General features: G+C 64.3%; 51 protein-coding genes (2 of these 51 running past the window's edge). 20 read left to right on the forward strand and 31 right to left on the reverse strand.

The annotated features are described in order from the left end of the window. Positions 1–620 carry the 5' portion of an acetyl-CoA carboxylase carboxyltransferase subunit alpha gene (locus MHM88_RS04900; protein WP_239360681.1) on the reverse strand. The gene continues 343 nt to the left of window position 1, outside the view, so 620 of the gene's 963 nt are visible here — the first part of the coding sequence; its start codon is at positions 618–620; the stop codon falls past the left edge of the window. 262 nt (positions 621–882) lie between these two features. Here MHM88_RS04900 and MHM88_RS04905 point away from each other — a divergent pair, with 262 nt between their 5' ends. Next, positions 883–1716, forward strand: coding sequence for a GyrI-like domain-containing protein (locus tag MHM88_RS04905; RefSeq protein ID WP_239360684.1), 834 nt, complete (start codon positions 883–885; stop codon positions 1714–1716). Between the two features lie 105 nt (positions 1717–1821). Here MHM88_RS04905 and MHM88_RS04910 read toward each other — a convergent pair whose 3' ends face one another. Then, positions 1822–2424 carry a LysE family translocator gene (locus tag MHM88_RS04910; protein ID WP_239361163.1) on the reverse strand — a complete coding sequence of 201 codons (603 nt, stop codon included), beginning with the start codon at positions 2422–2424 and terminating at the stop codon, positions 1822–1824. A gap of 76 nt (positions 2425–2500) precedes the next feature. On the opposite strand from MHM88_RS04910, the gene MHM88_RS04915 reads away from it, so the two are divergent. Continuing rightward, positions 2501–2953 (forward strand): Lrp/AsnC family transcriptional regulator, encoded by a 453-nt coding sequence (locus MHM88_RS04915; protein WP_239318595.1) that lies wholly within the window; start codon positions 2501–2503, stop codon positions 2951–2953. Between the two features lie 600 nt (positions 2954–3553). Here the strand turns inward: MHM88_RS04915 and MHM88_RS04920 are convergent. Continuing rightward, on the reverse strand, positions 3554–4516 hold the full coding sequence (locus MHM88_RS04920) for an L-malyl-CoA/beta-methylmalyl-CoA lyase (protein ID WP_239360687.1): 963 nt from the start codon (positions 4514–4516) through the stop codon (positions 3554–3556). Between the two features lie 206 nt (positions 4517–4722). Here MHM88_RS04920 and MHM88_RS04925 point away from each other — a divergent pair, with 206 nt between their 5' ends. The 4 genes from MHM88_RS04925 to MHM88_RS04940 all read left to right on the forward strand — a co-directional run bounded on the left by MHM88_RS04925 (position 4723) and on the right by MHM88_RS04940 (position 9062). After that, positions 4723–6015 (forward strand): MFS transporter, encoded by a 1293-nt coding sequence (locus MHM88_RS04925; RefSeq protein ID WP_239360690.1) that lies wholly within the window; start codon positions 4723–4725, stop codon positions 6013–6015. Between the two features lie 103 nt (positions 6016–6118). Next, on the forward strand, positions 6119–7120 hold the full coding sequence (gene dgcN, locus MHM88_RS04930; RefSeq protein WP_005657305.1) for an N-acetyltransferase DgcN: 1002 nt from the start codon (positions 6119–6121) through the stop codon (positions 7118–7120). Positions 7121–7225: 105 nt separating this feature from the next. Then, on the forward strand, positions 7226–8191 hold the full coding sequence (gene dgcA / locus MHM88_RS04935) for an N-acetyl-D-Glu racemase DgcA (protein WP_239360692.1): 966 nt from the start codon (positions 7226–7228) through the stop codon (positions 8189–8191). Positions 8192–8201: 10 nt separating this feature from the next. Beyond that, the gene (locus MHM88_RS04940) at positions 8202–9062 is read left to right on the forward strand and encodes a D-amino-acid transaminase (protein ID WP_239318584.1); all 861 of its coding nucleotides are present in this window, start codon (positions 8202–8204) and stop codon (positions 9060–9062) included. A gap of 65 nt (positions 9063–9127) precedes the next feature. Here the strand turns inward: MHM88_RS04940 and MHM88_RS04945 are convergent, their stop codons facing one another. Together MHM88_RS04945 and MHM88_RS04950 are read right to left on the reverse strand one after the other, a co-directional pair. Further along, entirely contained in the window at positions 9128–9922 is a 795-nt protein-coding gene (locus MHM88_RS04945; RefSeq protein ID WP_239360694.1) for a class III extradiol ring-cleavage dioxygenase, read from the reverse strand. 187 nt (positions 9923–10109) lie between these two features. After that, on the reverse strand, positions 10110–10442 hold the full coding sequence (locus MHM88_RS04950) for a DUF1244 domain-containing protein (RefSeq protein WP_005643952.1): 333 nt from the start codon (positions 10440–10442) through the stop codon (positions 10110–10112). A 363-nt stretch (positions 10443–10805) separates the two neighbouring features. Between MHM88_RS04950 and pyk the strand changes: the two genes are divergently transcribed. The 4 genes from pyk (at position 10806) to rplT (ending at position 13210) form a co-directional block, all read left to right on the forward strand. Next, positions 10806–12251, forward strand: coding sequence for a pyruvate kinase (gene pyk, locus MHM88_RS04955; protein WP_239360696.1), 1446 nt, complete (start codon positions 10806–10808; stop codon positions 12249–12251). A 39-nt stretch (positions 12252–12290) separates the two neighbouring features. Then, a complete protein-coding gene (locus MHM88_RS04960; protein WP_239360698.1) occupies positions 12291–12512 on the forward strand; it encodes a hypothetical protein in 222 nt (73 codons plus the stop codon). Positions 12513–12628: 116 nt separating this feature from the next. Next, a complete protein-coding gene (rpmI, locus tag MHM88_RS04965; RefSeq protein WP_009178285.1) occupies positions 12629–12829 on the forward strand; it encodes a 50S ribosomal protein L35 in 201 nt (66 codons plus the stop codon). A 15-nt stretch (positions 12830–12844) separates the two neighbouring features. Then, complete coding sequence (gene rplT / locus MHM88_RS04970; RefSeq protein ID WP_239318580.1) at positions 12845–13210, forward strand: 50S ribosomal protein L20; 366 nt, start codon at positions 12845–12847, stop codon at positions 13208–13210. Between the two features lie 148 nt (positions 13211–13358). Here the strand turns inward: rplT and MHM88_RS04975 are convergent, their stop codons facing one another. Continuing rightward, a complete protein-coding gene (locus MHM88_RS04975; protein ID WP_239360700.1) occupies positions 13359–14372 on the reverse strand; it encodes an adenylate/guanylate cyclase domain-containing protein in 1014 nt (337 codons plus the stop codon). Positions 14373–14617: 245 nt separating this feature from the next. On the opposite strand from MHM88_RS04975, the gene pheS reads away from it, so the two are divergent. Together pheS and MHM88_RS04985 are read left to right on the forward strand one after the other, a co-directional pair. Then, positions 14618–15691, forward strand: coding sequence for a phenylalanine--tRNA ligase subunit alpha (gene pheS, locus MHM88_RS04980; RefSeq protein WP_239318578.1), 1074 nt, complete (start codon positions 14618–14620; stop codon positions 15689–15691). A 438-nt stretch (positions 15692–16129) separates the two neighbouring features. Next, a complete protein-coding gene (locus MHM88_RS04985; RefSeq protein WP_239318577.1) occupies positions 16130–16408 on the forward strand; it encodes a YrhK family protein in 279 nt (92 codons plus the stop codon). Between the two features lie 27 nt (positions 16409–16435). Here MHM88_RS04985 and MHM88_RS04990 read toward each other — a convergent pair whose 3' ends face one another. From MHM88_RS04990 to ugpB, 8 genes are all read right to left on the reverse strand, one after another. Continuing rightward, entirely contained in the window at positions 16436–18415 is a 1980-nt protein-coding gene (locus tag MHM88_RS04990; protein WP_239360702.1) for a TonB-dependent receptor domain-containing protein, read from the reverse strand. A 240-nt stretch (positions 18416–18655) separates the two neighbouring features. Then, entirely contained in the window at positions 18656–20320 is a 1665-nt protein-coding gene (locus tag MHM88_RS04995) for a Na/Pi cotransporter family protein (protein ID WP_239360704.1), read from the reverse strand. A gap of 59 nt (positions 20321–20379) precedes the next feature. Beyond that, complete coding sequence (locus MHM88_RS05000; RefSeq protein WP_239360706.1) at positions 20380–21282, reverse strand: HAD-IIA family hydrolase; 903 nt, start codon at positions 21280–21282, stop codon at positions 20380–20382. A gap of 14 nt (positions 21283–21296) precedes the next feature. After that, a complete protein-coding gene (locus MHM88_RS05005; RefSeq protein WP_239360708.1) occupies positions 21297–22241 on the reverse strand; it encodes a glycerophosphodiester phosphodiesterase family protein in 945 nt (314 codons plus the stop codon). Continuing rightward, a complete protein-coding gene (locus tag MHM88_RS05010; protein WP_239360710.1) occupies positions 22238–23293 on the reverse strand; it encodes a sn-glycerol-3-phosphate import ATP-binding protein UgpC in 1056 nt (351 codons plus the stop codon). Before MHM88_RS05010 ends, MHM88_RS05005 begins: the two co-directional genes overlap by 4 nt. Positions 23294–23302: 9 nt before the next feature. Next, positions 23303–24154, reverse strand: coding sequence for a sn-glycerol-3-phosphate ABC transporter permease UgpE (gene ugpE, locus MHM88_RS05015; RefSeq protein WP_239360713.1), 852 nt, complete (start codon positions 24152–24154; stop codon positions 23303–23305). Beyond that, complete coding sequence (gene ugpA, locus MHM88_RS05020) at positions 24154–25035, reverse strand: sn-glycerol-3-phosphate ABC transporter permease UgpA (protein ID WP_126137268.1); 882 nt, start codon at positions 25033–25035, stop codon at positions 24154–24156. Before ugpA ends, ugpE begins: the two co-directional genes overlap by 1 nt. A gap of 88 nt (positions 25036–25123) precedes the next feature. Next, positions 25124–26428 (reverse strand): sn-glycerol-3-phosphate ABC transporter substrate-binding protein UgpB, encoded by a 1305-nt coding sequence (gene ugpB / locus MHM88_RS05025; protein WP_239360726.1) that lies wholly within the window; start codon positions 26426–26428, stop codon positions 25124–25126. A 142-nt stretch (positions 26429–26570) separates the two neighbouring features. Here ugpB and MHM88_RS05030 point away from each other — a divergent pair, with 142 nt between their 5' ends. Then, positions 26571–27479 (forward strand): LysR substrate-binding domain-containing protein, encoded by a 909-nt coding sequence (locus MHM88_RS05030; RefSeq protein ID WP_239318565.1) that lies wholly within the window; start codon positions 26571–26573, stop codon positions 27477–27479. A 67-nt stretch (positions 27480–27546) separates the two neighbouring features. Here MHM88_RS05030 and phnE (MHM88_RS05035) read toward each other — a convergent pair whose 3' ends face one another. The 4 genes from phnE (MHM88_RS05035) to phnD all read right to left on the reverse strand — a co-directional run bounded on the left by phnE (MHM88_RS05035) (position 27547) and on the right by phnD (position 31035). Then, the gene (gene phnE / locus MHM88_RS05035) at positions 27547–28356 is read right to left on the reverse strand and encodes a phosphonate ABC transporter, permease protein PhnE (protein ID WP_239319188.1); all 810 of its coding nucleotides are present in this window, start codon (positions 28354–28356) and stop codon (positions 27547–27549) included. Beyond that, positions 28356–29150, reverse strand: a complete 795-nt coding sequence (gene phnE, locus MHM88_RS05040; RefSeq protein ID WP_239360728.1) for a phosphonate ABC transporter, permease protein PhnE — start codon at positions 29148–29150, stop codon at positions 28356–28358. The genes phnE (MHM88_RS05035) and phnE (MHM88_RS05040) overlap by 1 nt, the downstream gene beginning before the upstream one ends. Then, entirely contained in the window at positions 29147–29920 is a 774-nt protein-coding gene (phnC, locus tag MHM88_RS05045) for a phosphonate ABC transporter ATP-binding protein (protein ID WP_239318561.1), read from the reverse strand. Before phnC ends, phnE (MHM88_RS05040) begins: the two co-directional genes overlap by 4 nt. 134 nt (positions 29921–30054) lie before the next feature. After that, positions 30055–31035, reverse strand: a complete 981-nt coding sequence (gene phnD, locus MHM88_RS05050) for a phosphate/phosphite/phosphonate ABC transporter substrate-binding protein (protein WP_239318559.1) — start codon at positions 31033–31035, stop codon at positions 30055–30057. A gap of 254 nt (positions 31036–31289) precedes the next feature. Between phnD and MHM88_RS05055 the strand changes: the two genes are divergently transcribed. Then, the gene (locus tag MHM88_RS05055) at positions 31290–32012 is read left to right on the forward strand and encodes a winged helix-turn-helix domain-containing protein (RefSeq protein ID WP_239360730.1); all 723 of its coding nucleotides are present in this window, start codon (positions 31290–31292) and stop codon (positions 32010–32012) included. Positions 32013–32015: 3 nt separating this feature from the next. Further along, complete coding sequence (locus tag MHM88_RS05060) at positions 32016–34529, forward strand: ATP-binding protein (protein WP_239360732.1); 2514 nt, start codon at positions 32016–32018, stop codon at positions 34527–34529. Between the two features lie 116 nt (positions 34530–34645). Here MHM88_RS05060 and MHM88_RS05065 read toward each other — a convergent pair whose 3' ends face one another. Next, complete coding sequence (locus tag MHM88_RS05065; protein WP_239318553.1) at positions 34646–37435, reverse strand: bifunctional aconitate hydratase 2/2-methylisocitrate dehydratase; 2790 nt, start codon at positions 37433–37435, stop codon at positions 34646–34648. Positions 37436–37824: 389 nt separating this feature from the next. Between MHM88_RS05065 and MHM88_RS05070 the strand changes: the two genes are divergently transcribed. Then, positions 37825–38325, forward strand: a complete 501-nt coding sequence (locus tag MHM88_RS05070; RefSeq protein ID WP_239360734.1) for a CHAP domain-containing protein — start codon at positions 37825–37827, stop codon at positions 38323–38325. Positions 38326–38384: 59 nt separating this feature from the next. Here MHM88_RS05070 and MHM88_RS05075 read toward each other — a convergent pair whose 3' ends face one another. The 4 genes from MHM88_RS05075 to MHM88_RS05090 all read right to left on the reverse strand — a co-directional run bounded on the left by MHM88_RS05075 (position 38385) and on the right by MHM88_RS05090 (position 43717). Further along, a complete protein-coding gene (locus MHM88_RS05075) occupies positions 38385–39299 on the reverse strand; it encodes a LysR substrate-binding domain-containing protein (protein WP_239360736.1) in 915 nt (304 codons plus the stop codon). Positions 39300–39453: 154 nt separating this feature from the next. Next, positions 39454–40938 (reverse strand): aldehyde dehydrogenase family protein, encoded by a 1485-nt coding sequence (locus MHM88_RS05080; RefSeq protein ID WP_239360738.1) that lies wholly within the window; start codon positions 40936–40938, stop codon positions 39454–39456. Further along, positions 40935–42110, reverse strand: coding sequence for a mandelate racemase/muconate lactonizing enzyme family protein (locus tag MHM88_RS05085; RefSeq protein ID WP_239360740.1), 1176 nt, complete (start codon positions 42108–42110; stop codon positions 40935–40937). Before MHM88_RS05085 ends, MHM88_RS05080 begins: the two co-directional genes overlap by 4 nt. After that, positions 42107–43717, reverse strand: coding sequence for a GMC family oxidoreductase N-terminal domain-containing protein (locus tag MHM88_RS05090; RefSeq protein WP_239360743.1), 1611 nt, complete (start codon positions 43715–43717; stop codon positions 42107–42109). Before MHM88_RS05090 ends, MHM88_RS05085 begins: the two co-directional genes overlap by 4 nt. A gap of 119 nt (positions 43718–43836) precedes the next feature. On the opposite strand from MHM88_RS05090, the gene MHM88_RS05095 reads away from it, so the two are divergent. Both MHM88_RS05095 and MHM88_RS05100 read left to right on the forward strand, forming a co-directional pair. Continuing rightward, a complete protein-coding gene (locus MHM88_RS05095) occupies positions 43837–44733 on the forward strand; it encodes a LysR substrate-binding domain-containing protein (protein WP_239360747.1) in 897 nt (298 codons plus the stop codon). A gap of 170 nt (positions 44734–44903) precedes the next feature. Further along, entirely contained in the window at positions 44904–46433 is a 1530-nt protein-coding gene (locus MHM88_RS05100) for an AMP-binding protein (RefSeq protein WP_239360750.1), read from the forward strand. Between the two features lie 52 nt (positions 46434–46485). On the opposite strand, the gene iolB is transcribed toward MHM88_RS05100, so the two are convergent. The 8 genes from iolB to MHM88_RS05140 all read right to left on the reverse strand — a co-directional run bounded on the left by iolB (position 46486) and on the right by MHM88_RS05140 (position 56019). Further along, positions 46486–47292 carry a 5-deoxy-glucuronate isomerase gene (iolB, locus tag MHM88_RS05105; protein WP_239360752.1) on the reverse strand — a complete coding sequence of 269 codons (807 nt, stop codon included), beginning with the start codon at positions 47290–47292 and terminating at the stop codon, positions 46486–46488. 32 nt (positions 47293–47324) lie between these two features. Beyond that, positions 47325–48230, reverse strand: coding sequence for a myo-inosose-2 dehydratase (gene iolE / locus MHM88_RS05110; protein WP_239360755.1), 906 nt, complete (start codon positions 48228–48230; stop codon positions 47325–47327). A gap of 101 nt (positions 48231–48331) precedes the next feature. Continuing rightward, positions 48332–50161 (reverse strand): 3D-(3,5/4)-trihydroxycyclohexane-1,2-dione acylhydrolase (decyclizing), encoded by a 1830-nt coding sequence (gene iolD, locus MHM88_RS05115; protein ID WP_239360758.1) that lies wholly within the window; start codon positions 50159–50161, stop codon positions 48332–48334. Then, positions 50158–52071, reverse strand: a complete 1914-nt coding sequence (gene iolC / locus MHM88_RS05120; protein WP_239360761.1) for a 5-dehydro-2-deoxygluconokinase — start codon at positions 52069–52071, stop codon at positions 50158–50160. The genes iolD and iolC overlap by 4 nt, the downstream gene beginning before the upstream one ends. Beyond that, a complete protein-coding gene (locus MHM88_RS05125; RefSeq protein ID WP_239361175.1) occupies positions 52071–52892 on the reverse strand; it encodes an ATP-binding cassette domain-containing protein in 822 nt (273 codons plus the stop codon). Before MHM88_RS05125 ends, iolC begins: the two co-directional genes overlap by 1 nt. Positions 52893–52905: 13 nt before the next feature. Beyond that, positions 52906–54012 (reverse strand): ABC transporter permease, encoded by a 1107-nt coding sequence (locus tag MHM88_RS05130; RefSeq protein ID WP_005650137.1) that lies wholly within the window; start codon positions 54010–54012, stop codon positions 52906–52908. Between the two features lie 90 nt (positions 54013–54102). Beyond that, positions 54103–55029, reverse strand: a complete 927-nt coding sequence (locus MHM88_RS05135; protein WP_239360773.1) for a sugar ABC transporter substrate-binding protein — start codon at positions 55027–55029, stop codon at positions 54103–54105. Between the two features lie 159 nt (positions 55030–55188). Continuing rightward, positions 55189–56019: a MurR/RpiR family transcriptional regulator gene (locus tag MHM88_RS05140; RefSeq protein ID WP_239360775.1), complete on the reverse strand. Its 831-nt coding sequence runs from the start codon at positions 56017–56019 to the stop codon at positions 55189–55191. An 80-nt stretch (positions 56020–56099) separates the two neighbouring features. On the opposite strand from MHM88_RS05140, the gene MHM88_RS05145 reads away from it, so the two are divergent. Next, the gene (locus MHM88_RS05145) at positions 56100–57215 is read left to right on the forward strand and encodes a Gfo/Idh/MocA family protein (RefSeq protein ID WP_239360778.1); all 1116 of its coding nucleotides are present in this window, start codon (positions 56100–56102) and stop codon (positions 57213–57215) included. A gap of 24 nt (positions 57216–57239) precedes the next feature. Then, positions 57240–57671, forward strand: the 5' end (the start) of a protein-coding gene (gene iolG / locus MHM88_RS05150) for an inositol 2-dehydrogenase (protein ID WP_239360781.1). Its footprint extends 570 nt past the window's final position; 432 of the gene's 1002 nt are visible here — the first part of the coding sequence; its start codon is at positions 57240–57242; its stop codon lies off the right edge, out of view.

The following is a 57671-nucleotide window of genomic DNA, read 5'->3' on the forward strand; positions in this document are numbered from 1 at the left end:
GCCACGGCACCACCCGAGCCGCCCTCGCCGATAATGACAGAGATCAGCGGCACGCCGATCTTCAGGCACATCTCGGTGGAGCGGGCGATCGCCTCGGACTGGCCGCGCTCTTCGGCGCCCTTGCCGGGATAGGCGCCGGTGGTGTCCACCAGCGTGATCACCGGCAGGCCGAACCGACCGGCCATCTGCATCAGGCGCACCGCCTTGCGATAGCCTTCGGGACGCGCCATGCCAAAGTTGTGGGTGATGCGCGATTTGGTGTCAGAGCCCTTCTCGTGGCCGATCACCATCACCGGCTGATCGTTGAAGCGCGCCAGCCCGCCCATCACCGCCAGGTCATCGGCAAAGTTCCGGTCGCCGGCCAGCGGCGTATATTCGGTAAAGAGCTTTTCGACGTAATCCTTGCAGTGCGGACGCTCCGGATGACGCGCCACCTGGCATTTGCGCCACGGGGTCAGATCCGCATAGAGATCCTGCAAGAGCTGCGCGGCTTTCTTGTCCAGCGCGGCGGCCTCGTCCACCACATCCATTTCTTCGTTGGTGCGCGCCATCGCCCGCAGCTCTTCCGCCTTGCCTTCGATTTCGGCGAGGGGTTTTTCGAATTCCAGATACTGGGTCATGCTGTCTCTACTGTCACGGTTTGCCCGTTATATGGACTTACGCAGCGTCTGATGCAACTCTCCGTGTGGTATCGGGGTGGCATCGGGGACCGGCCGCCGCCGCACCGGCAGGGCTCCGCCCCTCTCCGCGGGGGCCGGCAGCCGCACTTGGCCCCCGCGCCGCCTCCAACGGGCCGCTTTGCGCCCGGACGCAAACTCAGCAAGATTTGTCACGCGCGCCTCTGGCATCACGTAGGTGGCACGACGACACAAGGACAGGCGGATGGCCCAGAGTTACGAAGATCGCATCCTGCGGGTGCTCACCTATATCCACGACAATCCGGCAGGCGATCTCAGCCTGGATCGGCTGGCGGATGTGGCGGCGATGTCGCGGTTTCACTGGCACCGGGTGTTTCGCGCCCTCACCGGCGAGACCTGCGGCCAGTCGGTGCGCCGCATCCGGTTGCATCACGCGGCGGTGGCGCTGACAAATTCGCAGGCCCCGATCGAGGACATCGCCGCCACCGTGGGCTATCCCAACCGCTATTCCTTCTCGCGCGCCTTCACCACGGCCTACGGCATCGCGCCGGGGGCCTTTCGCGCCCAGGGGCAGCACCTGCCGCCCCTGGCGCTTCGCGATCCAAAGGAGCTTTTTATGCATGATGTCACCCTGCGCACCGAACCGGCGCGCCGCCTTGTAACCGTCCCCCATATCGGCCCCTACGCCGAGATCGGCCGGGCGTTCGAACATTTCTCGGCGCTGGTCAACAGCCGCAGCCTCTGGCCGGATCTGGGGCCGGTGATCGGCGTCTATATGGATGCCCCGGGCGAGGTGCCGGAGGACCAGCTGCGCAGCTTCGCCGGCGCCGAGTATCATGGCACCGAGACCCCCGAGGGGATGCAGCCGTTTGACATTCCCGGCGGCAAATCGGCTGTACTGACCTTCAAGGGTCCCTACGCCGGGCTCTCTTCGGCCTACGACAGCCTGTTTGGCGGCTGGCTGCCGCAATCGGGCGAAACCCCGGCGGATCAGCCCTGCTACGAGATCTATCTGAACGACCCCCGCAGCACCGCGCCCGAGGACCTGCTTACCGAAATCATACTGCCGTTGAAATAGGGCACCCACCTTTTTCGACCCGGTCGAAAAAGGGCGTGCAAAGCCCCCTCGATGGGGGTTTTGCACGCGCCCCCACCCGATGAGCGTTTCCGGCTCCGCAGGGGATCAATGCGGCCAGATCACCGGATAAAGCGAGGCCACCAGCAGCACCGCCATGGTCCAGTTGAACAGGGTCAATCGCTTGGGGCTGGTCAAAAACCGCGCCATCTGCTGGCCAAGTACGGTCCAGGACCCCACCGACGGCAGGTTGATCGCCCCAAAGACCACGCCCACCACAAGGATCGCCCAGAGTGTATGATCCGGCGTGTAGGCGCTGATCGCCGTCAGCGCCATTGCCCAAGCCTTTGGATTGACCCACTGAAACGCCGCCGCCTGCAAAAACGTCATAGGCGTGCCCGCATCATCGCCCGCCCCGGTCTTGGCCGCGCCCGCGTTGGCGATCTTCCACGCCAGATAGAGCAGATAGACAACGGAGCCGACCTTCAGCACCGTGTAGCTTACCGGATAGGCGTCAAAGACCTGCACCAACCCCGCGCCCACCAAGAGCACCATGAACACAAACCCCAGCGCCACTCCGAGCATATGCGGGATGGTGCGGCGAAAGCCGAAATTCGCACCCGATGCCATCAGCATCAGGTTGTTCGGCCCCGGTGTGATCGAGGAGACAAAGGCAAAGAGCGCAAGCGCGGCAAGAAGGTCATAGGTCATCATGCGCAATAATGTGCGTCTATCTGAGGGAAATGAAATTGCGATCTCGTGCGTGTACCCGCTATAATCGCAACAAATGGCGAAAACAGATCGAATAAACCAACATATATTGCAAGAACTGAGCCGCGACGGGCGGATCTCAAACCTTGAACTTGCAGAGCGCGTCGGCCTGTCCCCCTCAGCCTGCCTGCGCCGGGTGCAGGAGTTGGAACGCGAAGGTGTCATCACCGGCTACCGCGCCGTTCTGGATCCGGCCGCCATGGGCGTGGGGTTCGTAACCTATATCGGCGTCGGTCTTGGCGAACACACCAAGGAAGCGCAGGCCGCCTTTGAGCGCGCCATGTCCAGCGCGCCGGAGGTCGTGGAGTGCCACAATATCACCGGCACCATCGAGTATCTCTTGCGCGTCGAATGCGCCGATCTCAAGAGCTACAAACAGTTCCACACCGAAATCCTCGGCACCTCGCCCTTTGTGACGGCGATCACAACATATGTGGTGATGGGATCCCCCAAGGACCAGCGCGCCTGATCCTTGGGCAAGGCCTGCGCGAGGTGTTGCGCAGGGCGCGGACGCTCTGGCAGGGGAATATTTCGGATCTATCGCTAGGATCTCAGGTGATCGCGATCATCGACCGGACCTGACACCCCGGTCACACCAGGAACCGGCTTTCCCGCGAGGGAAGCGTGCAGAGACAACGTTTAGCGCGCGGGTGGATACACCCGTCCATCTCCGATCTGGCGGCGCCGCCTCCTTATCGTCAACTTAATTATCGTCCTCATCATCCAGATCCCCACCCAATCCGAGGATCACCTGGACCGCAAGACCGATACGGCGCCCCTCCCGGGACACGCCGGCCATTGTGCTGCTGATTACCCCCAGGGCTGAGGGTTTGCGCCGCGCTGCGCGCGACGCCGCAGGGCCGGGGGCCGCGCCTTCGGCGCGGCCCCCGGCTCGGCCCAACGCTTTTGGATCAGGCTTGCCCTGATCCGCAAAGGGGCGGGAGCGCCCCCTCCTGCCCGTTACATGCATCTTAGCTCCACACCTCACGCAGCTTGGTTTTCGTGTTTACTCTGCACGCAAGACGCCTCGCGCTTCAGGGTATTCCAGGAGGGGCGTGAGGGCCGTGTTTTAGCTGTTCTGGGCGATGAGTTCGGACTGCGCCACGATGACTTCGGCCTGTTTGATCGAGGCGATGTCGACCAGACGGCCTTTGTAGACGGTTGCGCCTGCGCCGCTGGCTTTGGCCTCTTCCATGGCGGCGAGAATGTCGCGCGCCTCAGAAACGGCCTCCTCCGAGGGGGTGAAAACCTGATTGGCCAGGGCGATCTGTTTGGGGTGGATCGCCCATTTGCCGACCATGCCCAGCGTCGCGGAGCGTTTGGCCTGCGCGATATAGCCCTCGTCATCGGAGAAATCGCCGAAAGGACCATCCACCGGCAACACGCCATGGGTGCGACAGGCGGCAACGATGGCGGCTTGCGCCCAGTGCCACGGATCGGACCAGTGTTTGGTGCCCTCGCGGAGCATATAGTAGTCTTCCTGCGTGCCACCGATGCCAGTGGTCTGCATCCCCATGGAAGCGGCGAAATCCGCAGCGCCAAGGCTCATGGCGTGCAGGCGCGGGCTGCTGGCGGCAATGGCCTCGACATGGGCGATGCCCGCGGCAGATTCGATAATGACTTCAAAGCTGATCGGCTTTTGGCGGCCTTTGGCACGTTCGATCGCGGTGACCAGCGCATCCACCGCATAGACATCCTCGGCGCAGCCCACCTTGGGGATCATGATCTGATCAAGCCGTTCGCCCGCCTGCTCCATCAGATCCACCACATCGCGGTACCAATAGGGCGTATCCAGCCCGTTGATGCGCACGCTCAGGGTCTTGCGACCCCAATCAACCGCATTGATCGCCTCGATCACATTGGCGCGGGCCTGATCCTTGTCTGAGGGGGCTACGGAATCTTCGAGATCGAGGTTGATCACATCCGCCGCAGAGGCGGCCATTTTGGCAAAGAGTTTCGTGTTGGAACCGGGGCCGAACAGCTGGCAGCGGTTGGGGCGGGCCGGGGGCGTGGGCTGGAGGCGGAAGCTCATGGGTCAGGTCTCCGGGTAATGAAATTACATTATAGGTCCAGTTCTGGTTATTAAATTGCCGCTCGCCTCGCAAGGGGATTTTGCAGATGCGGCAAATTACGCGGCATTGCGGCATGTCCTGAATGCGACCTTTGTGGCGCAAAGCGAAGCGATCCCGGCGCGGGGGAGCGCCTAAGGCTGGGAGACAGGCGACGGCAGGAGGATACATGCGACGCGCGTTGATGGAGAACTGGGCCCTGTTTCTGGGCATGATGCTGCTGATGGTGGGCAACGGGCTTTTGATCACGTTGCTGACGATCCGGGGCGCCGGCCTGGGGTTTTCCGATCTTGAGATCTCCGTGATGCAGTCCTGTTATCCGCTGGGGGCCCTGGCGGGCACCATGCTGACGCCGCGCCTGATTGAAAAAGTAGGCCATATCCGGGTGTTCTCGGCGCTGGCCTCGATGGTGTCGGTGGCGGCGATTGTGCATCTTCTGACCTCTGATCCGGTCAGCTGGGCGGCGATGCGGCTGTTGGGGGGCTTTTGTTTTCCGGGCCTTTACGTGATCTGCGAAAGCTGGCTCAACGCGAAGTCGGAAAACCGCATCCGGGCGCAGGTGCTGTCGGTCTATTTCATCATCCAGACGGCGGGGCCGGCGCTCGGCACGGCGATGGTGGGGCTGCCGGATCCCAAGGGGAGCCTGCTGTTTGGTCTGACTTCGATCCTGTTGTCGGTGGCGATTGTGCCGCTGTTGTTGTCCAACAACCGCGCGCCGGACTACAGCGCGCCGGAGCGGATGCCGGTGACCCGGCTTTACACCGTGTCGCCGATGACGGTTCTGGGGATCGTCATCATGGGGGCGGGCGTGGTGGCCTGGTACATCAGCCTGCCGCTTTATGCGCTGCAGAACGGGTTTAGCGAGGCACAGGCCTCGGGCGCGCTGGTGATTGCGCTCATTGCCTCGGCGCTGGTGCAATATCCGCTGGGGTGGCTGTCGGACCATATGGACCGGCGCTATGTGGTGATCGGGCTTGCGGGGGCTTCGGCGCTGGTGGCTTTCTGGATGGCGGTGGATACCGCGCCAGCGCGCATCGTGATCGGGTTTTCGCTGATCGCGGCCACGACGCTGCCGATCTATTCGATCCTGGCCGCCCATGCCAACGACCAGCTGAGCCCGGCGCAGGTGGTGCCCGCCAGTGGCACCATGGCGTTTCTTTTGCAATTGGGGCAATTCTTCGGCATCCTGATCGGGCCCAACACGCTGCGGCTGGCGGATGGACGGGGTTTGCAGATCCTACTGATCGCCGTGGGCGTCACCGTGGTGCTGATCGCGATTGCGCGCCGCGCCCGGTCGGAGGCGCCGGAGGACACCGGCAGTTTTCAGGCGATGGGCGTGATCGGGGTGGCGCAACCCGGTATGATGCAGGCCGAATCCCTGGGCGAGTCCGGCGATGCGGCGGAGGAGTCGCCTGAAATCCAGCCCTTGGCGCAAAATTCTTCGACAAACCCGGCGCCTTAACGAAGGATCCCGCGTGAGCCTCGGGGATCGTGGCATGTTTGACATGAACTTGCACGACGTTCGGGAGATACTGCCGCACATCAAGATGCGAAGGATATGCGTGATGATCGAGACCCCTTATCTCCTGTTCCTCGGCGATGCGCCCGACATGCTGGCCGCCAAGGTTGCCATTGGCATCCGCGACTGGCGCCCTGACCACGCGGTGGGCCAGATCAGCCTGCCCGGCTGCGGTGCAAACCTCGGCCTCACCGAGATGACCCTTGAAGAGGCCAAAGCCGCTGGTGCCAAAACGCTGGTGATCGGTGTCGCCAACCGCGGCGGCAAGATCAGTCAGGAATGGAAAAAAGTGCTGGTGCAGGCGCTGGAAGAGGGCTTTGACCTTGCCTCCGGGCTGCACAACCTTCTGCGCGACGAGCCGGATCTGGCCGCCGTTGCCGAAGCAACCGGGCGCAAATTGCATGATGTGCGGGTGCCGTCTGTGCAGTATCCGATTGCCGATGGCGTGAAGCGTCGCGGCAAGCGCTGCCTTGCGGTGGGCACCGACTGTTCCGTCGGCAAAATGTACACCGCACTGGCGATGGACGCCGAGATGCAGGCGCGCGGTATGAAATCGACCTTCCGTGCGACGGGTCAGACCGGCATTCTGATCACCGGTGACGGTGTGCCGCTGGATGCGGTGATCGCCGACTTCATGGCGGGTTCCATCGAGTATCTGACCCCCGACAATGATGACGATCACTGGGACCTGATCGAGGGACAGGGATCGCTGTTCCACGTGTCCTATTCCGGTGTGACCATGGCGCTGGTACATGGCGGCCAGCCCGACGCGTTGATCCTGTGTCACGAGCCGACCCGCACCCATATGCGCGGTCTGCCCGATTATGATGTGCCTTCGCTGGAGGAGTTACGTGATGTGGCCCTGCCGCTGGCGCAACGGGCCAACAAGGACTGCAAGATCGTCGGGATTTCCGTCAACACCCAGCATTTGGGTGAGGAGGAAGCCGTGGCCTACCTGAAAGAAGTTGAGGGTCGCATGGGCCTGCCTGCGGTGGACCCCTATCGCCATGGCGCCGGTCGTCTGGTGGACGCGCTGGCTGCGGTCTGATTGAACATCTTTGCCGGGGGCGTCTGTGGATCGCGCAGGAGCCTCCGGCGGAGGTATTTTTGAAAAGATGAAGAAGGGGTGGCGGCGCTGCCCGAAGGGAGAGCCATGAAAATCACTGTCACCCCCGATGTGTTCAAACTGGCGCAAGTGTTCACCATCTCGCGCGGGTCGCGCACCGAGGCCAAGGTGCTGACGGTTCGGGTTGAGGATGGAGATCATGTGGGCTGGGGCGAATGTGTGCCCTATGCGCGCTATGATGAGACGCTGGAGTCGGTGACGGCTCAGATCGAAGCGCTGCCTGACGTGTTTACGCGCGCGGAATTGCAGAGGCTGCTGCCTGCCGGGGCCGCGCGCAATGCGGTGGATTGTGCCCTGTGGGATCTGGAAGCCAAGAAGGCCGGAAAGCCGGTCTGGGAATTGGCCGGGCTGGATCAGCCAGGGCCAGAGATCACCGCCTATACGCTGTCGCTGGCCTCTCCAGAAGAGATGCAGAAACAAGCGGCTGAGAATGCTCATCGTCCGCTGTTGAAGATCAAGCTCGGCACGCCCGAGGATATGCCCCGCCTTGAGGCGGTGCGCGCGGGCGCGCCCGAGGCGCGGATCATCATTGACGCCAATGAGGGCTGGTCGGCCGAGGTTTACGCCGAACTTGCACCGCATCTTGTGCGCCTTGGGGTGGAGTTGGTGGAGCAACCCCTGCCCGCCGGCGAAGATGAGGCGCTGATCGGGATGGAACGTCCGGTGCCGGTCTGCGCCGATGAGAGCGCGCATGACTGCGCCAGCCTGCCGAAACTCAAGGGCAAATATGATGTTGTGAACATCAAACTGGACAAGACCGGCGGTCTGACAGAAGCCTTGAAATTGCGCGATGCGGCGCTGGCAGAGGGCTATCAGGTGATGGTCGGCTGCATGGTGGGATCGTCGCTGGCCATGGCCCCCGCGACATTGGTAGCGCAAGGCGCATTGGTGACGGATCTTGACGGGCCGCTGCTTCTGGCCGAAGACCGTCCCGAACCGCTGACTTTTGACGCCGAGGGGGTGCACCCCCCACGGCCCGCGCTCTGGGGCTAAGGAGACGAGAATGACCCGTACCGTATATGTAAACGGCGACTACCTGCCGGAAACCGAGGCCAAGGTCTCTATCTTTGATCGCGGCTTTCTGATGGCGGATGCGGTCTATGAGGTGACTTCTGTGCTGGGCGGCAAGCTCATTGATTTTGAGGGCCACGCGGTGCGCCTGAAGCGGTCCTTGGATGAGCTCGATATGGCCGAGCCCTGCACCAAGGACGAGCTCTTGGAGATCCACCGCAAGCTGGTGGAACTGAATGACATCGACGAGGGGCTGGTCTATTTGCAGGTCACGCGCGGCTCGGACGGGGACCGCGATTTTGTGTTCCCATCGGAGGATACAAAGCCGACCATCGTGTTGTTTACGCAGAACAAACCTGGCCTCGCCGATAGCCCTGCCGCCAAGAAAGGCGCCAAGATCATCTCGATCGAGGACATCCGCTGGGGGCGTCGCGACATCAAGACCGTGCAGCTGTTGTACCCCTCCATGGGCAAGATGATGGCAAAGAAAGCCGGTGCCGATGATGCCTGGATGATCGAGGATGGCCATGTGACCGAGGGCACCTCCAACAACGCCTATTTCGTCAAGGATGGCGTGATTGTCACGCGCCCGCTGTCCAATGACATCCTGCACGGGATCACCCGCAAGGCGGTGCTGCGCATGGCCGAAGAGGCGCAGCTCAAGGTCGAAGAGCGCCTGTTCACCATCGACGAGGCAAAAGCGGCGGATGAGGCGTTTACCACCTCGGCCTCGGCCTTTGTGATGCCGGTTGTGGAAATCGACGGCGTGGCCCTGGGCGACGGCACACCGGGTCCGATCGCCAAGCGTCTGCGCGAGATCTACCTTGAGGAAAGCATCAAGGCGGCTGTGTGATCCCGCGCAAGACCTGACGGAATTCTTCAAAAGGCCACCCCCAAGACGGGTGGCCTTTTTTCATGTCAGCCGAACCGAAAGCCCGAGGCGGTCACACCGCCGAATATCTCGGTCTGGTGATAGATCCGGGTCATGTCGTCCTGCTCTGCGGCACCGAGGGCGGCAAATATCGGGGCGAGGTGGTCTTCTTGGGCGTGGCAGTCGCGCGCATAGGGGGCCTGTTCCCAGTTCATCAGCGCCTCAGTCCGCGCCTCTGGCGAGAGCATCAGCGCCTCATTCAACCAGGCATCAAACGCCTCGGACGGCACGCGCGCAGCGGGGCCAAAGGCGCGCAGGTTGTGATAGCTGAGACCGGAGCCGATGATGACCACACCCTCGTCGCGCAACGGAGCCAGCGCACGGCCCATGGCGAAATGCGCCGCCGGATCATAGCCCTGTTGCAACGACACCTGATAGAGCGGCACATCGGCCTCCGGGTAGATCACCGCCATCGGGGCGAAGGTGCCGTGATCATAGCCCATCTGCGCATCAAGCCGCGTCGGCAGGCCCGCCGCCGCAAGCAGCGCATGGGTGCGCGCAGCCAGATCCGGCGCGCCGGGGGCGGGATAGGTGATCTGATAGGTTTCGGGCGGAAAACCGGTGTAGTCATAGACCATCGGCGGCTGCGGGTTCGACATCACCGCAAAGCCCTCGGTCTCCCAATGGCCGGAGATCATCAGCACCGCTTTGGGGCGCTCCGGCAGCTGATCCGGCATCGCCTTGAGAGAGGCCTCCAACGGGGCAAACTGCGCCCGCCACTCCGGCAGCCAGGGCCATGGGCCACCACCATGAGAGATAAAGAATGTGGGCATGCGGGTCATGAGGGTTCTCCCGGAGTGCAGGATTGTGGAACTCTCATCAAGCTAGGCATGCGCATCCGGGCTGCCTAGGCGCAGGTCCGCACAGAGCCTGTGCAAACGGTGTGCGGGATCTGCCCTGCGATAGATGAAACAACGCCCGGCTGATAGGCGGGCGCTGTCCGTTTCTTTTGAAAACAGAGGGCGGCCGTCAGCCCTTGTCGGTGCCGACATTCTCGGCAAAGGACTTTTTGAAGGCCTCCTGTTTGTCGGCGCCTGCGTCGGTCTGATAGTTGGCTTTCCACTCGTCCATGGTCATGCCGTAGAAGATTTCGCGCGCCTGCGCCTTGTCCATCTCGATGCCCTTGTCGTTGGCAGCCTCCTGATACCAGCGGCTCAGGCAATTGCGGCAAAAGCCGGCGAGGTTCATCATGTCGATGTTCTGCACATCGGTGCGGTCCTGCATCAGATGCTGGCGCAGGCGGCGAAAGGCGGCCGCTTCCAGTTCGATCTGGGTCTGGGCGTCGATCTCGGGCGTGGTCATGGCGGGCTCCTTGCTTCGGTGACATCTGTGGTAGCAATCACATGGGGCCGCGACAAGGCTCAGGCCAAGGCGGGTCGGGCCAGCGCGGATCGGGCCAGCGCGGATCGGGCCCGGGTTGCGCCGCCTGTGCGGTTGCCGCAAGGGGCGGTGGTGCAATATGATGGACCTGTCATGAGGCCGTCACCGGCCCGTCATGATTTGATGGCGTAGCTTATGAAGAGTTGCGGCAGCAGGTGATTTGCGCCATAAGACCGAAAACGATGTTTGCGATAACATAGACGCGGGGTGCCAGGCCGCCCCGGTATCGCAGCAGCACACCAGGACCCGCCATCTCGGGATGGACAGCCGGAGGATAGAGATTCCATGAAACGCACGCGCAACGTCAAGATCGTGGCCACCCTCGGCCCGGCATCCGAGACCTACGAGACCATCCGCGCGCTGCATGAGGCCGGCGCCGATGTGTTCCGTCTCAACATGTCCCATGGCAGCCACGATGAGATTGCCGCCAAACACAAGATCATCCGCCAGGTCGAGGCCGACCTCGACTCCACCATCGCCATCCTCGCCGATCTGCAAGGCCCGAAGCTGCGCGTCGGCGTCTTTGCCAATGGCGAGGAAGAGCTGGTCGAGGGGGCGAAATTCCGTCTCGATCTCGACCCGGCCGAGGGCGACCTGAACCGCGTCTGCCTGCCGCATCCCGAGATCTTTCAGGCGCTGGAGCCGGGCGCGTCGCTTTTGGTCAACGACGGCAAGATCCGCCTCAAGGTCGATGACTGCGGCGCGGATTTCGCCAATTGCGAGGTTGTCACCGGCGGCACCATCTCCAACCGCAAGGGCGTCAACGTGCCGGATGTGATCCTGCCGCTGGCCGCGCTGTCGGAGAAGGACCGCGCCGACCTGGAGTTTGTCTGCGAACTGGGCGTGGACTGGCTGGCGCTGTCCTTTGTGCAGCGGGCCAAGGACGTGTTCGAGGCCCGCACCCTCGCCGATGGCCGGGCGGCGGTGCTGTCCAAGATCGAAAAACCCGCCGCGGTCGACAATTTCGGCGAAATCCTCGATGCCTCTGACGGGATCATGGTGGCGCGGGGCGATCTGGGCGTCGAGCTGCCGGTCTCCCACGTGCCGCCGATCCAGAAACGTCTGGTGCGCAAATGCCGCGCGGCCGCCAAGCCGGTCATCGTGGCGACCCAGATGCTGGAGAGCATGATCGAAAGCCCGATGCCGACCCGGGCCGAAGTCTCGGACGTGGCAACCGCGATCTACGAGGGCAGCGATGCCATCATGCTGAGCGCCGAATCCGCCGCCGGCCAGTATCCGATCGAGGCGGTCCAGACCATGGACAAGGTGGCCACCGAGGTGGAGCTGGACCCGACCTATCGCGAGATCATCGGTGCATCGCGCCAGGCCAAGGGCGACACGCTGGCCGACGGCATCGTCGCCGCCGCCCGCGAGATCGCGGAAAAGACCGAGATCAAGGCGATCTGCTGCTTTACCCAATCCGGCACCACCGCCCTGCTGACCTCGCGCGAGCGTCCCTTTGTGCCGATCCTGGCCCTGACTCCGCTGGAAAAGACCGCGCGGCGCCTGTGCCTCAGCTGGGGGTGCAACTGTTTCGTGACCTCCAAGGTCGACCGCTTCAAGGGGGCCGTGGTCTCCGCCGCCCGCGCCGCCCGCTCCGGCGGGTTTGCCAGCGAAACCGATCAGGTCGTGGTCACCGCCGGTGTGCCCTTCAACGTGCCCGGCACCACCAACATCCTGCGCATCGCGCCCTGTGACGAACGGCTGATTTACAACACCGATCCGGAGTAATAGGCTGACCCCATTGTGTGTTTTGGGGTACGTCGTGTCATGGACAGCGATACGGTTCTGGTAATCGGACTGGCTTTGGCCTGGCTGGGCGTGCCTGCCTTCGTGGCCGCCTACGCCCACCGCCGCAGCCCGTTCCGTGCCATGACCATGCTGGTGATGGCGGGCGGATGCATCGCCTGGGCCACCCTGTCACAGCCGGGTGGCTATCAGTTTTCCGAGCTGCCGGATGTGGTCATTCGGGTGCTCGGCCAACTTCTGTAACCGAATCTTCTTGCCATTTGGAAACAGCTGCCGTATAGCGCACCCCTGTTCGCGCGACCGGCCAAAGCGGCATGCCGAGTCGCGTGTGTAGCGAACCTACGAATAAGGAGACGGAAATGCCCAAGATGAAGACAAAATCGAGCGCCAAGAAGCGCTTCAAAGTGACCGCGACCGGCAAGGTCATGGCAGGTCAGGCCGGCAAGCGCCACGGCATGATCAAACGTCACAAGAAATTCATCCGTGATGCCCGCGGAACCACCACCCTGTCCGCACCGGACGCAAAGATCGTCAAGGGCTTCATGCCCTACGACCGCTAAGAGGAGATCTGAGATATGTCCCGCGTTAAAGGTGGTACCGTCACTCACGCCCGTCACAAGAAGATCATCAAGGCCGCCAAAGGTTACTATGGCCGCCGCAAGAGCACCTTCAAGGTTGCAACACAGGCCGTCGACAAGGCGAACCAGTATGCAACCCGTGACCGCAAGAACCGCAAGCGCAACTTCCGCGCGCTGTGGATCCAGCGTATCAACGCTGCCGTCCGCAGCCACGACGAGGCGCTGACCTACTCCCGCTTCATCAACGGCCTGAACCTGGCCGGTATCGAAGTGGACCGTAAGGTTCTGGCAGACCTCGCCGTGCACGAGCCCGAAGCCTTCGGTGCGATCGTGCGTCAGGCACAGGATGCGCTGGCCGCCTGAGCTCAGGCACAGCAAAACTGATTTGACCCGCCGGAGCGATTTGGCGGGTTTTTTCATGCCGTGTTGCGGTGCGGAATGTCAGGCTGGGCAGGGCCTCGGCCCCGTGCATAGCGGCCGCAGGGCACAGGCGCGGCGCAGGCGCGTGCGCCTATTCGGGCTGCGACCGGCTGCGGCGCAGGAGGGAAAACAGGATAAGTCCGCCGACCGCCCAGATCGACCACGGCGGGCTTTGTGAAAACAGGTTCACCAGCACCAGAAACCCTCCGATGACCCAGAGCCGCAGCGGCACGGACAGGACCTCGTTGCGCCCGAAGATCCGCGGCCCGTCGCGCAAGCCGATAATCATGCAGAGCACCAGCACCGGCCAATGCGCCCAGAGCCCGCGGTCAGAGATGATGTCCAGCAGCACCAGCCCCGCCGCCACCCCGAGAAGCCGGCGACTGCCCTTGCTGATCGGCAGGCGGCGACCACAGAGCTTGTCGAGACCGCGCAGCGGCCCCTCAGCGGGCGACTCTTGCGTGTCGGCGGCCTCGCCGTCGTCAAACCGGCGCTGCGGCGCGCCTTCGAAGGGATCGGGATCCTGCCACACCCGCGCGGTCTGGCTGCTGCGCTCCGCCCCGGCCACAGACGCGCCCGTGGCGCGGCTGTGGCGCGGGGCCCCCAGCGACACCCGATAGACGGTGACATCCTCGGTCAGGTTGCGCGGACGCTGCGGGCCGAGGTGCTCGAACCCGATGGTCAGCTTGTTGCGCACGTGGTCATAGACCTGCTGCGAGATCAGCACCCCGCCCGGCTCCGACATGGTTTGCAGCCGCGCGGCGAGGTTCACCCCCTCGCCGATCAGGTCGTCGCCGTCGCAGATCACATCCCCGAGGTGGATGCCGATGCGAAAGGACAGCGCGCTGTCCTTGGCCGCCAGCTCCTGCTGCACCTCGATGGCGCATTGCACCGCCTCCACCACCGAGGGGAAATCGGCGATCAGCCCGTCACCGGCGGTATTGGCCACCCGGCCGCCGTGGCGTTCGATCAGCTTGAAGAACACATCGCGGGCCGATTGCAGCTCCGTGTAGGTGCCGACTTCATCGGTGGTCATCGCCGTGCTGAACTGCTCCGCATCAGCAGAGAGAATCGTCGTCAGCTTTCGGATAATCCGGTCGCGCATGAAATCTGGCCTGAGGTAAGAACTGCCTTCAAAGTGGGCTTTTGTGCGCCGTCATGCAAGGGGCATGGTCGCGGCATGTTGACAGGCGCTGACATCAGCGCATCGGCGGCCCGCCTGCCTGAACTGCTCGGGGCGTGGGCTGGGGGCGACAGCACCGGCCTGCGGCAGCGGCAAGGCGGCGCAGGTGCTTGCTTTCGACGCCTCGTGTGGTAGCAGGACAGCAAAGCGAGACGTGAGGGGCCGTCATGGACGATCTTAAAGCAAAATACCTCGGCCAGATTGCCGAAGCCGGCGACGAGAACGCGCTGGAGGCCGTGCGCCTGGCCGCCGTGGGCAAGAAGGGCGAAGTGGCCCTGAAGATGCGCGAACTGGGCAAGATGACGCCGGAGGAACGCCAGGTGGCGGGCCCGGCGCTGAACGCGCTCAAGGACGAGATCAACGCGGCGCTGGCGGCCAAGAAGGCGGCGCTGGCCGATGCCGCCCTGGATGAACGCCTGCGCTCCGAGTGGCTGGATGTGACGCTGCCGACGCGCCCGCGCCGTGAGGGCTCGATCCACCCGATCTCGCAGGCCTCCGAGGAGCTGACCGCGATCTTTGCCGAGATGGGGTTCTCCGTTGCCGAAGGGCCGCGGGTGGACACCGACTGGTATAACTTCGACGCGCTGAACATCCCCGGCCACCACCCGGCCCGGGCCGAGATGGACACGTTCTACATGCACCGTGCCGAAGGCGACAACCGCCCGCCGCATGTGCTGCGCACCCACACCAGCCCGGTGCAGATCCGCTCGATGGAGAAGATGGGCGCACCGCTGCGCATCATCTGCCCCGGCGGCGTCTATCGCGCCGACTACGACCAGACCCACACGCCGATGTTCCATCAGGTCGAGGGGCTGGCGCTGGATGAGAACATCTCCATGGCCAACCTCAAGTGGGTGCTGGAGGAATTCGTCAAATCCTTCTTCGAGGTGGAGAGCGTCGACCTGCGCTTCCGCGCCTCGCATTTCCCCTTCACCGAGCCGTCGGCCGAAGTCGACATCCGCTGCAGCTGGGACAATGGCCAGCTGAAGATCGGCGAGGGCGACGACTGGATGGAGATCCTCGGCTCCGGCATGGTGCACCCCAAGGTGATCGCCGCCGGGGGCATCGACCCCGACAAATACCAGGGCTTTGCCTTTGGCATCGGCATCGACCGTCTGGCGATGCTGAAATACGGCATCCCCGACCTGCGCGCCTTCTTCGACAGCGATCTGCGCTGGCTGCGCCACTACGGGTTCAGCTGCCTCGACGTGCCGACGCTGCACGGGGGCCTGAGCCGGTAGTTGTTCCTGTTTGGCCTGTGTCTGGCGCGGTACATCGATTGGTGTGCCGCGCTTTCTCGTAGAATGCGGACTTGGCATATCCACTTGTTGGTAGTGGGCGCGGTAATGGCGTTCCTTTTGTCCCTTGCACTGACATCCAACTCGGTCGCGACAGCGTGCGTACTGATCGTCATGATCCCAATTGCCATATTCGGGAATATCGCATTCCGTGAGCTTGGCAAGCGACAGTATGAAAAGGCTCAGCGCCAAGCCAAACTCCGCAAGACTCAGGCGCTTCTGAAGGGATTCCGCTCCCCTTGACGCCTCGCGCGGGGGAAAGCCCCGCGCCGCGCCCGCCCCTCCTCCCGGGCGCTCTGGTGCCAGGGGGGGCGGTGCTCTTGCAATCGCTGCCGGCGTTGGTAGCGTCCGCGTCGAACGCAACTGCCGGAGACCTCCAGAATGCTCTTTGATCGCGACCACCGGCACGGCAGTGCCGCGCAACGCCGCCGGTACGCCCATTTTGAAATCGCCTATACGCTGGCGGATTTCGGCGCCGCCTTCAGCTTTGTGATCGGCTCTGTCTTCTTCTTTTTCGAGCGGCTGATGACGGCCGGCACCTGGCTGTTCCTCATCGGGTCGATCCTCTTTGCCGCCAAACCCAGCATCCGCCTGATCCGGGAGATCAAACTCGCCGCCATGGGCGAGGATGAAAAACTCGCCGAACGCTTCGAGGACTAGGGCAAGGTTCAGCCCCGCGTGCGGGCCTCAGAACTTGATCTGCGCCGTCACCCGCAGGCTGTGCCCCTGCTCCAGCAGGTTGGTGGTGCCGCCGGGCACGCTGTAGGCGGTGCCATGCGCGATATAGGCCTCGTCAAAGATATTCGTCAGCGCCAGGCTGTATTCCTGCGTGTCACGGGGGCGCCAGACCAGCGACAGGTCGTGCACGTCATACCCCGCAAGCTCGGCGGCGGCGGTAAAGCTGTCGGGCAGCTTGTCCTCGGCCATCACGAACTGGCTGGTCCAGCTGATCTGCATATTGCGCCCCGCAAGCTCCCGGACCACCCGCAGGGACAGCGTGTCGCCCTGGGGCGCAAAGCCGTCATACCAGTCGCTCGGGCTGACATAGCGCCCGCCGATGGTGGTGTCCGAATGGTGAAACGACGCCTGCACCGACCAGTCCGCCCAGGCGTAACCGGCGCTGAGCGTGTATCCCTCGGTCTCGGCGGTGCCTGCGTTGCGGCGCGCATAGGGCAGCCCCCGGCGACCGCCGTAGAGGATCACATCCTCGATCTCGGTCTGGAAATAGGTGGCCCCGAGGCGCCAGCCGTTGCGCGCAAAGACAAAGCCGGCCTCGATGGTCTCGGCGGTTTCGCCGTCAAGGCTGGGATCGGTCAGGGCCGCATCCACGCCCGCCGTCAGGTTCAGCCCCGGCGCGGGCTGCACGCCCCGAAACGCCTGAGCCCAGCTGGCAAACAGCGACAGCGCCGGGGTCGCCTGGAATTCAACGCCGAGGTTCGGACTGACCCGGTGGCCCGCGTGCCGGTTGCCCGCCAGATCCGTCAGCGTGCTGTGATCGTAGCGCAGGCCGCCCGTGGCTCGCAGCCGCTCGGAGAGCTGCATTTCTGCCTGCACAAACGCCCCCCAGGTGCGCGCGGTCTCTGACACCTCTGCCGCGGCGCCGTCCTGGCCGCTGGATCGGGCCTCGGTAAAGTCGAGCCCATAGGTCAGGTCGAGCGCGCCGAGGGCCGAGGCATTCTGCACCGCAAATCCGCGCGTCCGCCATGCCGCCCGTTGGGCCGGGTCGATGTGCCGGTGCAGCTCGGTTTCGTTCTGGAACAGCCGCGCCTCCAGGTCGAGCGCCGGGGTGCCCGCGGGTGCGATCCGGTAGGACAGGCTGTAGGTGTCCTGCGACAGCGCCTGCTGTTCCGGTGTGGACCGGGGGTGCGCCGGATCGACACCAAAATTGACCTGGGCGCTGCGCAGGCCATCGTCGGTGCGGCGGATCGCGCTGATTTCGAGCGTGTGGCCGTCGGCGGGTCGGAGTTTCAGCTTTGCAAACAGCGTGTCCGGTTCACTGTCGGTATAGGGCACCCGCTGGCCGTCGCCGCCGGTGTACGTGTCGGCAAAGGAAGTCGCGCCATAGAGCGCGTATCCAAAGCGGTCGGTGGGCTGGCCATAGATCGCGGTGCCAAGGGACAGCCGGTCGCCATTGGTCTGCCCCGAGAGCCGCAACATCGCCCCCTGTCGCTGGCCCGGCAGCAGGAAGTCCTCCGGATCGAGGGTTTCGAACCGCACCCCACCCGCCAGCGCCGACGGCCCGGAGAGCGCGGTGCCTGTGCCCGCGTCGATCGTGACGGATTTCAGCAGGAACGGGTCGATGCCGGAGTTCCCGTTGTGCGGAAACAGCGTGCCCGAGGTGAGGGCGCCGTCGATGGTGACATTGGCGCGCACATCCTCGATCCCGCGGATATAGACCTTTTGCGCCGAGGTCCGGTTGCCGCCGTTGACGGTGACGTCATCCGTATCGGCAAACAGCTCGTTCAGGCTCGTCGGCTGTGCGGCGCGGATCGTCTCCTCGGTGATCTCCTCCCCTGCCGCAGGTCTGGAGACTGTGATCTCCTCCAGTTCGAGAGCGGCGCCGAAGTCGTCCGGCGCGGCGTCCTGCGTCAGCGCGGCGGTGGGCAGGCCCGCCCCCGTCAGCAGCAGCCACACAGAAGCGATTGTTTTACCTTGGGAAAGGGGCATCTTGAGACCTTGTCGATTAATATCTTACTATTTTAATCACCTTTAATGGCCTGTTTCTGATGTGAGAAGTCGCGCGCGGCGCAAGCAAGGCATGCGTGTCATGCACCCATGGGCGCGACACGCATGCAATGTGCTACGGGAATGCGAGAACGGTGCCCCGCCCGCGTGGGCGGGGCGGAGGCAGGCAGTGGCCCACGGCGCTGCCGCGGCCTGTCAGAACCGACGGTGTGGAGCGGCGGCTTATTGTCCGCCCAGCGGGTCGCCCGGACGCTGCAAGCGGCTGGAGAGCAGGTCTCCGGCGCGTTCGACGATCGGATAGCCGGCCATGGCAAAGGCGGTGTTGACCTGTTTCAGGATACGCAGGGTCTCTTGGTGCAGGGCGCTGGTCTCGATGCTCTCGCTGATGCCGTCGCGCAACCGGCTGAGGTGCTTGCTCTGCAAGCGTTGCTCGGCGGTGCGGATGCTGTCTTTCTCGGCGACCAATTCCCGGGCGTCATCGGGGTTGCCGGTCATCATCACCTTGAGCGCGAGCTGCGCATTGGCCTGCACGCGGTCCATGAAGTCCAACAGTTCCTGCCGCCCCGATTTGGAGAAACAGACGCCTTCGTGATGCAGCTTGCGGGCCAGGTCGGTCATCTTGCGCGCGACCTGATCGGCGGCGGCCTCGAGATTGGCGGCCATCAGAGACGCCTCGATCGCGCCATTTGCGGCCTCGTCGTCGCGCTTTTGACCATGCACCCCGGCCAGATAGAGCTTCAGGTCCTGATGCATCCGCCGAAGGGCGCGCTCGTCTTCCTGAATGCCGGTGGCGACCCGGTCATCCCAGGTTTCATAGAGCCCGGTGGCGGAGACCAGCATCTTTTCGACCAGTTCCCCCATGCGCAGCAGTTCGCGGGCGGCGCAGCTCAGCGCGCGCGGCGGATCATCGAGCGCAGCAGGGTCCAGCGCGCTCAGCCCCCGGTCGCCGGGTTGGACGGCATCCTCCGCAAGCAGCCGGTCGGACAGGCGGGCGATCACCCCCACCAGCGGCATCATCAGCAGGCAGAGCACGAGGTTGAACGCCAGGTGGATCGCCATCACCTGCCCCGCCGCGGTGGCGCCCAGCCACTGCGGGTCCAAGAGGTTCAGGTTCAGCGCCACCAGCACCAGCAGCGCGCCGCCACCGCGCAGTACCAGGTTCGCCATCACGATGCGGCGGGCGCGGACATCCGCGGCCAGCGTCAGCACAAAGGCGATCATGGCCCCGCCCAGGTTGGCCCCCAGCACCATCGCCACTGCGGCCATCGGCGGCAGCGCGCCCTGCGCCACCATGGTCACGAACAGCAGGATCGCCGCCACGCTGGAATGCACCACCCAGGCAAAGACAGCCCCGAGCAGAAAGGCGGTCAGGAGATCACTGTCGAGATAGCCCAAAATGGCCACGGCCCCATCGCTCTGGATGATCGGGGCGGTGGCGGTGCGCAGCATGTCGAGGGAGACGAAGATCAGCGCCAGGCCGATCAGGATACGGCCGGTCTGGCGCACCCTGCGCTGATGGCTGCGCAGGAACAGGATCACCCCCAGCAGGATCAGCGCCGGAACCAGCAGCCCCGGGCGTGCCAGCAGGATCTGTGCCACCAGCGCAGAGCCGAGATCGGCGCCCAGCAGCATGGCAAGGCCGACGGAGCCCGCAAGGGCCCCTTTGGCGGCAAAGTTCGAGACCAGCATCGCCACGGCGGTCGAACTCTGCAACAGCATGGCCGACACAAGACCGGTCACGGTGGCCAGCAGCCGGTTGTCCGACGCCCGGCGCAGCCCCTGGCGCAATTGCGTGGCAAAGGCGCGCTCCACCCCGGTGCGCACCAGCCGCACCGCCCACAACAAGAGCGCCGCCGCCCCCGCGATCTGTATCAGAAATGCCGTCAATCCCGTCTTGCCTCCGTCTGCCGTGGCGCGCCTTGTCCACCCGGCGCGATCCCTACAGGCTATGTCGTTGCCACGATCCAGCTTGGTCGAATTGCGCTCTTCTCTATGTAGGGCGCGACATCATGGCCCCTGAACAGCCCGTGATCCGTAATCAGAATAGATCCGATCCCTGCTGCCGCGCCACCCAGCACATCGGTGTGCAGTGTGTCCCCCACCATGGCGATGCGGGCGCGCGGAATGCCCGCCAGCCGCGCCAACGCGGTGTCAAAGGCATTGCCAAAGGGCTTGCCAAAGAACATCGCCTTGCCGCCGGTGCGTTCGGTGATGTCATGCGCAACGAGGCCCGGCTCCAGCGACAGGCCCTCTTCGCGCGGGGCCACCAGATCGGGGTTGGCCACCACCAGCGGGCGCGGGTTTTCCAGCAACGCATCGGTCAGCGCCTTTGTGTCGGCCCCATCCCAGCGCGCGGATGACAGCAGCAAAAAGCCCCCGGCGGTGTGCAACAAGTCCGGGTTGTCCGCGAGATGTGCAATCTGCACGCCCGGGGGCGCATCGCTAAAGTCATCTTCCGGGGCCGCTGCCGCAGCCCAGCAAGTGCCCTCGGGCAGCCTCGGCAGTCCGACAAAGGCCACGTCGCGGCTGGAGACCACCTCGGATGCGGTGAAATCAAAGCCAAGCCGGTGATATTTGGCCAGCACCTCCGCGCGCGTGTAACTGGCGGCATTGGTCAGCACCACCAGCCGTTTGCCCAGGGCGCGCAGTGCGGCCATGCGGTCGACCGCGCCGTCGATGGCGGTCTCGCCCCGGTTCAGCACGCCAAAGGCATCGAGAATATAGGCATCATAGTCCTCGACGGTATCGCCCAGGTCCCGCCCCTCATGCGACGCAGAGGCAAAACGTGCATCCGGCAGTGTCGCGCGCACGCTCTCATATCGTTGAAACGCCCAGTCGGTGCCGATCATTGTGCTCAGATCTCTCATGTCGCGATGGCGGGTGTCGGGACACGGTCGCTCCAGCGCAGGCCGCGCTCCAGCAAAAGACGCTGCACCCGGCCCGGATAATCGGTCACGATCCCATCCACACCCGCATCAATCATCGCTTCGATATCGGCGGTCTCGTTGACGGTCCAGACAGTGACCGGCAGCGACAGTGCGCGGGCTTGCGCCATGCGCTCCGGGGTGATGTCCTGAAACCACGGACACCACATCTGACCACCGGCGGCGGCGACCATCTCCGGCAGGGGGCTGGCCTCGGTGAGGCCGGCGGGTTCGCCGTCGCGGCCGGCGCGCGCCACCTCGGACAGATAGGAGGTCGGCATCTCCGGGGCCTGACGGCGGCATTCGTCCAGAAGCGCCCAGTCAAAACTGTGCAGCGCGGTGCGCGCGCTCAGCCCATGGGCGCGCACGACCTCCACCACCGCCGAGACCTGCTGCACGCGAATGGCCGCAATATCCGGATCGCTCAGATCGGTCTTGAGCTCCAGCAGAAGGGCAACGTGGTCGTATTGCGGCTCTTTCACCAGCGCGCAGAGATCGGCAAGCGTGGGGATACGGACCCCGCTCAGAAACGCCTGATCGGGGAACCGCCGCCCATAGGTGGACCGGCTGTCGAGCCCGCCCACATCGAGGCGGCGCAACTCGTCCAAGGGCAGATCCGCGACCTTGATGTCGTCCTGTGCGATCCAGGCGCCCCCTGCATCGCGCACCGCCGCCGGCGACAGCGCGTGATTGTGGGTGATCACCGGCACACCGTCCGAGGACAGCACCACATCGAACTCCAGCGCGTCGACGCCGATGTCGAAGGTGAAGCGAAACCCCTCCAGCGTGTTTTCAGGCATGACACCACGGGCGCCACGATGGCCGATCACCCGGATCAGCCCGGCATCACCACGATAGGCGTCGATTTGGGGAAAATGACTCATGCGTCCACTCGCTTGCCGGTCTGCGTGTCGAACATATGCAGATGTTCCGGCGCAATGGCAAAGCGCATCAGCGTTCCGGGTCCGGCGGACACGTGACCGGGCATGCTGGCCACACAGTCCACATCGGTGCCGCTGAGATGGCCATGCAGCAATGTGATCGCCCCCAGCTGTTCGCAAAGCTGCACATTGATCTCGATGGGGCCAGTTTCATCGGCGATCAGGTGTTCCGGGCGCAGGCCCAGCGTCACCTTGCCCGAAGCAGTGCCCCCACCCGCAAGGCGCGCACCATTGGCCAGCGTCACCATGCCCGAGGCGACCTCGGCAGGCAGGAAGTTCATCGACGGCGAGCCGATGAAGCCCGCAACAAAAAGCGTGGCGGGGCGATCATAAAGTTCAATGGGCGTGCCGAACTGTTCGACATAGCCGCCATTCAGCACCATCAGCCGGTCGCCCAGCGTCATCGCCTCCACCTGATCGTGGGTCACGTAGATCGAGGTCACGCCAAGGCGTTGTTGCAGCTTGCGGATCTCAAGGCGCATCTGCACCCGCAGCTTGGCATCCAGATTGGAGAGTGGTTCGTCAAACAGGAACACTTGCGGATCACGCACAATGGCGCGCCCCATGGCGACCCGCTGTCGCTGCCCGCCCGACAGTTGCCGGGGCTTGCGATCAAGGTAGGGCCCGATTTCGAGGATCGCGGCGGCTTCTTCAACGCGGCGGTTGATGTCGGCCTTGCTGTTGCCGCGGATCTTCAGGCCGTAGCCCATGTTTTCACGCACCGACATATGCGGATAAAGCGCGTAGTTCTGAAACACCATCGCGATGTCGCGGTTGGCGGGTTCCAGGTTGTTGACCACCCGGTCGCCGATCTGAATGTCGCCGGAGGTCACGGTCTCCAGCCCCGCGATCATCCGCAGGAGGGTGGATTTGCCGCAGCCCGACGGGCCGACGATGACGACGAACTCGCCATCGTTGATCGCGCCGTCGATGTGATGCAGGACCTCGGTGTCACCGTAGGATTTCACCAGATCCTTGAGGGTAATGCTTGCCATGTGGGATGCCTATTTATCTGTCTCGGTGAGGCCCTGAACAAAGAGCTTCTGCATTGCGATGACGACAAAGACCGGCGGGATCATCGCCAGAAGGGCCGTCATCATGATGATGTTCCATTGCGGGGATTGCTCTGCGGCCTCCAGCATCTGTTTGATGCTCATGACAATGGTGGTCATGTCGGTGTCGGTGGTGATCAGCAGCGGCCAGAGGTACTGGTTCCAACCGTAGATGAACAGGATCACAAAGAGCGCCGCGATATTGGTGCGGCTGAGCGGGATCACGATGTCCCAGAAGAACCGCATCGGCCCTGCCCCGTCGATGCGCGCGCTCTCGAGCATTTCGTCCGGGATGGTCAGGAACACCTGACGGAACATAAACGTCGCGGTGGCCGAGGCGATGAGCGGCACCGACAGCCCCCAATAGCTGTTGAGCATGCCAAGATCCGCGACCACCTCAAACGTGGGCAGGATGCGCACCTCAACCGGCAGCATCAGGGTGATGAAGATCAGCCAGAAGAACCCCATGCGGAACGGGAATTTGAAGTAGACGATGGCAAAGGCCGAGATCAGCGAAATCGCGATCTTGCCCAGCGAGATCATCATCGCCATCGCCAGAGAGTTCAGAAGCATTCGCCAGACCGGGGCAATCTCGGTGCCCGACAGGCCGGAGCCCCAGAGCGTCTGTTGGAAGTTCTCCCAGAAATGACTGCCCGGCAGGAGCGGGATCGGCGCTTGTGTCATGCGCACCGCATCATGGGTGGCGGCCACAAAGGTGATCCAGATCGGCAGCGCCACGATGGCGATGCCGAGGATCAGGATAATGTGGCTGACGATATTCAGGATGGGTCGATTTTCAACCATCAGTACTGCACCCTTCTCTCGACAAAGCGGAACTGAACCACGGTCATGGCAATGACCAGCACCATCAGGATCACCGACTGCGCGGCAGAGCCCCCCAGATCAAGGCCGACAAAGCCGTCGTTGAACACCTTGTAGACGAGGATGGTGGTGGAGTTTGCAGGCCCGCCCTGGGTCACCGCGTGGATGATGCCGAAGGTCTCGAAAAACGCATAGACCGCGTTGATGACCAGCAGGAAGAACGTGGTCGGCGACACCAGCGGGAAGATGAAATCCTTGAACCGGCGGATCGGGCCTGCGCCATCAATGGCGGCGGCCTCGATCACCGAGCGCGGGATCGACTGCATCGCGGCAAGATAGAACAGGAAGTTATAGGCGATCTGCTTCCATGCAGAGGCAAAGACCACCAGCGCCATCGCCTGATTGCCGTTCAGATAGTGGTTCCAGTCCACGCCGACAAAATCGAGGATATAGGGAAAGATCCCCAGCGTCGGGTTGAACATGAACACCCACAGCGCACCCGCCAGAACCGGCGCCACCGCGTAGGGCCAGATCAGGAGTGTGCGATAGGCGGTCGCGCCGCGCACGACCCGGTCGGCAAAACCCGCAAGGATCAGCGCCATCGACATCGACAGGATCGCCACGGCAGCGGAAAAGAAGATCGTGCGGCCAAAGGTGGCCAGATAGATGTCGTCCTCGAACAGCAGCTCGAAATTCTCAAACCAGACGAATTCGGTCGACAGACCAAAGGCGTCCTCGATCAGGAACGACTGATAGACCGCCTGACTGGCGGGCCAGATGAAAAACACCAACGTGATCGCGATTTGCGGCGCGACCAGCAGGTAGGGCAACAGGGATGCGGGGAAATGGACGCGTTTCAGCATAGGCGCCTCGGGGTCCTTTCTGGAAAAGGATAAAAATCGGCCCTCCCCGGCCCTGCATCACTGCAAGACCGGGGAGAGCCGTGGGCGATTACTTCACGGAGCGTTCGAACTTGCGCAGCAGCGCGTTGCCGCGTTCCACTGCGGTATCAAGCGCCTCGGACGCGGTCTTGTCACCAGCCCAGAGCGCTTCGAGCTCTTCGTTGATGACGTCGCGCACCTGCACGAAGTTGCCAAAACGAATGCCGCGGGAGTTCGGCGTCGGCGTGTTCAGGCTCAGCTGTTTGATCGCGGTGTCGGTGCCGGGGTTTTCGTCATAGAACCCCTGCTCCTGGCTCAGCTCATAGGCGGCAGTGGTGATCGGCACATAGCCGGTTTCCTGGTGCCACCAGGCCTGCACCTCGGGCGACGAGAGATAGGTCATGAACTGCGCCAGACCCTTGTATTCCTCATCCTCGTGACCGGCCAGCGCCCAGAGGGTCGCGCCACCGATGATGGAGTTCTGCGGCGCATCCGCCACCGAGGTGTCGAGCGGCAGCATGGTCTGGCCGAATTCGAACTCCGCCTGTTCCACCATGGAGCCGTAATAGGCCGAGGAGTTCATCCACATGCCGCATTCGCCATTGGTGAACAGCGGCAGGCTGTCGCCGCGACGGCCACCGTATTTGAACAGGTTGCCCTCGCTCATCGACGCGATGTCGTCCAGGCGGGCCGCGACCTTGTCGTTGTTGAACACAAATTCGGTGTCAAACCCGGCAAAGCCGTTTTCCTTGGTGCCCATCTCCATGTTGTGCCACGCGGAGAAGTTCTCGATCATCACCCAGGACTGCCAGCCAAAGGACAGGCCGCATTCCATGCCGTTGTCGACCAGCGCCTGTGCGGCGGTTTTGACGTCATCCCATGTTTCGGGAACATCGACGCCCGCAGCCTCCAGCGCGTCGGCGTTGTACCACATCACCGGGGTGGAGCTGTTGAAGGGCATCGACAGCAGTTCGCCTTCGGGGGTCTGGTAGTAGGAGATCACCGCCGGCAGATAGTCGGATTTGTCAAACGGCTCGCCTGCGTCGGCCATCATCTGCTCGATCGGGTAGATCGCGCCCTTGGCGGCCATCATGGTGGCGGTGCCGACCTCGAACACCTGCACCAGATGCGGCTGCTCACCGGCGCGGAAGGCGGCCACGGCAGCGGTCATGGTTTCGGTGTAGTTGCCCTTGTAGGTGGGCACGATCTTGTAGTCGGACTGGCTGGCGTTGAAGTCGGCCGCGATCTTGTCGACGCGCTCGCCATTGGCGCCGCCCATGGCGTGCCACCACTGGATTTCGGTCTCGGCCCAGGCGGCCCCGGCGGTCAGGCCGGTGGCCAGGGCACAGGACAATGCAATTTTTGAAACACCCATTTTCTATCCTCCTCTGGTCGTTCGCGGGCAGCATTTGACAGGACGCGTCATAATTCAAGTGAAAGTTTCACAACACTGTCATAACATGGTATTATATTGATGCGCATATTCCCCGCAGCGACCCCACAGCAAGGACACGCCCGTGCAGTTCAAATTACGCCAGCTTCAGGCTTTCAAGGCGGTCGCGGAGACCGGCAGCATCACCAAGGCGGCAGAGATGCTGGGCGTCTCGCAACCGGCAGTCAGCCGCCTGATTTCGGATTTCTCCGCCTCGATGGACCTGGAGCTGTTCCAGCGGCGGCGCGGCATTCTGGAACCCACCAGTGATTCCCGGCACCTGCTGACGGAGGTGCGGCGCATCCTCGACGGGCTCGACCACCTCGAAGACCTGCGCCGCGACCTGAAGGAGCGCACCGGCGGCCACATGCGGATCGCCTGCCTGCCGGGGTTTGCCACCTCGCATCTGCCGCAGGTCCTGGCGCAGTTCCTGAAGGAGCGCCCCGGCGTCACCGTGGCGCTGGAGCCGGACCGCCCGGAGCGGATCCTGGAGTGGATCATCGGCGAACAATATGACTGCGGCATCACCGACGGGTTCTCGGGGCATCCGGCGACCGAGAGCCGCGACATCTTCATCCGCTCGGCCTGTATCCTGCCGCCGGGGCACCCGCTGGCGGCCAAATCCAGCATCACACCGGCGGATCTGGCGTCGGAGAAGATGATCCACGCCCGGCGCGACAGCCGTTTCTACCGGCATCTGTCGCGGGCCTTTGCCAGCTATAACGTCGAGATCAACAGCCTGGTCGAGGTGCGCCAGTTCACCACCGCCTGCACCATGGTGCAGCAGGGGCTGGGCGCATCGGTGGTCAGCGCCCTGGATGCCGAAGCGTTCCGGTCGGCGGGCGTGGTGGTGCGCCCGTTCGAGCCGGAAATCCATCACCGGCTGTCGATCCTGTTTCCCAGCGCGGTCAGCGTGCCGCGGGTGGTGCGCGACTTCATGGATGTCTTTGTCGACAGCCTCGCGCCCTTTACCGTGGACCCGCCGCCGCGGTGATCCGGCGTGACGCCCGGCCATGGGCAGGGCACGCGGCGCCCCGATGGAATGGGGCACCGCGCGCATTTTACAGCACCTTGCGGCGCAGGAAGGACGACACCACCTCGCCCACCACCACAAGGGCGAGGATGGTCAGGAGCACCATCGAGACCTCGGGCCAGTTGAAGGTGTCGATCGCCCCTTGCAGGATCATCCCGATGCCGCCGGCGCCGACGAGGCCGAGCACGGTGGATTCGCGCAGGTTGATGTCCCAACGCAGGATCGCCACGGCAAAGAACGCCGGCATCACCTGCGGCACGATGGCATAGAGCACGATCTTGAACCGCGAGGCACCACAGGCCTCCAGCGCCTCCACCGGCTTGCGGTCGATCTCCTCGATCGCCTCGCCGAGGAGTTTGCCGAGGAAGCCAATGGAGCGGAACATGATCGCCACGATCCCCGCCACGATGCCGGGGCCGAAGATGGCCACGAACAGCAGCGCCCAGATGATGGTGTTCACCGACCGCGACGACACCAGGATAAAGCGGCCAACCCAGAGCGCGAACTTGTTCGGCGTGGTGTTCTGCGCCGCGATATAGGCCACCGGCAGCGAGACGACGACGGCGATCATCGTGGCCAGCGTGGCGATGTTCACCGTCTGCCAGATCGCCTCCAGGATCGAGGGCAGGTTGCTGGGATCGGGCGGCATCATGCGGCCGAACAGGTCGCCCATCTGCGATGGCGCATCCCAGACCCAGGCCCAGATCACGTCGATGCTGCTGAGCGCCCAGGCGACGACCAGCACCGTCAGGGCAAAGCCGCCGTAGCGCATCAGGCGCTGGCGCGGGGTGAAGCGGGACCACTGATCGAGGGTTTGGTTCAAAGACTGGCTGGTCATCATGCAATCCGCTTTCTGATAAATCCGCTCACCGCCTCGGAGACGAGGATCACGCCGACGATGACCATGGTGATGGCGAGGGCAAAGTCGTAGTCATAGCGGCCAAAGGCATTGGCCAGGGTCGCGCCGATCCCGCCCGCGCCGACGATCCCCACCACCGCAGAGGCGCGCAGGTTGCTGTCGAGCTGATAGATCCCCAAACCAACCAGACGCGGCATGATCTGCGGCATCACCGCATAGGCCAGCGTGGCAATGAACCCCGCCCCGGCAGAGCGCATGGCCTCGACCTGGCCAAAGTCGATTTCCTCGATCCGTTCGGCCAGCAGTTTGGCGACAAAGCCGATGGAATAGACCACCAGCGTCAGCGCCCCGGCAAAGGGGCCAAAGCCCACCGCCTTGACGAAAATGATCGCGACGATCACCGGGTGAAAGCTGCGGGCGACAATGATGATGCCCCGGCCCAACAGGTAGATCGGCCGGATCGAAATGTTGCTTGCCGCCATGAACGCCAGCGGCACCGAGATCGCGATGCCGCCCACGGTGGCAAGGATCGCGATCTTCAGGCTTTCGAGGAACCCGTCGAGCAAGAGGCCCGACCGTTCAAAACTGGGCGGGAAGGCGCCGCTGAAGATCCGCTGCGCCCGTGTCATGCCGTCCGCCACCCGCGCCCAGTCGATCGGAAGCGTGGCCAGCGTCGCGACAAAGTAGATCAGCACCGCCGCATAGAGCCCGTAGCGCAGCGCGGGGTTGGCGATGAACGGCGGTTTGCGCCATGTGTCCTTAATCGCGCTCATGCCGCTGCTCCGACCTGCGCACGGTCCTCGGCCGGCACCCCGGCATAGATCTCGTCCATCTCGCCCTTGCCCAGCTGGCCCGGCAGGTCGTCAAAGATGATCCGCCCGTAGCGCATGCCGACGATGCGGTCGCTGTATTCCTTGGCCTCGGTGACGTTGTGGATGTTGATGATGACCGGCAGTTTCAACTCGCTGGCCAGATCCCGCAGCAGCGACATGATCTGCTCGGAGGTCTTGGGATCGAGCGAGGCGGTGGGTTCATCCGCCAGCAGGATCTCGGGGCGCTGCATCAGCGCGCGCACCACGCCCACCCGCTGGCGTTCACCGCCGGACAGCTCGTCGGCGCGTTTGTCGGCGTAATGGGCGATGCCCACACGTTCCATCAGCTCGTAGGCGTGGCGAATGTCCTCGCGCGGGTAGCGCCGGGTCAGCGCCGCCCAGGTGGAGATATATCCGAGACGCCCGGACTGGACGTTTTCCATCACCGTCAGCCGGTCGATCAGGTTGAAGCCCTGAAACACCATGCCGATCCGGCGGCGCGCGGCGCGCAGCTCGCGGCGGCCAAGGGTGGTGAACTCGGTGCCGTTCAGATCGACAGAGCCCGAGGTGGGTTCGACCAGGCGGTTGATGCAGCGCAGCAGCGTGCTCTTGCCCGCGCCGGAGGAGCCGATCACGGAGGTGAGCTGATCGCCCTCCACCGTCAGGTCCAGTTCCTTCAGCACCGGATCCCCCGATCCATAGCGTTTGGTCAGTTTGGTAATTTTCAGCATGACGGTCTCCGGGACATAGCGCGGCCCTGCCTCTGCCGCGATGCCCTCTGGCACAGGGGGCAGAGACGCACGGGAGGCCGCGAAAAGCGCCCGGCCAGACCAATGCTGACCGGGCTGTTTCGAATGGGGTGGGATCAGTTCCCGGCGAGGCCCTGCGGGGTGTATTCCACGCCGTTGGACTTCTGGATCTGACGGATGACCGCCCATTGATCCTTGTAGGTGATCGGAACGAACTTGCTCACGCCGTCGAACTCTTCGCCCAGTTTGGTGCCCTCGAAATCAAAGGAGAAGAAGGCCTCCTTGATCTTGTCCGCCAGCTCGGGGTCGAGGTTGTGGGCCAGGGTGAAGGAGGTGGTCGGGAACGGATCGCTCTCCCAGATCTTGCGCACGTCGGCGGTGTCATAGAGGCCGCGTTCGGCCATGCGGTCCACCACTTCGGAGGCGACCGGCGCCGCATCGTAGTCGCCCGCGACCACACCCAGCATCGACTGGTCGTGCGAGCCGGAATAGATCACCTCGTAATCCTTGTCAGGCTCAACGCCGAGGTCCGGGAACAGCGCGCGCGGCGCCTGGTTGCCGGAGTTGGAGGTCGGCGAGGTATGCGCCACACGGCGGCCTGCCAGGTCCTTCACTTCCTTGATGTCGCTGTCGGCCTGGGTAAAGACCTGAAGCTTGTAGCCGAACTGGCCGTCCTCGGCGCCCATGATGGCAAAGGGCACGGCACCGGCGAGGTTCACCGCAAAGGGCGTCGGGCCGGTGGAGAAACCCGCCACATGCAGACGACCGGAGCGCATCGCCTCGACCTCGGCAGAGTTGGACTGCACCGCAAAGAACTGCACGTCCTTGCCCGTGGTCTCTTCCAGATGCGCGATGAACGGCTCCCAGATGTCGGCATAGACCGCCGGGTCCTCGACCGGGGTATAGGCAAAGACCAGCGTGTCGGGGTTGCTCAGCTCTGCCGGATCGCTGGGCGTGTCCGCCACCAGATCGCCATTGGCATCGCAGTAGAGCGCATCGAGCGCGCCACGGTTGGCGCAGTCGTCGGCGGCGGCTGCAAATGCGCTCAGCGACAGAACGCCCAGTGCCGTTGCGGCACGGGTAAATAGCTGTGTCATGGTATCCTCCCTTGATACGCCTGCCGGAAACATCCCCGGTGGTCCAGGCGCTGACATCCCGACGATAGGAGCGGCGCAGGCGGCGATGCGAGCCGCGTTCTGTTAATGAAACAGCCGGAATGCGGGATTCATGTTAACAGTATTACAATCGCCGCCATATCCCCTTAAACTCGGCCCCCGTTTGCGACACTGAGGACAGGGGCGGTCTGTGCAGGACGCCCCGGACGCCGCGAATGTGACAGGAGGAGGGTTGCATGATGGCAGGCCGGACCGAGCCGCTGATCGCGATTGTGGATGACGATCCCAATGTGCGCGATACGCTCTCTGCGCTGATGCGGGACAGCGGGTTTGACGCCGTCTGCTGCGCCGACATTCCCGCCTTTCACGCGCTCGGAGATCCGCCGCCGGTGGACCTGGCGCTGATCGACCTGCGCCTGCGCGGGGAGTCCGGTCTGACGCTGGCGATCCATATCCGCGAACGCTACGAGATCCCGATCGTGATGCTGACCGGCGTCGGCGACGAGATCGACAAGATCATCGGGCTGGAGACCGGCGCCGATGACTACATGATCAAACCGTTCAATCCGCGCGAACTGGTCGCCCGCATCCGCGCCGTGCTGCGCCGCTATGGCCACGGCACCGCCCGCCCCAGCGCCGCACCGGGGCAGGCGATCCGCTTTGGCGACATGTGTCTCGATGTGCAGTCCCGCCGGTTGCTGGATGGCGCGGGCGAGGAAATCCCGCTGACCAACGCCGAATACCGCCTTTTGGAGTATTTTGCCCGCAATCCGGAACGGGTGGTCCCGCGCCCGGAGCTTCTGGAGGAGCTGGGATCGGACATGCAGCGCTATGTGGACCGGACCATCGACGTGCTGATCCTGCGCCTGCGCCGCAAGATCGAGGCGGTGCCGTCAAAGCCGGTACATCTCCAAACCCGGCGCGCGCAGGGCTATATCTTTCATCTGTCGGCAGGCTGAGTCGTGATCTCCGGCCTCTCCCGTCTCAGCGTCCGGGTCCGTCTCTCTGCCGCGATCGCGGTCCTGTTCGGGCTGATCCTGCTGGTCAGCCTGATCGGCATGCGGGTGCTGAACCGAACCGAACTGTGGATGAACGTGCTGCATCAGGACACGCTTGCCGAGGTCTCCGATGCGCTGGACCTGTCGCGCGAGGCTGCCGAGCTGGCGACCTCGGCGCCGTTTCTCTATGCGCTGTTCCCGCCGTTCCAGCTGGAGCAGGAGGCACAGAGCGTGCGCGACAACCTGGCCCAGATCGCCCGGCATGCCGCGGCCGATCCGGCCCTTGATCTGCCGCTTGCCCGCCTCAGCCTGGCCATTGACGACCTGACCACGGCGCTGGTGCCGCAGGCGGCGCGCAAGGCGGATCTGACGGCGATCGACCGCGACATGCAGCGCCTGAACAGCCGGGTCCGGCGGCGGTCCGGCGACAGGGCGCTGCCGCTGACGGAGCGCGAGGTCTGGGCCGAGCTGCAACAGCTGACCGCCAGCGCCATCAGTGCCGGGCGCGCCGAAGCGCTGATCGAGCTGGGCGAATTCACCCGGCGGTATCGGACGGTGCGAGACCGGGTCGAGGCGCAGCTGCTGCCGGTTCACCAGCCGACCTTTGACGAGATCCAGACCGCGCTCCGGCGCAGCGACACGCTGTTTGCCCTGAAACATCGCGAAATCGCCGCGCAGCTGGATGCCGAAAACGCCCTGTTCCGCATTCGCCAGGAAACCGCGCGCATTTCCACCTATGCCGAGGGCAAGGTTGCGCAGGCCGAGGCCCGGTTGAGTCAGGCCCGCGCCGACACCTCCGACAACCTGGGCCTGGCCAAGAATTCCTTTCTGGCGCTGACCCTGGCCAGCCTGCTGGTCGCGATCACCTCCTCGGCCTATGTGTCGCGCTATGTGGCCCGCAACCTGCGCCGGATCGCCGATGCGATGCGCCGGCTTGCCGCCGGGGACCATCGCAGCGACCTGCCGCGCGCCCGGGTCTCTGACGACGAGATCGGCCAGCTGTTTGCCGCCTTTCAGGTGTTCCGCGAGAATGCCCGCAAACTCGACCGCCGCACCAGCGAGATCCGGCGCCAGAACGCGCTGTTTTCCCGCGTGTTCCGCAACATCAAGGACGGTGTCGCCATATCCGCCCCACATGGCGGCATCGAGGCGGAGAACGACAATCTGCGGGCGCTGCTGCGGCTGCCGCCAGCGGACATGGCGCCGGGGACGGAAACCACCGAGACCATGCAGGCGCTGATCGAGCGCTCCGCCTTCGCCCGGCAGACCGGCCCCGGCGACCGTGGCGGGTTCGAGGAATTCACCGATGCCTCCGGCCACGTGCTGGAGCTGCGCCACTCGCCGCTGCCGGATGGCGGCACGGTCTGGCTGCTGTCGGAAACCACCGAACGCAAACGCATCGACGAACGGCTCGAAGAGATCCGCCGGGTCGAAACGCTGGGCAAGGTGACCGGCGAGGTCGCGCATGATTTTGGCAATATCCTGTCCAGCATCTCGGGCAACCTGCACCTGCTGGAAACCGCAGACCCCGATCAGGCGGGCCATTTCCGGGCCCGTATCGGGTCGGCGGTCGATCTGGGCGTGTCGCTGACGGAGCGGTTGCTGGCCTTTGCCCGCAAGCAGCATCTGGAACCGCAGGTGACCGATGTGGGCCTGCTGATGACCGGCATGGCCGACCTGCTGGAGATCGCGCTGCCCGAACGCGTCGCGCTGGAGTTCGACATCCCCGAGACACCCGTTCTGGCCTTGGTGGACCCGGGCCAGCTGGAAAGCGCCGTATTGAATCTTTGCGTCAACGCCGGGCAGGCGATCGCCGAGACCGGCAGCATCCGGGTTGCCGTGGAACAGGACCGGGACGGCGGCGCGGAGGTGACGATCCGCGACACCGGATGCGGCATGGCGCCCGAGGTCCTGCGGCGGGCGACGGAGCCGTTTTTCACCCATCGCGATGACGGCAGCGGCACCGGTCTGGGACTGTCGATGGTCGACGGGTTTGTGCACCAGTCCGGCGGTCAGCTTCTGCTCCACTCGCGCACATCGGGAGAGGATCAGGGGACCACGATCACCCTGCGGTTTCCGCCGCTCGCCGACGCCCCGACCTCCGCCGATCCGCCGTCAGGCGCGCGCCGGGCGCTGGTTGTGGATGACGACCCCACCGCATTGGCCGCCGCCGCGCAGGCGCTGGAGGACCTCGGTTTTGAGGTTGCCCGCGCCAGCAGCCATGCCGCGGGGCTTTTGGACGTGCAGCGGCGTTCGGATCTGGATCTGGTGCTCAGCGACCTCAACCTGGAGGATGGCGCATCGGGCTGGGACATCCTGCGCAGTGCCCGCAACCGGCACGCCGGATGCCAGCTTGTGCTCATGTCCACCCGCAAGGTCGCCCGCCCCCCGCGCGAACTCGCCGATGTCGCCGGCTTGGCGGTGATCGGCAAGCCGGTGACCCTGGCCCGGCTGCGCGAGGTGATCGTGGCGGGATGAGCCCGCCCGACAGAGAGAGCGAAAACGCCCGGCGACCGGATGCAGACCGGATGCAGAAAGGGCGGCCTGGTCTCCCACGCCGCCCTTGACCGTTGCGCCCGTTGCGGTGCTACGCCTTAGAAATGTACCGAGTTCGTCCCGGCCGGCGCTGCCAGCGGCGGTGCGAATTTGGTCAGGTCGATGCCGTCGACGGCAGATTTGTATTCCTCCAGCGTCGGGGTGCGGCCCAGCACGGCCGAGAGCACCACAACCGGCGTCGAGGCCAGCAGCGACTCGCCCTTCTTGGTGTCGGAATCGGCCACGACCCGGCCCTGGAACAGGCGTGTGGAGGTCGCCAGCACGGTGTCCCCCTTGGCCGCCTTTTCCTGGTTGCCCATGCAGAGGTTACAGCCCGGGCGCTCCAGATAGAGGATGTTCTCGTATTCGGTGCGCGCCTTGCTCTTGGGCATGAAGTCATCGAATTCAAAGCCGGAGTAGCGTTGCAGGATTTCCCAGTCGCCCTCTTCCTTCATCTCGTCGATGATGTTGTAGGTCGGCGCAGCGACCACCAGCGGCGCCTTGAACTCGACCTTGCCGTTGGCCTTTTCGATGTTCTTCAGCATCTGCGCGACGATCTTCATGTCGCCCTTGTGCACCATGCAGGAGCCCACAAAGCCGAGATCGACCTTCTTTTCCGCCTGGTAGAAGGAAATCGGACGGATGGTGTCATGGGTGTAGCGCTTGGACACATCGGGGTTGTTCACGTCCGGGTCGGCGATCATCGGCTCGTTGATCGCGTCCAGGTCGACCACCACCTCGGCGTAATACTTGGCGTTGTCATCGGGCCGCAGTGCAGGCTTTTCGCCGGATTTGATCTGGGCGATCCGGGTTTCGGCGATGTCGATCAGGCCCTGGAGCATCCCGGCCTCGTTGTCCATGCCCTTGTCGATCATGATCTGGATGCGGTGCTTGGCCACTTCGAGGGATTCGATCAGCGTCTCGTCTTCGGAAATGCAGATCGACGCCTTGGCCTTCATCTCGGCGGTCCAGTCGGTGAAGGTGAAGGCCTGATCGGCCAGCAGCGTTCCGATGTGGACCTCGATGATGCGGCCCTGAAAGACGTTGTCGCCGCATTGCTGCAACATCTGCGCCTGGGTGGCGTGCACCACATCGCGGAAATCCATGTGGTCGGCCATCTTGCCCTTGAAGGTGACCTTGACGGATTCCGGGATCGGCATGGTTGCCTCGCCGGTTGCCAGCGCCAGCGCAACGGTGCCGGAGTCGGCGCCAAACGCCACGCCCTTGGACATCCGCGTGTGGCTGTCGCCGCCGATGATGATCGCCCAGTCATCCACCGTGATGTCGTTGAGCACCTTGTGGATCACATCCGTCATGGCATGGTATTCGCCCTTCGGGTCGCGCGCGGTGATGAGGCCGAACTTGTGCATGAAGGCCATCAGGCGCGGCGTGTTGGCCTGGGCCTTGGCATCCCAGACCGATGCGGTGTGACAGCCCGACTGATAGGCACCGTCGACCGAGGGCGACAGAACCGTGGCCGCCATCGCCTCCAGCTCCTGGCTGGTCATCAGCCCGGTGGTGTCCTGGCTGCCGACGATGTTCACGCGGACCCGCACATCGGAGCCGGCGTGCAGCTTCTTGCCCGGGGTGGAGCCGCGCGCATTGGCGTTGAAGATCTTCTCGACCGCGGTCAGGCCCTGGCCCTCGTGGGAGATCTCCTGCGAGGCGGCAAAGACCGCCGGTGCCTCGACCCCCAGCGTTTCGGCGGCAAAGGCCTGCAACATCTTGCCAAACACGATCGCGTAGGAGCTGCCGGCCTTCATGAACTCGGTCTTCTGCGGCGTGAAGGCAGAGGAGACATCCACCAGTTCCTCGCCCTCTTCGCTCAGCAGGGTCTTGGTCTTGGTGTTGATCCGCAGCACGGTGCCGGTCTCGACCGAGTATTTCTGTTCGAGGATCGGGTTGCCGTCGTTGTTCAGGATCGGCTTGCCGTCGCTGTCGACCTTCTTGACCCAGTTCTTCAGGTCGAGGCCGATGCCGCCGGTCACACCCACCGTGGTCAGAAAGATCGGCGAGATGCCGTTGGTGCCCGCCACGATCGGGGCGTAGTTGACGAAGGGCACATAGGGGCTGGCCTGTTTGCCGGTCCAGAGCGCCACGTTGTTCACACCGGACATCCGCGAGGAGCCGACGCCCATGGTGCCCTTTTCGGCGATCAGCATGACCCGCTTGTCGGGGTGCTGGAGTTTGAGCGCCTCGATTTCCTTTTGCGCCGCTTCGGAAATCATGCATTTGCCGTGCAGTTCCCGGTCCGACCGCGAGTGCGCCTGATTGCCCGGCGACAGCAGGTCGGTGGAGATATCGCCCTCGGCAGCGATATAGGTGACGACCTTGATCTCCTCGTCGATGTCGGGAAGCTTGGTGAAGAACTCCGCCTTGAGGTAGCTTTCCAAGAGGTCGCGGGCGATCGGATTGCCGGCCTTGTAGGCAGCTTCAATCCGGGCGGTGTCCGCTTCGTAGAGGAACACCTGGGTTTTCAGCACCTCTGCCGCCTGTTCGGCGATCGCCGCATCCTCGCCCAGTGCCAGATCAAGCAGCACCTCGACCGAGGGGCCGCCCTTCATGTGCGAGAGCAGCTCAAACGCGAAATCCGGCGTGATTTCCGCCACTTCGGCCTGACCCAGGATGATCTCCTTCAGGAACCGCGCCTTCACACCCGCAGCGCTCGTTGTGCCGGGCAGGGTGTTGTAGATGAAGAAATGCAGGGAGTCGGCGCGATGCGCATGCCCCGGCTCCTTGATCTGCGAGATCAGCTCCTCCACCAGCGCGCCATCGTCAATCGGCTTCGGGCTCAGGCCCTGCGCCTTGCGGGTGCCGATCTCATCCAGGTAGTCAGTGTACAAGCTCATGTCTATCTCGCTGCGTTTGGTATCCGAACTGGCTTGAACGACGACGCGCGCCGCCAGGGACGCGCGCCGAATCAAGTCGCTTGGTATACCTATGTATGCAGATTGCGTCCCCCTCGCAAGCTGCCGCAAAGCGCAAATGCCTCCTATCCGGCGCCGCCGGACCCGGTGTCCGGCCCGTGGAAAACAGGCAATATGGCGCGATGCGCGCCCGGGGGCGGCGCGGCAAAGCCTCCAGACCCCGGAACCTAGGCGGTTTTTTGCCTGCCCGGCACCGCAGGGTTGGCAGACACGGATTTCTGACAGAATGTTTCGCGCAATCACGAAACCGAAAAAAGATCCTTGGGACATTGTTGAAACGCTACGCTGGCGCGCCCCGCCTGAACCCCTGTTTGAGTGTGCTTTTGCTTGTTGCGACGCTGGCTGTGACCGCCTGCGGAACGCGGCCGGACAGCGGCAGCCAGATCGACCCGCTGCGGCGCGACTTTGCCATGCGCGAAGCGGAATCCCTGCGCGCCCGCGGGGCACGGGTCTGGTGCGTGCCCTTTGCGCGCAATCTCTCCGGTGTCGAGATCCGCGGCAATGCCCGCACCTGGTGGGGGCAGGCACAGGGCGCGTTTGACGTCGGCAGCTCCCCCAGCGTCGGCGCGGTCATGGCGTTCAGCGCCACCCGGTCGATGCCGCTGGGCCATGTGGCAGTGGTGTCCGAACTGGTGAACGAGCGGATGCTGCGGGTGGATCACGCCAATTGGCACCGCAACAAGGTGTCGCTGGGCATGGCGGTTGTCGATGTGTCTGAAAACAACGACTGGTCCAAGGTGCGGCTGGAGAGCAATCCCGGTGCCTTTGGCAGCGTCTACCCCATCAACGGTTTCATCCGTCCCAACCTCTGACCGCTGTCCCGCGCCCCGAGCGACTACGCCGGAGGTGCGCGGAGGCTGGATATGCGCCCCTAGATCAGATCGGGGGTTTCCACTGCCTGTGTCCGCAGCCAGTCAAGGAAGACCTGCACCGCCTCCCGCCGGTCGCTGCCGGATGCCGTGCGCAGGTGATAGCCGCTGGTCTGCGGCAGGGGCCTGCCCCCGGCAACACGGAGCTGTCCGGTGCGCAGCAGATCCCCGGCCACCGCGCGCCAGCCCAGCATGACCCCCTCGCCGGTCAATGCGGTCTGGACCGCCTGCACGTAGTTGCTGAAGCGCAGCCGGCATTGCAGGGCGGGCTTTGCGTGGCCCAGTTGCCGGAAGTAACTCTCCCAGCCGGGCCAGTCCGGACCGGTTCCCGAGACATGGATCAACCGCTGCCGCGCCAGCGCCTCGGGGCCGGAGAAGGCCCCCGCGCACTCCAGATAGCGCGGCGCGCAGACCGGCGCGATGGTTTCGCGGAACAGCAGGACCCAGCCGTCCTGTGTCCAGCCGCCATCGCCGTAGCGGATCGCCACATCCGTCCCCGGCTGCACCCCGGGCGCGCCCTGGAACGTGGCCATCACATTCACCGTGATCTCGGGGTGGGCGACACTGAAGGCGTTCAGGCGGGGCATCAGCCAATAGGTGGCAAACCCGAGATTGCAGGACAGGGTGACGGTATCGGTGCCCTGCCCGGCGCGGCGCAGTTCTTCGACCACCTCGGCCAGCCGTCCCAGCGTGTCGAAACAGGCCCGGTGCAGCAACGCGCCTTCCTCGGTGAGCTGCATCGGGCGGCAGGAGCGATCCAGCAGCGGCACCTGCACGAAGTCCTCCAGCTGCCGGATCGACTGGCTGACCGCCGATTGCGAGATGCCCGCCTCGGCGGCGGCATGGGTCATGCTGCGACTGCGGGCGACCGCGTCAAACAGCTTCAGGCTTTGCAAGGGCGGCACTTGGCTCCACATGCGGCATCCCCTCTTTCATCGGGCCCTCTGTCAGTGGATCGGGCCGAAACACGCATGTGCCCCGGCCCCCGCCCCTGACCGACGCCGCCCAGACCAGCACCGTCCTGACCGACACCGCCCGGACCCTCCGGGCGGGTATCTGTGCTCCGGCGCGCTAGACCGACAGCGTGATCGCCTTTGCCCGGGTATAGGCATCGAGACCTTCGAGACCCTTTTCCCGGCCAAAACCCGATTTACGGTTGCCGCCAAAGGGCAGTTCGATGCCGCCGGCCCAATAGTCATTGACCGTAACCTGACCGGCGTCAATCCGGCGCGACAGGCGCAGCGCGGTTGAAATGTCGCAGGTGTAGATCCCGGCGGCCAGGGCAAAATCGGTGCCATTGGCCAGCGCGATCGCCTGATCCTCGTCCTCAAAGACCTGCACGCCAAGCACCGGCCCAAAAATCTCCTGCTGGATCGCCGGGTCGTCTGCCGGCAGCCGATCCAGGATCGTCGGTTCAAAGAACCACCCCGTGCCGGTGTCGGGATCGCAGGCGGGGTTGCCACCGCAGAGGATCTCCGCCCCGCGGGCGCGGGCGCTGTCGAGATGGGCGGTGATGGCGGCCAGGTGGCGGTCCGAGTTCACCGCCCCCATGTCGGCGTTGCGCAGCCCATGTCCGAACCGCAGCGCCTGCGCCTTGGCGACCAGCCGCTCCAGCACCGGCGCGTGCAGGTCGCGGTGGATCACCAGACGCGACCCCGCAGAACAGATCTGGCCCGCATTGGAGAAGATCGCCCAGAGTGCGCCTTCGGCCACCGCCTCGGGGTCGGCATCGGCGCAGGCCACCAGCGGGGATTTTCCGCCCAGCTCCAGCGTCAGGCCGGTGACATTCGGGGCCACCGCCTGCATCACGCCGACGCCGGTTGCCACCGAGCCGGTAAAGGTCACGTGGCGCACGCGCGGATCCTGGACCAGCGGCGCGCCGGCCTCCTGGCCCGTGCCCGTCACCACATTCACCACCCCCGCCGGAACCCCGGCGCGGATCAGCAGTTCGGCAATCATCAGCGCCGTATAGGGCGTGGTCTCTGCCGGTTTCACCACCGCCGAGCAGCCCGCCGCCAGCGCCGGGGCAATGCCCCGCACCAGGGTCGAGGTCGGATAGTTCCACGGCACGATATGCGCGGTGACCCCCACCGGTTCGCGCAGGGAGAAGGCGGCATTGTCATTGCCCAGATTGACACTGCGCCCGTCGAGCTTGTCCGCCGCACCGGCGTAGTATTCGAACAACCGGGCAGAGCCCGCGATGTCGCCCTGCGCCTCGGCCAGCGTCTTGCCGCTGTCGAGGCTTTCGACAACCGCCAGCCGGTCCGCCTCCGCCCGTATCAGCCGCGCCACCTCCATCAGGATGGCGCAGCGCTGCGCCGGCGGTGTCTCGCGCCAGATCGCAAAGCCCCGGGTGGCGCTGTGCACCGCGTGGTCCACATCCGCCGCCGTACCCGCGGCAAAATCGCCAAAGGGCACCGCGCGCCCGGGGTCGTAGCTTTGCATCCGGGCCCCGCCTGCGGGGGGCACGAATTGCCCGTCGATGAAGTGATCGCGGGGCAGGTCCGGCAGGGTGCCGGTGGCAAAATAGGTCGAAATCAGGTGATCGGCAGTCATTGGCCGTCCTCGCTGCATGTGTAGGTGGATTTGGCGAGCCACTCGGGACAGATCTCCACCCCCCAGCCGGGGGCATCGGAGACCTGCGCCTGACCGTCGGTGATCTGATAGGGATCAGTCACGAACAGCTCGCGTTGCCAGGGGTAGTAGTCGTCCCCCTCGATGGAGAATTCCAGATAGCGGCCCGGATTGGGCACCGCGCGCAAAAGATGCATGGTGAAGAGCGTCACCAGCGACAGGTTGGCCGCATGCGGCGTGCAGGGCAGCCCCGCCGCGTGGCCCAAGCGCGCCACATCCATGCTGCGGACCATGCCGCCAAGATAGAGGATATCCGGCTGGATGATGTCGACCACGCGGTTCTCGATCATGCGTTTCCAGTGCTGGAGATCGCAGTCCTGCTCTCCGCCCGCCACATCGATGCTCAGGGCGCGGGTGACCTCCTGCGTCTGTTCCTGCTCCCAATAGGGGCAGGGTTCCTCGAAATGCTCATAGCCGTTGGCCTCCAGCATGCGCCCGACCTCGATCGCGCGGGCGGGACTGAAGCCCGAGTTGCCGTCAACCAGAAGCGCGGCCTCCGGTCCCATGGCATGGCGCAGGGCGGGGATGATCGCCTCGGTGCGGCCCTCCCATTCATCCCGGTCCTGTCCGCATTCGGCGCCGACCCGGACCTTGAAGGCATCAAACCCGTATGCATCGCGCAGCCGCTGCATGCGCGCGGCCTCGGCCTCGGGGGTGATGTCGCGCCGCATCGAGGAGGCATAGGCCCGCACCGGGCCGCTCGATCCGCCCAAGAGCTCCGCCACCGGTTTGCCCTGCGCCTTGCCACGCCAGTCCCAGACCGCCGTATCCAGCCCCGCCATGGCGCGACGCAGGTAGGTGCCGGGGAATTTATGTTCGCGCAGCGGGATCTCGGCGATCACCGCCTCCAGCGCATCCATGCCCCGGCCCAGCGCCCAGGGGGCCACCTGGCGGTGCAGGATCTCGCAGGTCAGGTCGCTGTTGTAGGTCGAGACCTGCCCCCAGCCCTGGGTGCCATCCTCGGCGGTGACACGGACAAAGCCGATCAGCGGCGTGCAGAAGGTCTCGATCCGGGTGATGCGCGGGCCGGTGTCGGCGTCGCCGCGCGCAAAGGTCACCGGCACCGCGCCGGATGTGGAATAAGGCGTGCTCATGCATCCTCCAGAATAAGGTCGGCGGCCCGGTGGGCCAGCATCATGGTCGGCGCATTGGTGTTGCCCGAGGTGATATTGGGAAAGACCGACGCATCCACCACCCGCAAGCCCGCCACCCCATGCACCTTGAGCCGGGGGCAGACCACGGATTGCGCCGCCTCCGCCCCCATGCGGCAGGTGCCGACCGGGTGGAACACGGTGCCGCACCGCGCCCGGAAATCGGCCAGGATCTGCTCCGGCGTCAGGCCGCGCAGGTCCGTCTCCATCGGGCCTTCGATCAGGCGCGTGATGGCGGTGGTCCGGGCCAGACGCTGGCACAGCAACCCGCCCGCGATGACCTGCGCGCGATCGTCTTCGGTCGCCAGCGAGTTGGGGCGGATGCGCGGCGGCGCCTGCGGGTCATTGGCGCTGATGTCGATCCGCCCACGGCTGGTGGGGCGGGTGGGCTGAAACCCGATGATAAAGCCCGCAAAGGGATCCGGCTGCACCACGGTGCGCGTGCCGTTTGGCGTTGTCGTATAGGTCACCGGGTTGAAATAGAGCTGCTGATCCGGCGCACTCAGGCTGGCGCCGGACCGGAAATAGCCGCCGCACTGGTTGACCGACAGCGACAGCGGCCCGCGCCGGGTCAGCGCATATTGCAGCGCCGCGCGGATCTTGCCGTGCAGCGGGCGCAGCTGGTTGTTCAACGTCGGCTCGGTGGCGCGGAAGTAGTAGTTGACGCCCAGGTGGTCCTGCAGATTGCCGCCCACATGCGGCGCATCCAGCAGCGGCGTGATCCCATGGGCGCGCAGCTCCGACGCCGGGCCGATGCCGGAGAGTTGCAGCACCCGTGGCGAGGTCACCGCCCCGGCGGACAGGATGATCTCGCGTCCGGCGCGCAGGCTCTGGCAGCGCCCCTTGTGGCGGATCTCGACCGAGGTTGCGCGCCGGCCGTCAAACCCGATCCGCTCCACCAGAGCGCCGGTCATCAGGGTGACATTCTCCCGTTTCAGCGCCGGGCCAAGATAGGCGCGGGCCGAATGCATCCGCCGCCCGCCGCTGGTGTTGATGCGATAGGTCGCCGCCCCTTCATTGCTGTCGCCGTTGATGTCGCTGGTGCGCGGCAGGCGCAACTCCTCTGCCGCGTGGAAGAAATGCCGCGTCGCCGGGTGGATCTGGTCCGAGACATCCTGCACATGCAGTGGCCCCTGCCCCTGTCGCGCCCCGCAGGTGCTGACACGGGTCTCCATCTGCTCATAGGTGCTGCGGGCCGCCTGCCAGTTCCAGCCGGTGGCGCCGGCGGCTTCCCAATCGTCAAAATCACGCGGCAGGCCACGGGCGTAGACCAATGCGTTGATGGCGCCGGATCCGCCGACGACCTTGCCGCGGGGCCAGTAGCCCCGGCGTCCGCCCAGGCTGTCCTCGGGATCGGTTTCGTACTTCCAGTTGACCGCCGGGTTGAAGAAGGTCTTGCCATAGCCCAGCGGCAGCGCAATCCAGGGGGTGCGGCCACGCCCGCCCGCCTCCAGCACCAATACGCTGTGACGTCCGGAGGCGCTCAGGCGTTCTGCAAGCACACAGCCCGCCGATCCCGCGCCGATGATGATGTAGTCGTAGGTTTTCACGGTCTGGTGCCTGCTCGATGTCGCGTCACAGCACCGTTACAAACCACCCGTCAAAATCCAAAACGAAAAAATATTCGTCATATCCTTAAAAAAATTCGCAGACCTGCTATGGTCCCGCCATGTACAAGGAATTGCCCCCCCTGCCCTGGTTGCGCGCCTTTGATGCAAGTGCGCGGCTCGGGACGTTCACACTGGCCGCTGAAGAGCTCGGCCTGACCCCCTCCGCCGTCAGCTATCAGGTGCGCGGACTGGAGGCGCATCTGGGCCACATGCTGTTCAGACGAGAGCGCAAATCCCTTTATCTGACCCGCCTGGGTCAGGCCTATCTGCCCGTGGTGAGCAAAGCCTTTGGCGATCTCGAGGCCACCACGTCGAACCTGTTCGGCATGGGCGCGGAGCGGGAGGTGACCCTGCGCTGCCTGAGTTCGCTGAACCTGTTGTGGCTGGTGCCCCGGCTGGCGCACTATCGCGCGCAGCACCCCAACAGCCGCCTGCGGGTCCTGTCGGCCTATTGGGCGGAACTGGCCAGCGGCGAGGATATCGACATCGACATTCGCTATGGTGACGGCAGCTGGTCGGACGGCGAGGTGATCCCGCTGATGCACAACGAGATCATCGCGGTCTGCACGCCGGAGCAACGCGGGGATGGCAGCCTGCAAAGCCTGGCGCAGGGTCCGCTGATCGAAGTGACAGGGGTGATTGACACCTGGCACCACTTTTTTGCCCTGCACGCCCCCGATTGCCCGGTGCCCGCTCCCGCCTACCGGGTCGACCAGTCGCTGATCGCCCTGGAACTGGCGGCGCAGAACCTGGGCGCGGCGCTGATTGCCGATGTCTTTGTCCAGCCCTATCTGGACCGCGGCACGCTGGTGCAGGCCACGGAGCAGAGGCTGCCTGCGCGGCAGGGGCATTATCTGGTGCTGCCGGCGGGGCAGAACCACCAGCGACCGGAGGTCACCGCGCTGATTGAATGGCTGCGCGAGGTGGCGCGATCTCCGGCCTCCGGCGCCGCCTGACCCGCCGCGCAGCCTGGCCTGTTCGACCAGCGGGGAACGGGGCCGCCGTCCGCGCCGGAACAGCATTAGGCGCGGCTCATGATAGCATTAGAAAACGCCCCCTTCTTGGGTCCCTGCCTCCGGTTCTAATGATCCGGCAGCGGACAGGATTGCACGAGGAGGACCCCGCCATGACCCTCAGAACCACTCTGGGAGACCTGTTGACCGAACGCGCCGCGATGTTTGCGGATCGTCCGTTTGTGACCCAGGCCGAGACCGGGCGCAGCATCACCTATGCGGCGTTTGAACGTCTGACCAATCGCATCGCCCATGGTCTGCTGGCGCAGTTTGGCGCGCAGCTGGGTCACGGCGCGATCCTGCTGGAAAACAGCATCGAGTATCTGGCGCTCACCTATGCGCTGAAGAAGATCGACGTGATCGAGGTATCGGTCAACCGGGCCATGCGTGCCGCGCCGCTGGCGCGCATGATCAGCCAGACCGGCGCGCCGGTGCTGTTCACCTCCGCCGCCCATCTGGAGGCGCTCGACCAGATCCGGGATCAGCTGCCGCATCTGCGTTGCCTGGTGATGATGGATGGCGCGGAAGACGCCCGGCGCCTGTTTCCACAGCTGGAGGTGCGGGCCTTTGCCAGCCTGTTGTCGCAGGAGACCTCTCATATCACCGCCGCCGCCCGCGACACCGACACAGCCACCATCCTGTTCACCTCCGGCACCACCGGGACCTCCAAGGGCTGCATGCTGTCGCATCGCTATGCGGTGCGCACCGCCGAGAACATGATCGCCCCCTTCCGGGTCACGGAGGCGGATTGTGTCTACGCGCCCTATCCGCTGTCCCACATCGGGGCGGCCTATTACGATATTCTGACCACCCTGATGACCGGCGGGCATGTGATCCTGCGGGACCGGTTCAGCCTGTCGAACTTCTGGACGGACGTGAACGACTATGGCGCCACCTGGTTCATGATGCTGGGATCGGTGCAGCAGCTGTTGTGGGCCAACCCGCCGTCAGAGCTGGAAAAGACCCACCGGATTAGCCGCTGCTGGGCGACGCCCGCGCCGGTGCCCAAGGCGGCATTTGATGCCCGTTTCAACACCCATCTGATCCCCGGCGGCGGCTATGGCTCTACCGATGCAGGCTGGGTGGTGGTGCCGCAATGGGACCACCCGGGCGGGGTGGTGCTGCCGCATTTCGAGGTGGAGATCCAGGACGATCACGGCGAACGCCTGCCGGCGGGCAGCCCCGGCCACGTGGCGGTCCGCCCCAAAGAGCCCGGCGTGATGGCAGACGGGTATTTCGGCATGCCGGAGCGCACGCTCGACAGCCGCCGCAACCTCTGGTTCCAGACCGGCGACATCGGCCGCATGGATGACGAAGGTCGATTCTATTTCCTGCATCGCGTCAGCGAGCGCATCCGGGTCCGGGGCGAAATGGTGTCCGGCTACGAGGTCGAGGAAGGCATCCTCAGCCACCCATCGGTGCAGGATTGTGCCGTGATCGCCGTGCCCGGCGCGATGGGAGAAGAGGACATCAAGGCCTTTGTCACCGTGAAGGACGGCCACAGCCTGGATCTGGAGGTCTTGCGCAGCCATTGCGCGGGCCGCATGGCAAAATTCATGGTGCCCTGTGAATTTGTGCAGCTGGAGGAGATGCCGCGCACCCCCACCGGGAAGCCGGAAAAAGGCGTTCTGGCCCGCCTCTGAGAAGGGCAGAACACGCGCCGCCCGGAGCATGCTACCCCGGGCGGTGCCGGGATCAGGCGTCGCGCTCCATGATCCATTCGACCTCTGGCGCGGCGACAAAGCGCCATTTGCGCAAGGGGCCCGCCATCACGTTGAGGTAATACATCTCAAACCCGTAGGGCGCGCCGCAGGGGTGGTGGCCGCGCGGCACCAGGACCACATCGCCATCCGCGACCGCCATGGTTTCATCCAGCTGCCCGTCATCGGTATAGACGCGCTGGATGCCAAAGCCGCTGGCCGGGTTCAGGCGGTGATAGTAGGTCTCCTCCAGATAGGTGATCCGGGGGAAGTCATCCTCGTCGTGGCGGTGGCTGGGGAAGGACGACCAGTGGCCGGCGGGGGTGAAGACCTCGGTCACCAGCAGGCTGTCGCAATAATCCTCGTTCTCCATCGCGATATTGTTGATGTAGCGGGTGTTGGTGCCCTTGCCGCGCTCTGTGAGCGTGATGCCCTCGGGGCCGATCCGGCGCGCCGCATGGCCGCCCTTGCCCGGTGCGGAGCAGACCGCGATGGTGCAATCGGTGGTGGCCTCGGCGCTCCAGTCGCTGCCATTGGGCAGATACAGGCAATGGGGCGGGGTTTTCTCAAAGACAGACATGCGCTCGCCCAGTTCGCCCCAGTCCTGTCCCGCGCCGGTCAGATTGGCTTTGCCTTCCACCATCACGAGGATCACCTCGCGGTCGCCGGTGACGTCCGCCACCGTCTCGCCCGCGCGCAGACGGTGCAGGGCAAAGCCCACGTAGCGCCAGCCTGCACTCTCGGGTGTGATGCGGTGCACCTCGCCATGGGTGCCAAAGGGTTTTCGCAGCAGATCGCTCATGGGTCTTGCCTCCTGTTGTTGGGGCGCGGGGATTAATCCGCAACCTCTAGCCCATAACGCGCGCAGAGGTCGCGAATGGTCTGATAGCCCAGTTTTGACGCCGCATAGGGCGCGACCTTGGCGGGGTCTTGCTCGGCCTCGACCACGATCCAGCCCTGATAGTCCATCTTGGCCAGACGTTCGGTCACGGCGGCAAAATCGATCGATCCTTCGGCATCCCCCGGCACGGTGAAGGCCCCGGCGATCACCGCATCCAGAAAGGACCAGTTCTCGGCGCGGGCCTGTGCGGCGATACTGGCGCGCAGATCCTTATAGTGGACGTGGTGGATGCGGTCGCCCCATTTGTCGAGCGTGCCCAGCAGATCGCCGCCGCCAAAGACCAGATGGCCGGTGTCATAAAGCAACGTCACCTCGGGGCTGCTGGCCTCCATCAGCCAGTCGATATCCTCCTGATCCTCGATAAAAGCCCCCATGTGGTGGTGATAGGCCAGAGGCAGGCCCTTGTCGGTCATCCACTTGGCCAGTTCAGAGAGCTTGGCCGCATAGGCGCGGACGTCGTCGCGGGTCAGCTTGGGGCGGTTGTTCACCGGGGTCGTGCGGTCGCCCTGCACGGTGTTGGAGCATTCCGCATAGACCAGACAGGGCGCGCCCAAAGCGGCGAATTGTTCGACCTGCTCTGCGATGGCGGCTTTTTCGGTCTCGACGTCATTGACCAACAGGTTGCCCGAGCACCAGCCACCACAAAGCGAAATGTCGTATTCGTTCAGATACTTGCGCAGCCCTTCGGTGTCCTGTGGCATGCGGCGGCCACGTTCGACCCCGGTATAGCCAATCTCGCGCGCTTCGCTCAGGGCCTGTTCCATCGTGTAGGCAGCGGTGAGGTCCGGCAGGTCGTCGTTCTGCCATGCGATGGGGGAGATGCCGATCTTGACGCTCATGGGCGGTGTCTTTCGTTGAGGGCGCATGTTCGCGCCTGATCCAAAATTGGGGCCTTTCCGACGCGCGGGAGGACGCACCCCGGAAAGGCAGGCCACGGGCGTCAGTTGAGCGCGCGGGCCTTGATCTGTTTTTCATATTCGGCGCGTTTGGCGCGCACCTCGGCCCGCTCGGACACTTCGGGCACCGCCACGTCCCACCAATGGCCGCCATCGGGGGTCGAGGGGTAGGGGTCTGTGTCGATCACCACCACAAACGGTCCTTTGGCGGCTTTGGCGCGGCTCAGGGCCTCTTCTAGTTCCGCAATGCTGCTGACATGTACGGCCGCCGCCCCCATAGATGCGGCATGGGCGGCAAAGTCGATGTTCGACGGCGTCACGTGATGGGAATGGTCGAGGAGGTTGTTGAACTCCGCCCCGCCAGTGCCCATTTGCAGCCGGTTGATGCAGCCGTAGCCCCGGTTGTCGGTAATCACCACGGTCATGTCGATGCCCAGCATCGCCGCCGTCGCCAGTTCCGAATTGGCCATCATATAGCTGCCGTCGCCGATCATGCAGACCACATCGCGGTCTGGCTGCGCCATCTTGATGCCCATGGCACCGGCGATCTCGTAGCCCATGCAGGAATAGCCGTATTCCATGTGATAGGCCCCGGGGCGCGGGGCTTTCCAGAGTTTGTGCAGCTCGCCCGGCATGGTGCCCGCGGCGCACATCACCACCGTGTCGGGACCGGAGGCCCGTTGCACCGCGCCGATCACCTGCTGGTCAGTCGGCAGTTGGATGTCCTCGCGCGGGGCGGCGGTGAGCGGGTCAACCGCGCTGAACCACGCCTCCTTGAGGGTGGCGGAGGGGGCAGCGAATTGCAGATTACCAAGCGCCGCACCCAGCAGCTCCAGCCCGACGCGGGCATCGCAGCAGAGCGGCTCTGCGCCATGTTTCATTGCGTCATAGGCAGCAACATTGAGGGAGACGAGCGTGCGAGCCGGGTTCTGGAACAGGTTCCACGAGCCGGTGGTGAAATCCTGAAACCTTGTGCCAACACCCAAAACCAGATCGGCCCCGGCGCAAACTTCATTGGCGGAGCCCGCACCGGTCACCCCTACGGGGCCGAGGTTCAGCGGGTGATCCCAGGCGAGAGCGGATTTGCCCGCCTGGCTTTCGACAACCGGGATCTGATGCGCCTCGGCAAAGCGTTGCAGCGCGGCGCAAGCGCCCGCGTAATGCACGCCACCCCCGGCCACGATCACCGGAGATTTTGCGGCTTTCAGCAGGTCGGCAACCCGCGCCAGCTCTCCCTCATCCGGGCGGGGACGGCGGGTTTGCCAAATGCGCGGCGCAAAGAAGGCCTCGGGCCAGTCATAGGCTTCGGCCTGCACGTCCTGACAGAACGACAGGCAGACCGGGCCGCAGTCTGCCGGGTCGGTCATGGTGCGAAAGGCGCGCGGCAGGGCGGTCAGCAGCTGTTCGGGGCGCATGATGCGGTCGAAATAGCGCGTGATGGGTTTGAAACAATCATTGGCGCTGGTGGTGCCATCGCCGAAATCCTCGATCTGCTGCAACACCGGATCGGGGCCACGGTTGGCAAAGACATCGCCGGGGATCAGCAACAGCGGCAGTCGGTTCACATGCGCCAGTGCCGCCGCCGTCACCATATTGGTGGCGCCGGGGCCGATGGAGGAGGTGACCGCCATCGCCCGTTTGCGCGTGGACTGCTTGGCATAGGCAATCGCGGCATGGGCCATGGTCTGCTCGTTATGGCCGCGATAGGTGCGGAATTCGTCGCGCGCGCCATGCAGCGCCTCGCCCAGACCGGCCACATTTCCGTGGCCAAAGATCGCCCAGATCCCGGCGAGGAAGGGTTCGCCCTCCTCGTTCAGTTGGGCGGCGATATATTTCACCATCGCCTGCGCTGCGGTTAGCCGGATCGTGCTCATTGTGCCGCCTCCATTGTGCGTGCGCGTGCCTGCGCCCAGACATCGCAAAGCCGGGCGTAATTTTCTGTCATGCGCGCCACGGCGCTGTCGTCGTCAATGCGGCCTGCAAACCAGTCACGGGCCACATCGCCAAAGATCGTCCGCCCGACGGCAAACCCTTTGACCAGCGGGAAGCGCACGGCGAGGGCAAAGCTCTCGCGCAGCTCGTCCTCCGGGGCGTCCAGACCGAGCACCACGATGCCACGGGTGCGTTTGTCGTTGCGCTCGATCGCATCGCAGCTTGCGGCCCATGCGGCCTCGGAGCGGAAGGGTTCGAGCTTCCACCAATCGGGGTAGATGCCGGCATCGTACACGCGCTGGATGACATCTGGCGTGGTTTTATCGTCAAAGGGGCCGACCTTGGAGGGGATGACCTCCAGCAGGAATTCAAGCCCGTTCCGGCGGCAGGACTGGAACACGCGGGTGATGGTGGCGATCTGGTCGGCCCACATCGCGTCGTCATCGTCGGGATGCGGGAAGCACAGGCATTTGACCACATGTTCGCCGGGCCATTCCTTCAGCCCGCCTGCATCCTCGCCCACCTGAGGTTCAAGCCGCAAGGGGCGCGAGCCGGGCCATTCCACCGGGCGCCCGATCCACAGACCCTGCCCTGCTGCCGCATAAAGCGCGCGCGCGCCAAGGCGGCCATCGCAGAGGATGCCGTGACCGGGGCGGCCAGCGGCCTGTGTGACGGCGGCCCTGAGGCAAAGCTCCTTGAACGCGCCGATGCGCTCGGGCGTGGCGCCCTCCATCTCTTCCATCTGCATGCGGTGATCAAAGGCAAAGACCCGCAGATCGTCCCAGTCACGCTTGCGGGTGGTGGACCAGTGGATCTGCTCCAGAGCGGTGTCGTTGCGCAGGGCTTTCTCCACCACGCCGCGCTGGAGGAAGAATTGCAACTCTTCCCAGCTCGGGTAGGCGGGGGTGCAGCCATGACGGCTGACGGCAAAGGCCCCGCAGGCATTGGCGTATTTGAGCGAGGTGGGCCAGTCTTCGCCGTCAAGCCAGCCCTTCAGAAGACCGGACATGAAGCCATCGCCCGCACCGAGCACATTAAAGACCTCGATGGGAAAGCCGGGGCCGCTTTGGCCCTCGTCCAGACTGTCCGGGATCGCGCCGGTAAAGGCGACCGCGCCATCGGCACCGCGTTTGCACACCAGCGTCGCCCCCGAAACCGCGCGCACGGCGCGCAGTGCCGCGACCGTGTCGGTGGTGCCGCCTGCGATGTGGAATTCCTCTTCGGTGCCGACGATCAGGTCGAACAGATGCAGGGTGGATTGCAGTTTTTCCGTCACCGCTGCTGAGGCAATAAATCGGTTTTCGCCGTCGCCGTGACCGGACAGCCCCCAGAGGTTGGGGCGGAAATCAATGTCCAGCGCGGTCTGCGCGCCGTGTTTGCGCGCGAAGTCCAATGCTTTCAGCACCGCCGCCTCGGTCTGCGGGTTCGACAGATGGGTGCCGGTGGCGACCACGGCGCGGGCGCGGGCGATGAAGCCTTCGTCCACGTCCTGGGCGCTCAGCGCCATATCGGCGCAATTCTCGCGGTAGAAAATCAGCGGGAACTGGTCCTCATCGCGAATGCCGAGCAGCACGAGGGCCGTCAGCCGCTCCGGGTCGGTGAGGACGCCGGTGACGTCGACGCCCTCCTTCACCAGTTCCTCGCGCAGGAAACGGCCCATATGCTCGTCGCCAACCTTGGTCAGCAGCGCCGAACGCAAGCCCAGACGCGCGGTGCCCGTCGCCATATTGGTGGGGGAGCCGCCGACGTATTTCTCGAAACTGCGCATATCCTCCAGACGGCCACCGACCTGCGCGCCGTAAAGGTCAACGGACGACCGCCCGATGGTGATGAGGTCCAGATCCTTGGTCATTACACAGTGCCCCCGAGCGAGCCTTCGAGCTGTGCCATTTCCTGACCACCCGCCATCAGATCCTGAAGCTCCTCCGGTGTGATCTCACCGCGCTGTGCGGTGCCCAGCGTCTTGCCGCGATTGAGCACGGTGAACCGGTCGCCCACGGCCAGCGCATGGCGCACGTTGTGACTGATGAACACCACGCCGACGCCTTGTTTGCGCACCCGGTCGATGGTGGCCAGCACATTCGAGGTCTGCCGCACGCCAAGGGCCGAGGTGGGCTCGTCCAGGATCAAGACCCGCGCGCCGAAATAGACCGCGCGCGCAATCGCCACCGTCTGGCGTTCACCACCCGAGAGCGTGCCAACCGCCTGATCGGGGCCGCGCAGGTTGATGCCCATCTTGCGCATCTCCTCCACGGTGGTCTGGTTCATCATCTCGATGTCCATGCGGCGGAAGGGTTTGGAACCCTTGAGCGGCTCTCGTCCCATGAAGAAATTGCGCGTCACACTCATCAGCGGGATCATGGCAAGATCCTGAAACACCGTGGCAATTCCGGCCTCCATCGCATCGCGGGGGCTGTCGAAGTTCATCGGTTGCCCGTCGATGGTGATCGCGCCCTTGGTGGGTTTGTGCACGCCCGACATGGTCTTGATAAAGGTCGATTTGCCCGCGCCATTGTCGCCAAGCAGACAGTGGCATTCGCCCGGTTTCACATCAAAGCTGACACCGGCAAGCGCGATGATATTGCCGAAATGCTTCTCGATGTTCTGCATTTCGATGATCGGCTTGGCCGCGTCCTGCGGGCTGCCGTGGTGGAAACTCGTGTCTTCGGTCATCTGCTGGGTCATCTCAGCGTTCCCCCGTCACGCGCTTGCGGATGTAGTTGTTGAACAGAACCGCGATCAGCAGCATGCCGCCAAGGAAGATCTGGAACCAGTCCTGATCGAAGTCTGTATAAGTGAGGCCGATGGTGACCATGCCAAAGATGATGGCGCCAAAGAATGCGCCGATGGCCGATCCGTAGCCGCCGGTCAGCAGGCAGCCGCCGATCACTGCGGCGATGATGGCCTCGAACTCTTTCATGAAGCCGCGGCGGGCGTCGGTCGAGCCTGCATCCATCACGGTGATGATCGCAACCAGCGCACCGCAGAGCGCCGTCACCATAAAGAGCGAGATCTTCACCTTGCGCACCGGCACACCGGAGTTGGAGGCCGCGTTGCGATCGCCGCCCGAGGCAAAGATCCAGTTGCCCTGCGGAGTGCGCAGCAGCACATAGGTCGCCACCAGCGCCAGCGCGATGAACCAGAGGATTTCAACCGGGATGCCGGGTACTTTGGGCGTGCCGTTCTTGAAGGTGTCGATCAGGCCGATCTGGGCAAGCCAGGCAAAGATCGGGCCGAATGCGTCGCCAGAGAACATGGGCGCAAGCCAGTCGCCCTCAACCGCATCGCGCACGCCGCGCAGCTGGGTGGAGCCGCCAGACGCCAGTTTCAACCCCACCAGCGATGCGCCGCGCAGGATGAACAGGAAGGCCAGTGTGACGATAAAGGACGGCAGGCCGGTTTTCAGAACGATCACGCCATTGACCGCGCCAAGCCCAGCCGCCACCGCCAATGTCAGCGGGATCGCGAGGATAAGGGGCAGGCCAAGGGTCACGACGCAAGCGCCAAAGATCAGACCTGCAAAGGCCACCATGGAGCCGATGGAGAGGTCAAATTCACCGCCGATCATCAGCATCGCCGCCCCGATGGCGAGGATGCCGAGCTGCGCCGCAGGAGTCATGAAGTTCATGATGCCCGAGAGCGTGAACATGGTGCTGTCGGCAGTGATCAAAAAGAATGTGGTGACAAGAATGACACCGGCGATGGCCCCAAGCTCCGGGCGCTTCATCAGCCGCGCGCCAAAGCCTTCTTGTTTCAGGCGTTCGTCGGTGACGGTTTGGGCCGTGTCGGCCATGGCGTGATCCTCCCTCGGGGACAAAGAAGGGCCGTGGCGCGGCGTTTGCACCACAGCCCCAAATGCGATTTAGCGTTTTAAGTGCGTGGCTTAACGGATGCCTTCAGCACTCAGCTCGACCACCTGGGCAGCTTTGTCCTGGGTGATCAGGTTGGGGCCGGAGGGCACGTTGCCGCCGGGGATCAGGCCGAATTTTGCGTTCAGCGCCAGGAAGGACACCGGCAGATAGCCTTGCAGGAATTGCTGCTGGTCGATGGCAAAGGCGGCCTCCCCCTCGGCAACGCTTTCAAGGAAGCTGGCCGACAGGTCGAAGGTGGCGACGTTGACTTCGCCGGTGCGGCCAACGGCAGCGACAGCGCGGATCGCCGGCTCACCCACCAGTGAGGCGCCAAGGCCCATCACGGTGTCGATGTCGGGGTTGGATTCCAGCGCCGCCTTGACCTTGGCTTCGACTTCGGCCGGGTCGTTCTGGGTCGGGATCACCTCGACAGAGCCGCCGAACCCGTCAGAAAAGCCCTGGCAGCGCAGATCGAGCGCCACATTGCCGACTTCTTGGTTGACGCAGATGCCGACCGTGCCGCCCATGGAGGCGAGTTTTTCACCAGCGGCCTTGCCTGCGGTATATTCGTCCTGACCTACGTGCAGCAGCGCGCCGAGATCCTTGGAGACGTCAGAACCGGAGTTCATCGAGATGACCGGGATGCCAGCCTCGACCGCGCGGCGGATCGAGGGCGACAGCGCGTCGGCATCGGGGATGGAAACCACCAGCCCGTCGGGTTCCTGATTGACGGCGGCGTCGATCAGCTGGCTCATCTGCACCATGTCAAAGGTCTCGGGCGAGCGGAAATCAACATTGGCACCGGAGTCCGCGGCGGCCTTTTCCACGCCGTTCTTCACCACGGACCAGAACGGATCGTTGGCCTGACCGTGAGCGACGACGATGATGTCCTGCGCCATGGCGGGGGCTGCGACGGCCATCCCGGCGACAACAGCTGCGGTTTTCAAGAATTTTTTCAATTTGTCCTCCCTTAGACAAAGCCCGGTTTCCCGGATTGCAGGCCCCTCGATGCGCGGTTGCGCCGGAGGGGCTTCGGTGCGACCGGCCTCCCACCGGTCAACGCAAAACGATGTCGAATCGCGCTTATGGAACATTTATTCCGTTTTGGAGCGAACCTGTCAAGATTCGTGTCGCTGCGATCCGACCAGAACCGCAAGCGTCGTGGTCAGCGAGATGGAGGCATTGAGCGCCCGGAACCCTGCCACCTCATGTTCGTGTACGATGAGCACCTCGCGGGCGAATTCGAACAGCGGGCATTTCTCGGAATCGCTCAGCCCGTAGACCGGAACGCCACGCTCGGCGGCCTCTCTGGCCTGTTGGATCACATCCTCGGAGAAGGGCGCAAAGGTCACCGCAAACAGCGCATCATCGGGCGTCATCAGGGGGGTATTGTCGAGCTGGCCAACATCGGAATGCAACAAGGCAGGCACATCCATCTTGCCCAGCAGATAGGACATATTGCTGACCACGGCAAAGGCGCGACGCATACCCAATAGATGCAGAATCCGGCCCTTGGCCAACCCGCCCGCAACACTGTTAAGCCCCTCATTGGCAACGGAATTGCCGAGAGATAGCAATGACTTATGCCCCGCCTCGGCAAATTCACCCAACAGTTGCCCACTGCCCTGCGCCACATCGGGGCGCACCTGGGCAAGGCGCTGCTCATAGTCGGGACGAAAGGACGTGTACTGCACCCGAAACAGCCCCTGCATCTCGGAATAGCCGCTAAAGCCGATGGCCTGGCAGAACCGGATATAGGCAGAGGGCGCGACGCCCGATGCCTCCGCCATGTCAGAGACGGTGGAGACCGCCACAAGATGCAGATGCCGACGGGTGAACGACGCGCATTGCTTCAACCGTTTCGGCAGCTCATCCATCATCCGATCCAGCCGCTCGATGGTTTCGCTGATGTTGGCGGGCGGCGTGGCGACAGCTTCGTTCTCGCGCATTCAATGTCCTCTCTCTTGACAGGGTCACTGTAATCGCTCATCACCGAAATTGGAATGAAAATTCCATAAGGGAGGTTTTTGTGACTCTAGGTCTTGGTTTGATCGGAACCGGCTTCATGGGCAAGGCGCATGCGCTGGCCTATGGCTCTGCCGCGGCGGTATTTGGGGATCTTGCGCCGGTGCGTCTGGCGCAATTGTGCGACACGCCCGCGCAGAAGGCGCGCGATCTGGCGGCTCAGTTCGGGTTTGCCGCCGCCACCGACGATTGGCGCGCCCTGATCGCCAGTCCGGAGGTCGATATTGTCTCCATCACCACACCCAACGCGTTGCATAAAGAGATGGCGCTGGCGGCGATTGATGCCGGGAAACATGTGCATTGCGAAAAGCCACTGGCGCTGACGCTGGAGGATGCGCAGGAGATGGAAGCTGCCGCGCGTGCAGCTGGGGTGCGCACCAAAGTGGGATATAACTACATTCACAATCCCGCCGTCACCCATGCCCGCGCATTGATTGCCGAAGGGATGATCGGAAAGCCCGTGCATTTCCGCGGCTGGGTGGACGAGGATTATCAAGCCGACCCGGACCTGCCGTGGACCTGGCGCGCCACCCGCGCGGATGCGGGGCTTGGTACGCTGGGCGATCTGGGCTGTCATCTGGTGTCGATGTCGCATGTGCTGATGGGCGAGATCGAGAGCCTGATTGCCGATACGCAGATCATCCATGAAACCCGTCCGCTGCCCGATGGAAGCGGCCGCGCGGCGGTGGAAAACGAAGACACCGCCTCGGCCATCATGCGCTATCGCAACGGGGCGCAGGGCACGCTGTGCACCTCGCGTTCTGCCTGGGGACGCAAGAACAAGCTCGACTGGGAGGTGCATGGCACCAAGGGTATGATTGCCTTTAGTCAGGAGCGGCTGAATGAACTGCAGCTCTATGTAAACGAAGGCCCCCGCGCACAGCAGGGGTTCCGCACCATTCTGACGGGGCCGGAGCATGCACCCTATGGGGCCTTCTGCCCGGCACCGGGGCATCAGCTGGGCTTTGGCGATCTGAAAACCATCGAGGTCGCGGGGTTCCTGCGCGCCATTGCGGCGGGCGAGGAGAGCTTTCCCAATTTCACCGACGCGCTGGAGTTTGAGCGCGTCATTCACGCTATCGACACTTCGGCCCGTGAGGGCCGCCGCGTCACCCTGTGACGCCAGCACAAAAGGAATACGCCTATGAAAGTCGCATTGTTTGGCGCGGGCCGCATCGGCAAGGTCCATGCCGCCTCCATCAAGATGGATCCGCGTTCAGAGCTGGTTGCGGTCACTGACGTCATGACCGAGGCCGCCGAGGCGCTTGCACAGGAGCATGGCATCGCGGTGCGCACACCGGAAGAGATCTTTGCCGATGCGAGTATTGACGCGATCCTGATTGCCTCCTCGACCAACACGCATTCCGACCTGATCGAGGCGGGCGTGAAGGCGGGCAAAGCGATCTTTTGCGAAAAGCCCATTGATCTGTCACTGGAGCGCGCACTTCAGGTCCGCCAGATTGCCGCCAGCCACGACAAGCCGATGATGATGGGCTTCAACCGCCGCTTTGACCCGAACTTTGCCGCCGTCAAGGCGGCGCTGGACGCGGGCGAGGTCGGAAAGGGCGAGATGCTG

Origin of the sequence: Epibacterium sp. MM17-32 (assembly GCF_022348205.1) — a bacterium.
Taxonomy (GTDB): Bacteria; Pseudomonadota; Alphaproteobacteria; order Rhodobacterales; family Rhodobacteraceae; genus Epibacterium.

Excerpts from the sequence above, each read along its gene's own strand:
- MHM88_RS04990 (WP_239360702.1), bottom strand. The coding sequence starts at position 18,415 with ATGCCCCTTTCCCAAGGTAAAACAATCGCTTCTGTGTGGCTGCTGCTG.
- ugpB (WP_239360726.1), bottom strand. The coding sequence starts at position 26,428 with ATGGGTGTTTCAAAAATTGCATTGTCCTGTGCCCTGGCCACCGGCCTG.
- dgcN (WP_005657305.1), top strand. The coding sequence starts at position 6,119 with ATGATCGAGACCCCTTATCTCCTGTTCCTCGGCGATGCGCCCGACATG.
- MHM88_RS04985 (WP_239318577.1), top strand. The coding sequence starts at position 16,130 with ATGCTCTTTGATCGCGACCACCGGCACGGCAGTGCCGCGCAACGCCGC.
- MHM88_RS05085 (WP_239360740.1), bottom strand. The coding sequence starts at position 42,110 with ATGAGCACGCCTTATTCCACATCCGGCGCGGTGCCGGTGACCTTTGCG.
- MHM88_RS04920 (WP_239360687.1), bottom strand. The coding sequence starts at position 4,516 with ATGAGCTTCCGCCTCCAGCCCACGCCCCCGGCCCGCCCCAACCGCTGC.
- ugpE (WP_239360713.1), bottom strand. The coding sequence starts at position 24,154 with ATGGTTGAAAATCGACCCATCCTGAATATCGTCAGCCACATTATCCTG.
- MHM88_RS05065 (WP_239318553.1), bottom strand. The coding sequence starts at position 37,435 with ATGAGCTTGTACACTGACTACCTGGATGAGATCGGCACCCGCAAGGCG.
- MHM88_RS05130 (WP_005650137.1), bottom strand. The coding sequence starts at position 54,012 with ATGGCCGACACGGCCCAAACCGTCACCGACGAACGCCTGAAACAAGAA.
- MHM88_RS05125 (WP_239361175.1), bottom strand. The coding sequence starts at position 52,892 with ATGACCGAAGACACGAGTTTCCACCACGGCAGCCCGCAGGACGCGGCC.
- MHM88_RS04910 (WP_239361163.1), bottom strand. The coding sequence starts at position 2,424 with ATGACCTATGACCTTCTTGCCGCGCTTGCGCTCTTTGCCTTTGTCTCC.
- MHM88_RS04915 (WP_239318595.1), top strand. The coding sequence starts at position 2,501 with ATGGCGAAAACAGATCGAATAAACCAACATATATTGCAAGAACTGAGC.
- rpmI (WP_009178285.1), top strand. The coding sequence starts at position 12,629 with ATGCCCAAGATGAAGACAAAATCGAGCGCCAAGAAGCGCTTCAAAGTG.
- iolE (WP_239360755.1), bottom strand. The coding sequence starts at position 48,230 with ATGAGCGTCAAGATCGGCATCTCCCCCATCGCATGGCAGAACGACGAC.
- dgcA (WP_239360692.1), top strand. The coding sequence starts at position 7,226 with ATGAAAATCACTGTCACCCCCGATGTGTTCAAACTGGCGCAAGTGTTC.
- pheS (WP_239318578.1), top strand. The coding sequence starts at position 14,618 with ATGGACGATCTTAAAGCAAAATACCTCGGCCAGATTGCCGAAGCCGGC.
- ugpA (WP_126137268.1), bottom strand. The coding sequence starts at position 25,035 with ATGCTGAAACGCGTCCATTTCCCCGCATCCCTGTTGCCCTACCTGCTG.
- phnE (WP_239319188.1), bottom strand. The coding sequence starts at position 28,356 with ATGACCAGCCAGTCTTTGAACCAAACCCTCGATCAGTGGTCCCGCTTC.
- iolD (WP_239360758.1), bottom strand. The coding sequence starts at position 50,161 with ATGAGCACGATCCGGCTAACCGCAGCGCAGGCGATGGTGAAATATATC.
- MHM88_RS04940 (WP_239318584.1), top strand. The coding sequence starts at position 8,202 with ATGACCCGTACCGTATATGTAAACGGCGACTACCTGCCGGAAACCGAG.
- MHM88_RS04905 (WP_239360684.1), top strand. The coding sequence starts at position 883 with ATGGCCCAGAGTTACGAAGATCGCATCCTGCGGGTGCTCACCTATATC.
- MHM88_RS05010 (WP_239360710.1), bottom strand. The coding sequence starts at position 23,293 with ATGGCAAGCATTACCCTCAAGGATCTGGTGAAATCCTACGGTGACACC.
- MHM88_RS04975 (WP_239360700.1), bottom strand. The coding sequence starts at position 14,372 with ATGCGCGACCGGATTATCCGAAAGCTGACGACGATTCTCTCTGCTGAT.
- MHM88_RS05000 (WP_239360706.1), bottom strand. The coding sequence starts at position 21,282 with ATGATCGGCACCGACTGGGCGTTTCAACGATATGAGAGCGTGCGCGCG.
- phnC (WP_239318561.1), bottom strand. The coding sequence starts at position 29,920 with ATGCTGAAAATTACCAAACTGACCAAACGCTATGGATCGGGGGATCCG.
- pyk (WP_239360696.1), top strand. The coding sequence starts at position 10,806 with ATGAAACGCACGCGCAACGTCAAGATCGTGGCCACCCTCGGCCCGGCA.
- MHM88_RS05095 (WP_239360747.1), top strand. The coding sequence starts at position 43,837 with ATGTACAAGGAATTGCCCCCCCTGCCCTGGTTGCGCGCCTTTGATGCA.
- MHM88_RS05075 (WP_239360736.1), bottom strand. The coding sequence starts at position 39,299 with ATGTGGAGCCAAGTGCCGCCCTTGCAAAGCCTGAAGCTGTTTGACGCG.
- MHM88_RS05005 (WP_239360708.1), bottom strand. The coding sequence starts at position 22,241 with ATGAGTCATTTTCCCCAAATCGACGCCTATCGTGGTGATGCCGGGCTG.
- MHM88_RS04950 (WP_005643952.1), bottom strand. The coding sequence starts at position 10,442 with ATGACCACGCCCGAGATCGACGCCCAGACCCAGATCGAACTGGAAGCG.
- MHM88_RS04925 (WP_239360690.1), top strand. The coding sequence starts at position 4,723 with ATGCGACGCGCGTTGATGGAGAACTGGGCCCTGTTTCTGGGCATGATG.
- phnD (WP_239318559.1), bottom strand. The coding sequence starts at position 31,035 with ATGACACAGCTATTTACCCGTGCCGCAACGGCACTGGGCGTTCTGTCG.
- MHM88_RS05055 (WP_239360730.1), top strand. The coding sequence starts at position 31,290 with ATGATGGCAGGCCGGACCGAGCCGCTGATCGCGATTGTGGATGACGAT.
- phnE (WP_239360728.1), bottom strand. The coding sequence starts at position 29,150 with ATGAGCGCGATTAAGGACACATGGCGCAAACCGCCGTTCATCGCCAAC.
- rplT (WP_239318580.1), top strand. The coding sequence starts at position 12,845 with ATGTCCCGCGTTAAAGGTGGTACCGTCACTCACGCCCGTCACAAGAAG.
- MHM88_RS05100 (WP_239360750.1), top strand. The coding sequence starts at position 44,904 with ATGACCCTCAGAACCACTCTGGGAGACCTGTTGACCGAACGCGCCGCG.
- iolB (WP_239360752.1), bottom strand. The coding sequence starts at position 47,292 with ATGAGCGATCTGCTGCGAAAACCCTTTGGCACCCATGGCGAGGTGCAC.
- MHM88_RS04960 (WP_239360698.1), top strand. The coding sequence starts at position 12,291 with ATGGACAGCGATACGGTTCTGGTAATCGGACTGGCTTTGGCCTGGCTG.
- MHM88_RS05080 (WP_239360738.1), bottom strand. The coding sequence starts at position 40,938 with ATGACTGCCGATCACCTGATTTCGACCTATTTTGCCACCGGCACCCTG.
- MHM88_RS05140 (WP_239360775.1), bottom strand. The coding sequence starts at position 56,019 with ATGCGCGAGAACGAAGCTGTCGCCACGCCGCCCGCCAACATCAGCGAA.
- iolC (WP_239360761.1), bottom strand. The coding sequence starts at position 52,071 with ATGACCAAGGATCTGGACCTCATCACCATCGGGCGGTCGTCCGTTGAC.
- MHM88_RS04945 (WP_239360694.1), bottom strand. The coding sequence starts at position 9,922 with ATGACCCGCATGCCCACATTCTTTATCTCTCATGGTGGTGGCCCATGG.